50 protein-coding genes (1 of these 50 running past the window's edge) are annotated in these 56215 nt (G+C 73.3%); 30 read left to right on the forward strand and 20 right to left on the reverse strand.

The genetic code is table 11. From position 1 onward, the window contains the following. Nucleotides 1-126: 126 nt before the first annotated feature. From ACLQ22_RS14385 to polA, 8 genes are all read left to right on the forward strand, one after another. Nucleotides 127-1077 (forward strand): branched-chain amino acid ABC transporter permease, encoded by a 951-nt coding sequence (locus tag ACLQ22_RS14385; protein WP_425692685.1) that lies wholly within the window; start codon nt 127-129, stop codon nt 1075-1077. Then, nucleotides 1074-2183 carry a branched-chain amino acid ABC transporter permease gene (locus ACLQ22_RS14390; RefSeq protein ID WP_425692686.1) on the forward strand — a complete coding sequence of 370 codons (1110 nt, stop codon included), beginning with the start codon at nt 1074-1076 and terminating at the stop codon, nt 2181-2183. Before ACLQ22_RS14385 ends, ACLQ22_RS14390 begins: the two co-directional genes overlap by 4 nt. Then, entirely contained in the window at nt 2176-3021 is an 846-nt protein-coding gene (locus ACLQ22_RS14395) for an ABC transporter ATP-binding protein (RefSeq protein WP_132236445.1), read from the forward strand. Before ACLQ22_RS14390 ends, ACLQ22_RS14395 begins: the two co-directional genes overlap by 8 nt. Next, nucleotides 3011-3721 (forward strand): ABC transporter ATP-binding protein, encoded by a 711-nt coding sequence (locus tag ACLQ22_RS14400; protein ID WP_393002382.1) that lies wholly within the window; start codon nt 3011-3013, stop codon nt 3719-3721. The genes ACLQ22_RS14395 and ACLQ22_RS14400 overlap by 11 nt, the downstream gene beginning before the upstream one ends. Before the next feature lie 33 nt (nt 3722-3754). Then, nucleotides 3755-4666, forward strand: a complete 912-nt coding sequence (locus tag ACLQ22_RS14405; protein WP_425692687.1) for an ABC transporter substrate-binding protein — start codon at nt 3755-3757, stop codon at nt 4664-4666. A 2-nt stretch (nt 4667-4668) separates the two neighbouring features. Beyond that, nucleotides 4669-5649: an amino acid ABC transporter permease gene (locus tag ACLQ22_RS14410; RefSeq protein ID WP_425692688.1), complete on the forward strand. Its 981-nt coding sequence runs from the start codon at nt 4669-4671 to the stop codon at nt 5647-5649. Beyond that, a complete protein-coding gene (locus ACLQ22_RS14415; RefSeq protein ID WP_425692689.1) occupies nt 5646-6455 on the forward strand; it encodes an amino acid ABC transporter ATP-binding protein in 810 nt (269 codons plus the stop codon). The genes ACLQ22_RS14410 and ACLQ22_RS14415 overlap by 4 nt, the downstream gene beginning before the upstream one ends. Before the next feature lie 117 nt (nt 6456-6572). Next, complete coding sequence (gene polA / locus ACLQ22_RS14420; RefSeq protein ID WP_425692690.1) at nt 6573-9272, forward strand: DNA polymerase I; 2700 nt, start codon at nt 6573-6575, stop codon at nt 9270-9272. A gap of 117 nt (nt 9273-9389) precedes the next feature. Here the strand turns inward: polA and ACLQ22_RS14425 are convergent, their stop codons facing one another. From ACLQ22_RS14425 to ACLQ22_RS14450, 6 genes are all read right to left on the reverse strand, one after another. Then, nucleotides 9390-9755, reverse strand: a complete 366-nt coding sequence (locus tag ACLQ22_RS14425) for a MerR family transcriptional regulator (RefSeq protein ID WP_425692691.1) — start codon at nt 9753-9755, stop codon at nt 9390-9392. Between the two features lie 140 nt (nt 9756-9895). Beyond that, the gene (locus ACLQ22_RS14430) at nt 9896-10645 is read right to left on the reverse strand and encodes an SDR family NAD(P)-dependent oxidoreductase (protein WP_425692692.1); all 750 of its coding nucleotides are present in this window, start codon (nt 10643-10645) and stop codon (nt 9896-9898) included. A gap of 50 nt (nt 10646-10695) precedes the next feature. Continuing rightward, the gene (locus tag ACLQ22_RS14435; RefSeq protein ID WP_101411732.1) at nt 10696-11046 is read right to left on the reverse strand and encodes a DUF3140 domain-containing protein; all 351 of its coding nucleotides are present in this window, start codon (nt 11044-11046) and stop codon (nt 10696-10698) included. After that, a complete protein-coding gene (locus ACLQ22_RS14440; protein WP_425692693.1) occupies nt 11033-11254 on the reverse strand; it encodes a DUF2945 domain-containing protein in 222 nt (73 codons plus the stop codon). The genes ACLQ22_RS14435 and ACLQ22_RS14440 overlap by 14 nt, the downstream gene beginning before the upstream one ends. Before the next feature lie 47 nt (nt 11255-11301). Then, nucleotides 11302-11904 carry a Uma2 family endonuclease gene (locus ACLQ22_RS14445; RefSeq protein ID WP_425692694.1) on the reverse strand — a complete coding sequence of 201 codons (603 nt, stop codon included), beginning with the start codon at nt 11902-11904 and terminating at the stop codon, nt 11302-11304. Further along, nucleotides 11901-12764 carry a class I SAM-dependent methyltransferase gene (locus tag ACLQ22_RS14450; RefSeq protein ID WP_425692695.1) on the reverse strand — a complete coding sequence of 288 codons (864 nt, stop codon included), beginning with the start codon at nt 12762-12764 and terminating at the stop codon, nt 11901-11903. Before ACLQ22_RS14450 ends, ACLQ22_RS14445 begins: the two co-directional genes overlap by 4 nt. Nucleotides 12765-13060: 296 nt before the next feature. Between ACLQ22_RS14450 and rpsA the strand changes: the two genes are divergently transcribed. Next, nucleotides 13061-14656: a 30S ribosomal protein S1 gene (gene rpsA, locus ACLQ22_RS14455; protein ID WP_425692696.1), complete on the forward strand. Its 1596-nt coding sequence runs from the start codon at nt 13061-13063 to the stop codon at nt 14654-14656. 104 nt (nt 14657-14760) lie between these two features. On the opposite strand, the gene ACLQ22_RS14460 is transcribed toward rpsA, so the two are convergent. Both ACLQ22_RS14460 and ACLQ22_RS14465 read right to left on the reverse strand, forming a co-directional pair. Beyond that, the gene (locus tag ACLQ22_RS14460; RefSeq protein WP_425692697.1) at nt 14761-15390 is read right to left on the reverse strand and encodes a GyrI-like domain-containing protein; all 630 of its coding nucleotides are present in this window, start codon (nt 15388-15390) and stop codon (nt 14761-14763) included. After that, complete coding sequence (locus tag ACLQ22_RS14465; protein WP_425692698.1) at nt 15383-15907, reverse strand: PadR family transcriptional regulator; 525 nt, start codon at nt 15905-15907, stop codon at nt 15383-15385. Before ACLQ22_RS14465 ends, ACLQ22_RS14460 begins: the two co-directional genes overlap by 8 nt. Nucleotides 15908-16015: 108 nt before the next feature. On the opposite strand from ACLQ22_RS14465, the gene coaE reads away from it, so the two are divergent. Further along, nucleotides 16016-17197 (forward strand): dephospho-CoA kinase, encoded by a 1182-nt coding sequence (coaE, locus tag ACLQ22_RS14470; RefSeq protein ID WP_425692699.1) that lies wholly within the window; start codon nt 16016-16018, stop codon nt 17195-17197. 4 nt (nt 17198-17201) lie between these two features. On the opposite strand, the gene ACLQ22_RS14475 is transcribed toward coaE, so the two are convergent. Next, nucleotides 17202-18569 carry a hypothetical protein gene (locus tag ACLQ22_RS14475; RefSeq protein ID WP_425692700.1) on the reverse strand — a complete coding sequence of 456 codons (1368 nt, stop codon included), beginning with the start codon at nt 18567-18569 and terminating at the stop codon, nt 17202-17204. 389 nt (nt 18570-18958) lie between these two features. Here ACLQ22_RS14475 and uvrB point away from each other — a divergent pair, with 389 nt between their 5' ends. Then, nucleotides 18959-21067, forward strand: a complete 2109-nt coding sequence (gene uvrB, locus ACLQ22_RS14480) for an excinuclease ABC subunit UvrB (RefSeq protein WP_121400642.1) — start codon at nt 18959-18961, stop codon at nt 21065-21067. A gap of 127 nt (nt 21068-21194) precedes the next feature. Then, the gene (locus tag ACLQ22_RS14485) at nt 21195-22055 is read left to right on the forward strand and encodes a helix-turn-helix domain-containing protein (RefSeq protein ID WP_425692701.1); all 861 of its coding nucleotides are present in this window, start codon (nt 21195-21197) and stop codon (nt 22053-22055) included. Between the two features lie 141 nt (nt 22056-22196). Here ACLQ22_RS14485 and ACLQ22_RS14490 read toward each other — a convergent pair whose 3' ends face one another. After that, nucleotides 22197-22490, reverse strand: a complete 294-nt coding sequence (locus ACLQ22_RS14490; protein WP_425692702.1) for an antibiotic biosynthesis monooxygenase family protein — start codon at nt 22488-22490, stop codon at nt 22197-22199. Nucleotides 22491-22590: 100 nt separating this feature from the next. On the opposite strand from ACLQ22_RS14490, the gene pnuC reads away from it, so the two are divergent. The 3 genes from pnuC (at nt 22591) to ACLQ22_RS14505 (ending at nt 25746) form a co-directional block, all read left to right on the forward strand. Next, a complete protein-coding gene (gene pnuC, locus ACLQ22_RS14495) occupies nt 22591-23244 on the forward strand; it encodes a nicotinamide riboside transporter PnuC (protein WP_425692703.1) in 654 nt (217 codons plus the stop codon). Further along, complete coding sequence (locus ACLQ22_RS14500; RefSeq protein WP_425692704.1) at nt 23241-24410, forward strand: AAA family ATPase; 1170 nt, start codon at nt 23241-23243, stop codon at nt 24408-24410. Before pnuC ends, ACLQ22_RS14500 begins: the two co-directional genes overlap by 4 nt. Nucleotides 24411-24744: 334 nt before the next feature. Beyond that, complete coding sequence (locus ACLQ22_RS14505; protein ID WP_425692705.1) at nt 24745-25746, forward strand: TerC family protein; 1002 nt, start codon at nt 24745-24747, stop codon at nt 25744-25746. A gap of 65 nt (nt 25747-25811) precedes the next feature. Here ACLQ22_RS14505 and ACLQ22_RS14510 read toward each other — a convergent pair whose 3' ends face one another. Together ACLQ22_RS14510 and ACLQ22_RS14515 are read right to left on the reverse strand one after the other, a co-directional pair. Next, nucleotides 25812-26729 carry an NlpC/P60 family protein gene (locus ACLQ22_RS14510; RefSeq protein ID WP_425692706.1) on the reverse strand — a complete coding sequence of 306 codons (918 nt, stop codon included), beginning with the start codon at nt 26727-26729 and terminating at the stop codon, nt 25812-25814. 58 nt (nt 26730-26787) lie between these two features. Further along, nucleotides 26788-27885 (reverse strand): mandelate racemase/muconate lactonizing enzyme family protein, encoded by a 1098-nt coding sequence (locus ACLQ22_RS14515; protein WP_425692707.1) that lies wholly within the window; start codon nt 27883-27885, stop codon nt 26788-26790. Between the two features lie 125 nt (nt 27886-28010). On the opposite strand from ACLQ22_RS14515, the gene ACLQ22_RS14520 reads away from it, so the two are divergent. Further along, the gene (locus ACLQ22_RS14520; RefSeq protein ID WP_425692708.1) at nt 28011-28817 is read left to right on the forward strand and encodes a tyrosine-protein phosphatase; all 807 of its coding nucleotides are present in this window, start codon (nt 28011-28013) and stop codon (nt 28815-28817) included. A gap of 4 nt (nt 28818-28821) precedes the next feature. On the opposite strand, the gene ACLQ22_RS14525 is transcribed toward ACLQ22_RS14520, so the two are convergent. Then, complete coding sequence (locus ACLQ22_RS14525) at nt 28822-29685, reverse strand: serine hydrolase (protein ID WP_425692709.1); 864 nt, start codon at nt 29683-29685, stop codon at nt 28822-28824. Nucleotides 29686-29750: 65 nt separating this feature from the next. On the opposite strand from ACLQ22_RS14525, the gene ACLQ22_RS14530 reads away from it, so the two are divergent. Then, on the forward strand, nt 29751-30416 hold the full coding sequence (locus ACLQ22_RS14530; protein WP_425692710.1) for a class I SAM-dependent methyltransferase: 666 nt from the start codon (nt 29751-29753) through the stop codon (nt 30414-30416). 80 nt (nt 30417-30496) lie between these two features. Here ACLQ22_RS14530 and typA read toward each other — a convergent pair whose 3' ends face one another. Further along, nucleotides 30497-32365: a translational GTPase TypA gene (typA, locus tag ACLQ22_RS14535; RefSeq protein WP_425692711.1), complete on the reverse strand. Its 1869-nt coding sequence runs from the start codon at nt 32363-32365 to the stop codon at nt 30497-30499. A 135-nt stretch (nt 32366-32500) separates the two neighbouring features. On the opposite strand from typA, the gene ACLQ22_RS14540 reads away from it, so the two are divergent. Continuing rightward, a complete protein-coding gene (locus ACLQ22_RS14540; RefSeq protein ID WP_425692712.1) occupies nt 32501-33898 on the forward strand; it encodes a DedA family protein in 1398 nt (465 codons plus the stop codon). A gap of 123 nt (nt 33899-34021) precedes the next feature. On the opposite strand, the gene ACLQ22_RS14545 is transcribed toward ACLQ22_RS14540, so the two are convergent. Beyond that, the gene (locus ACLQ22_RS14545) at nt 34022-36157 is read right to left on the reverse strand and encodes an MMPL family transporter (protein WP_425692713.1); all 2136 of its coding nucleotides are present in this window, start codon (nt 36155-36157) and stop codon (nt 34022-34024) included. A 169-nt stretch (nt 36158-36326) separates the two neighbouring features. Between ACLQ22_RS14545 and ACLQ22_RS14550 the strand changes: the two genes are divergently transcribed. The 5 genes from ACLQ22_RS14550 (at nt 36327) to ACLQ22_RS14570 (ending at nt 41643) form a co-directional block, all read left to right on the forward strand. Then, nucleotides 36327-36842, forward strand: a complete 516-nt coding sequence (locus ACLQ22_RS14550; protein ID WP_425692714.1) for a MarR family winged helix-turn-helix transcriptional regulator — start codon at nt 36327-36329, stop codon at nt 36840-36842. 4 nt (nt 36843-36846) lie between these two features. After that, complete coding sequence (locus ACLQ22_RS14555) at nt 36847-38526, forward strand: CocE/NonD family hydrolase (protein ID WP_425692715.1); 1680 nt, start codon at nt 36847-36849, stop codon at nt 38524-38526. Between the two features lie 161 nt (nt 38527-38687). Then, the gene (locus ACLQ22_RS14560; RefSeq protein ID WP_425692716.1) at nt 38688-39596 is read left to right on the forward strand and encodes a hypothetical protein; all 909 of its coding nucleotides are present in this window, start codon (nt 38688-38690) and stop codon (nt 39594-39596) included. Nucleotides 39597-39673: 77 nt separating this feature from the next. After that, nucleotides 39674-40249, forward strand: coding sequence for an ArsR/SmtB family transcription factor (locus ACLQ22_RS14565; RefSeq protein ID WP_425692717.1), 576 nt, complete (start codon nt 39674-39676; stop codon nt 40247-40249). Continuing rightward, nucleotides 40246-41643, forward strand: a complete 1398-nt coding sequence (locus tag ACLQ22_RS14570) for an MFS transporter (RefSeq protein WP_425692718.1) — start codon at nt 40246-40248, stop codon at nt 41641-41643. Before ACLQ22_RS14565 ends, ACLQ22_RS14570 begins: the two co-directional genes overlap by 4 nt. 51 nt (nt 41644-41694) lie before the next feature. Here ACLQ22_RS14570 and ACLQ22_RS14575 read toward each other — a convergent pair whose 3' ends face one another. Further along, entirely contained in the window at nt 41695-41898 is a 204-nt protein-coding gene (locus ACLQ22_RS14575; protein WP_088961229.1) for a cold-shock protein, read from the reverse strand. A 165-nt stretch (nt 41899-42063) separates the two neighbouring features. Here ACLQ22_RS14575 and ACLQ22_RS14580 point away from each other — a divergent pair, with 165 nt between their 5' ends. Both ACLQ22_RS14580 and ACLQ22_RS14585 read left to right on the forward strand, forming a co-directional pair. Beyond that, nucleotides 42064-42747 (forward strand): class I SAM-dependent methyltransferase, encoded by a 684-nt coding sequence (locus ACLQ22_RS14580; protein WP_425692719.1) that lies wholly within the window; start codon nt 42064-42066, stop codon nt 42745-42747. A gap of 98 nt (nt 42748-42845) precedes the next feature. Beyond that, nucleotides 42846-43457, forward strand: coding sequence for a DedA family protein (locus ACLQ22_RS14585; protein ID WP_425692720.1), 612 nt, complete (start codon nt 42846-42848; stop codon nt 43455-43457). Between the two features lie 98 nt (nt 43458-43555). On the opposite strand, the gene ACLQ22_RS14590 is transcribed toward ACLQ22_RS14585, so the two are convergent. Both ACLQ22_RS14590 and ACLQ22_RS14595 read right to left on the reverse strand, forming a co-directional pair. Next, nucleotides 43556-44209 carry an MBL fold metallo-hydrolase gene (locus tag ACLQ22_RS14590; protein ID WP_425692721.1) on the reverse strand — a complete coding sequence of 218 codons (654 nt, stop codon included), beginning with the start codon at nt 44207-44209 and terminating at the stop codon, nt 43556-43558. An 8-nt stretch (nt 44210-44217) separates the two neighbouring features. Then, entirely contained in the window at nt 44218-44934 is a 717-nt protein-coding gene (locus tag ACLQ22_RS14595) for a maleylpyruvate isomerase family mycothiol-dependent enzyme (RefSeq protein WP_425692722.1), read from the reverse strand. Nucleotides 44935-45104: 170 nt separating this feature from the next. Here ACLQ22_RS14595 and rsgA point away from each other — a divergent pair, with 170 nt between their 5' ends. The 3 genes from rsgA to ACLQ22_RS14610 all read left to right on the forward strand — a co-directional run bounded on the left by rsgA (nt 45105) and on the right by ACLQ22_RS14610 (nt 50046). Further along, on the forward strand, nt 45105-46157 hold the full coding sequence (rsgA, locus tag ACLQ22_RS14600) for a ribosome small subunit-dependent GTPase A (protein WP_425692723.1): 1053 nt from the start codon (nt 45105-45107) through the stop codon (nt 46155-46157). Between the two features lie 293 nt (nt 46158-46450). Then, nucleotides 46451-49390, forward strand: coding sequence for an excinuclease ABC subunit UvrA (gene uvrA / locus ACLQ22_RS14605; RefSeq protein ID WP_425692724.1), 2940 nt, complete (start codon nt 46451-46453; stop codon nt 49388-49390). Between the two features lie 173 nt (nt 49391-49563). Continuing rightward, nucleotides 49564-50046, forward strand: a complete 483-nt coding sequence (locus ACLQ22_RS14610; protein WP_425692725.1) for a Rieske (2Fe-2S) protein — start codon at nt 49564-49566, stop codon at nt 50044-50046. A gap of 76 nt (nt 50047-50122) precedes the next feature. Here the strand turns inward: ACLQ22_RS14610 and ACLQ22_RS14615 are convergent, their stop codons facing one another. Continuing rightward, complete coding sequence (locus tag ACLQ22_RS14615; protein WP_425692726.1) at nt 50123-51400, reverse strand: MFS transporter; 1278 nt, start codon at nt 51398-51400, stop codon at nt 50123-50125. A gap of 205 nt (nt 51401-51605) precedes the next feature. Between ACLQ22_RS14615 and uvrC the strand changes: the two genes are divergently transcribed. Beyond that, complete coding sequence (gene uvrC / locus ACLQ22_RS14620; RefSeq protein ID WP_425692727.1) at nt 51606-53612, forward strand: excinuclease ABC subunit UvrC; 2007 nt, start codon at nt 51606-51608, stop codon at nt 53610-53612. 98 nt (nt 53613-53710) lie between these two features. On the opposite strand, the gene recQ is transcribed toward uvrC, so the two are convergent. Further along, a complete protein-coding gene (recQ, locus tag ACLQ22_RS14625; RefSeq protein WP_425692728.1) occupies nt 53711-55549 on the reverse strand; it encodes a DNA helicase RecQ in 1839 nt (612 codons plus the stop codon). A 243-nt stretch (nt 55550-55792) separates the two neighbouring features. Here recQ and rapZ point away from each other — a divergent pair, with 243 nt between their 5' ends. Further along, nucleotides 55793-56215, forward strand: the 5' end (the start) of a protein-coding gene (rapZ, locus tag ACLQ22_RS14630; protein WP_151453375.1) for an RNase adapter RapZ. 465 nt of this gene lie beyond the right edge of the window; 423 of the gene's 888 nt are visible here — the first part of the coding sequence; the start codon lies at nt 55793-55795; its stop codon lies off the right edge, out of view.

Here is a 56215-nt window from a genome sequence, read left to right on the forward strand (position 1 = left end):
GGCCCCCCGGGGGGGGGGGGGGGGGGGGGGCGGGGGGGGGGGGGGGGGGGGGGGGGGGGGGGGGCCCCCCCCCCCCCCCCCCCCCGCCCCACTTTTCTCTCCAGACCCTGATGGAGTGTCCCTTCATTGAACTTCGACGACCTGTTCTCCAACTTCGGGACATACACGACGACCGGCCTGACGCAGGGCGCGATCTACGCCCTGGTCGCGCTCGGCTACACGCTGGTCTACGGCGTGCTGAGGCTCATCAACTTCGCCCACTCCGAGGTCTTCATCGCCGGCGCGTTCGCCGCGATCTGGACCTGGAACGGCTTCGGGCTCGACCAGAACTCGCAGGTCAGCGGGATCGGCTCGATCCTGTTCTACCTGCTGGTGGCCATGATCGTCGCGGCGATCGCCTCCGCCGGCACGGCCACCGTGATCGAGCGGGTGGCGTACCGGCCGCTGCGTAAGCGCAACGCGCCACCGCTGGCCTTCCTGATCACCGCGATCGGCGCGTCCATCGCCATCTCCGAGGCGTTCGGCATCTGGACCCGCCGCCGCCCCGAGGGCGCCCCGATCCTGGTCAGCCAGGACCCGCTGTTCCACGTCTTCGGCGTGCCGATCGACGCGGTGCAGCTGCTCACCCTCGGCGCGGCGCTGGTGATGATGATCGCGCTGGACCTGTTCATCAACCGCAGCCGGGTCGGGCGCGGCATCCGGGCGGTCGCCCAGGACGCCAACACCGCCGCGCTGATGGGCGTGAACAAGGACCGGATCATCCTGATGGTCTTCATCGCCGGCGGCAGCATGGCCGGCGTCGCCGGTCTGCTCTACGACGTACGGATCCAGACCCTCACCTACAGCGTCGGCTTCCTGCTCGGCCTGAAGGCCTTCACCGCCGCGGTGCTCGGCGGCATCGGCAACCTGCGCGGGGCGCTGCTCGGCGGCCTCCTGCTGGGCGTGGTGGAGAACTACGCCTCCGGCCTGTTCGGCAGCGAGTGGAAGGACTTCGCCGCGTTCGCGCTGCTGGTGGTGCTGCTGATGTTCCGGCCGACCGGTCTGCTGGGTGAGTCGCTGGGGAGGGCACGGGCATGACGACCGTCTTGGAAAAGGTGCGCTCCGGCCGCGAGGCGGCCGGCGAACGGTGGCGCGGCGCGCCGCGCTGGGTGCGCTGGGCGCTGCTGGCCGCGGTGATCGTGTTCTTCTACGCGCTGCCGAACAAGGAGTTCTACCAGTACCTCGGGCCGATCCCGACCCCCGGTGCGAACTTCACCCAGGTGATGTTCACCGTCTCGATCTACGTGCTGCTGGCTGTCGGTCTGAACATCGTGGTCGGCTTCGCCGGCCTGCTCGACCTCGGCTACTTCGGCTTCTTCGCCGTCGGCGCGTACACCGTGGCGGTGCTGACCTCGCCGAGCAGCGACATCAAGACGCTGTGGCCGTGGCTGCTGGCGGTGCCGGTGGCGATCGCCCTGACGATGGTCTCCGGCGTGATGCTCGGTACGCCGACCCTGCGGCTGCGGGGCGACTACCTGGCCCTGGTGACGCTCGGCTTCGCCGAGATGATCCGGATCGGTGCGGTCAGCTCGGAGTTCCTGAAGGGCCAGCGGGGCTTCAACCAGATCCCGCACCCCCCGGGCCAGTACGCCGACGGCAAGCCGTTCTTCGGCGTGCTCGACGCCCGCCCGTACTACTGGCTGGTGCTCACGGTGATCATCCTGGTGGTGATCGGGGTGCGGAACCTGACCCACAGCCGGGTCGGGCGTGCCTGGATCTCCATCCGCGAGGACGAGGACGCCGCGCAGCTGATGGGCGTGCCCACGTTCAAGTTCAAGCTGTGGGCGTTCGCCGCGGGCGCCGCGATCGCCGGCCTGGCCGGCGCGCTCTTCGCGGGCAAGCAGAACTTCGTCAACTCGCAGAACTTCGAGCTGCTGAACTCGATCATCATCCTGGCCGCGGTCATCTTCGGCGGCTCGGGCAACATCGTCGGCGCGATCGTCGGCGGTGGTCTGGTGGCGTACATGATCGAGCGGTTCCGCGGCATCGAACTGTTCGGCATCGAGCTGTACGAGTACCGGTTCCTGTTCTTCGGCCTGGTGCTGGTGGTCATGATGATCTTCCGGCCGGAGGGTCTGATCCCCAACCGACGACGTGCGGCGGAGTTCAAGGATCGTCGCAAGGAGGTGACCGTCGGTGAGTGACACCGAGCAGACGCCGGTCGTTCCGGCGCAGGCCGGCGCGCCGGCCGTGGAGGCGGTGCCCACCCGGGAGCCGCTGCTGGAGGTCGACAAGGTCACGCTGCGCTTCGGCGGCGTGGTCGCCCTGAACGAGGTGGACTTCACCCTCTACAAGGGCGAGATCCTCGGTCTGATCGGCCCGAACGGCGCCGGCAAGACCACCTGCTTCAACGCCATGACCGGCATCTACCAGCCCACGGAGGGGCAGATCCGGTTCCGTGGCCAGAAGGTCAGCGGCAAGAAGCGGCACCAGATCACCAAGATGGGCATGGCGCGGACGTTCCAGAACATCCGCCTCTTCCCGGAGATGACGGCGCTGGAGAACGTCCTGGTCGGTGCCGACGCGCACAACAAGACCAGCGTCATCTCCGCGCTGTTCCGCCTGCCGCGGTACTGGAAGGAGGAGCGCGCGAGCCGGGAGAAGGCCGAGCGCCTGCTGGAGTTCGTCGGCATCCGCAAGCGGATGCACGAGTTCGCCCGCAACCTCTCCTACGGCGAGCAGCGGCGGCTGGAGATCGCCCGCGCGCTGGCCACCGACCCGGTGCTGCTCTGCCTGGACGAGCCGGCCGCCGGCTTCAACCCGGCGGAGAAGGAGGAACTGCTCCAGCTCATCCGGCAGATCCGGGACACCGGCGTGACCGTGCTGCTCATCGAGCACGACATGCGCCTGGTCATGGGGGTCACCGACCGGATCGTGGTGCTGGAGTTCGGAAAGAAGATCGCCGAGGGGCTGCCTGCCGAGGTGCGGGAGAACCCGAAGGTGATCGCGGCGTACCTGGGGGTGCCGGACGATGCTGCTTGAGATCGACGATGTGAGCCTGCTCTACGGGCGGATCCAGGCGCTGCACGGCATCAGCCTGACGGTGGACGAGGGCGAGATCGTCGCCCTGATCGGCGCCAACGGCGCCGGCAAGTCGACCACGATGCGGGCGATCTCCGGGATCCGGCCGGTCGCCAGCGGCAGCATCCGGTTCGACGGTGAGGACATCACCAAGCTCCGGGCGGACCTGCGGGTCCGGCGGGGGCTGTGCCAGGCCCCCGAGGGTCGCGGGATCTTCCCGGGCATGACGGTGCTGGAGAACCTGGACATGGGCGCGTACACCCGGCGCGACCGCGCCGGCATCGCCCAGGACCTCGACCGGGTGCTGGGGCTCTTCCCGCGCCTGGCCGAGCGGCGCAAGCAGCAGGGCGGCACCCTCTCCGGCGGCGAGCAGCAGATGCTGGCCGTCGGGCGGGCACTGATGAGCCGGCCGAAGCTGCTGCTGCTCGACGAGCCCTCCATGGGTCTGGCACCGATGCTGATCCAGCAGATCTTCGACATCATCGTCGAGATCAACCAGCAGGGCACCACCGTCCTGCTGGTCGAGCAGAACGCCCAGCAGGCGCTGGCCCGGGCCCACCGGGCGTACGTGCTGGAGACCGGCCGGATCGTCAAGAGCGGCACCGGCGCCGAGCTGCTGCACGACCCGGCGGTCAAAGAGGCCTACCTCGGCGTGGCCTGACCGGCCGTCACCCCTCATCGCAAGGAGTACCCCATGTTCCGCATCAGTGGTGGCCGCCGGGCCGCCCTCGGCGTCACCGGCGCCGCCCTGCTCGCCCTCTCGCTGGCCGGCTGCGGCGAGAAGGAGAGCACCGAGCAGCCCGGCGCCGGCCCCAGCGTCACCGCCGCCGCCGACTCGGCGCTGGCCGCGAAGGTGCCCGACGCCATCAAGGCCGACGGCGTGATCAAGGTCGGCACCGACTCGACGTACGCCCCGGCGGAGTTCCTCGACGCCGACGGCAAGACGGTCGTCGGCTTCGACATCGAGCTGTTCAACGCGGTCGCGCAGAAGCTCGGCCTCAAGGCCGAGTACGAGTCGGCGCCGTTCGACGCGATCCTGCCCGGCGTGGACTCGGGCAAGTACGAGGTCGGCGTCTCCTCGTTCACCATCAACGCCGAGCGGATGAAGACCGTCAACATGGTCAGCTACTTCTCCGCCGGCACCCAGTGGGCGACCAAGGCCGGCAACCCGGCCAAGGTCGACACCGAGAACGCCTGCGGCAAGAAGATCGCCGTGCAGGTCGGCACCGTGCAGCTCGACGACATCACCGCCCGGTCGAAGAAGTGCACCGACGCCGGCAAGCCGGCCATCACCATCGACCAGTACCAGGCGCAGAGCGACGCCACCGCCGCCGTGGTCAGCGGCAAGAACGACGCCATGCTGGCCGACTCCCCGGTCGGCGCGTACGCGGTGAAGCAGAGCAACGGCCAGCTGGAGCTGCTCGGCGACATCTACGAGTCCGCCCCGTACGGCTACGCGGTGAAGAAGGATCAGGCCGCGTTCGCCGAGGTGCTCAAGGAGGCCGTCACGGCGGTCATCGCCGACGGCACGTACCAGGGCGCGCTGAAGAAGTGGGGCGTCGAGGGCGGCGCCATCACGACCCCGGCGCTGAACCCGACCAGCTGACGATGTCTGTCGAGACTGACACACCCGAACGGGCACGGCCGGAACCCATCCGCGCCGTGCCCGTGCGGCATCCCGGGCGGTGGGTCGCCGTCGCCGTGATCGGGGTGCTGGTGGCCATGTTCGTGCACCTGCTGGTGACGAACAAGGCGTTCAACTGGTCGTTCATGGTCGACGAGATGTTCCGCCCGCCGATCGTCGAGGGGCTGCGCGGCACCCTCGCGCTGCTGGTGACCTCCATGCTGATCGGTGTCGGGCTGGGCGTCGTCATCGCCATCATGCGGCTGTCGGAGAACCCGATCCTGCGCGGCGTCGCCTTCGCGTACACCTGGTTCTTCCGGGCGGTGCCCCGGCTGGTGCTGGCGATCCTCTTCGGCAACCTGGGCATCCTCTGGGCGCGCGTCGAGTTCGGCTTGCCCTTCGACCGGCAGATCGGCGCCCTGTTCGGCGTCGACGACTTCGAGGCGCGGCTGTTCGGCTTCTCCGCCGTGGAGATCCTGACGGGCTTCGTCGCCGGCATGCTGGCGCTGGGCCTGTCCGAGGCCGCCTACATGGCGGAGATCGTCCGGGCCGGCATCCAGTCGGTCGACGAGGGGCAGACCGAGGCCGCGCAGGCGCTCGGCCTGCGCCGGGGGCAGATCCTGCGCCGGATCGTGCTGCCGCAGGCCATGCGGGTGATCGTCCCGCCGACCGGCAACGAGACCATCGCCATGCTCAAGGACACCTCGCTGGTGGCCTTCGTGCCGGTCTCCACCGAGCTGTTCTTCCAGCTCAGGGCCGTCGGCAGCCGGACCTTCCAGGTCTTCCCGATGTTGGTGGCGGCGACCATCTGGTATCTGCTGCTGACCAGCGTGCTGCTGGTCGGGCAGTACTACCTGGAGCGGCACTTCTCCAAGGGCGTCGGGCGCAGCGGGCGGGCGAAGACCAAGCTGCGGGGGCTCGCGGCGGAGAGCGGCGGCACGACCGGGAAGGCGGACGGCGCATGACCGAGCTGACGGTGCCGGCAGCGGCTGACGGGGCGGCGGTGGAGTCCGTGCCGATGGTCCGGGCCGAGCAGGTGCACAAGTCGTTCGGGGCGATCGAGGTGCTCAAGGGCATCGACCTGGAGGTCCGCAGCGGCGAGGTGTGCTGCCTGCTGGGCCCCTCCGGCTCCGGCAAGTCGACGTTCCTGCGCTGCATCAACCACCTGGAGAAGATCAACGCCGGTCGGATCTGGGTGGACGGCGACCTGATCGGCTACCGCGAGCGCGGCGGCAAGCTGCACGAGATGCGGGAAAAGGACGTCGCCGCGCAGCGCCGGGCGATCGGCATGGTGTTCCAGCGGTTCAACCTCTTCCCGCACATGACCGCCCTGGAGAACGTCGCCGAGGCGCCGGTGCTGCTGGGCCGCGAAAAGAAGGCCGCCGCCCGGGACCGGGCCGCCGCGCTGCTGGAGCGGGTGGGGCTGGGCGACAAGCTCGGCAACTACCCGGGCCAGCTCTCCGGCGGGCAGCAGCAGCGGGTCGCGATCGCCCGGGCGTTGGCGATGCAGCCGAAGCTGATGCTCTTCGACGAGCCCACCAGCGCGCTCGACCCGGAGCTGGTCGGCGAGGTGCTCGACGTGATGAAGGACCTGGCGCGCGAGGGCATGACGATGATCGTGGTCACCCACGAGATCGGCTTCGCCCGCGAGGTCGGCGACTCGCTGGTCTTCATGGACGGCGGCGTCGTGGTCGAGTCCGGCGTGCCCCGCGAGGTGATCGCGAACCCCCGGCACGACCGGACGAAGGCGTTCCTGGCCAAGGTGCTCTGAGCGGTACGCCGGCGCGGCCCACCCGGGCCGCGCCGGCGCCCGTGCCGGTGGCATCCGTCGCGGTCGCGCCCGTGCCGGTGTCCCGGAGTGTCGGAGCGGGCGGCTAGAGTCGCTGCCGTGACAGCTACGACGCCGCGCCTGCTTCTCGTCGACGGACATTCCATGGCATACCGGGCGTTCTTCGCCCTGCCGGTGGAGAACTTCTCCACCACGACGGGACAGCCGACCAACGCGGTCTACGGCTTCACGTCCATGCTGATCAACGTGCTGCGCGACGAGCAGCCGACGCACATCGTGGTCGCCTTCGACGTCTCCCGTCGCTCCTTCCGCACGGAGAAGTACGCGGAGTACAAGGCCGGCCGCAGCGAGACCCCGACCGACTTCAAGGGCCAGGTGAGCCTGGTCAAGGAGGTCCTCGCGGCGCTGCGCATCCCGGTGGTGGAGAAGGAGGGCTTCGAGGCCGACGACATCATCGCCACCCTCGCCTGCCAGGCCCGCGACCAGGGCATGTCGGTGCTGATCAGCAGCGGCGACCGCGACGCGTTCCAGCTCGTCGGCGACCAGATCACGGTGCTCTACCCGCGCAAGGGCGTCTCCGACCTGGCCCGGATGGACCCGGCGGCGATCGAGGCGAAGTACGGCGTCCCCCCGGAGCGCTACCGCGACCTGGCCGCCCTGGTGGGCGAGACCAGCGACAACCTGCCCGGCGTGCCCGGTGTCGGCCCGAAGACCGCCGCGAAGTGGATCACCACGTACGGCGGGGTTGACGGGGTCGTCGCGCGGGCCGACGAGATCAAGGGCAAGGCCGGCGACAGCCTGCGCGAGCGGCTCGCCGACGTGATCCGCAACTACGAGATCAACTGCCTCGTCTCCGACCTGGAACTGCCGCTGCGCCCCGAGGACGCGCGGTGGGAGGGGTGGGACCGCGAGGCCGTCCACCAGGTCTTCGACACCCTCGAGTTCCGCATCCTGCGCGACCGGCTCTACCAGTACCTGGAGGCGGTGGAGCCGGAGGCCGAGTCCGGGTTCGACCTGACCGGCGAGGTGCTCACCGAGCCCGGGGCGCTCGCCGGGTGGCTGGAGACGCACGCGCCGGCCGACACCCCGGTGGGCGTGGCGGCGAAGCTCGTCACGGGCCCCAACCGCCGGCACACCGCCTCGGTGACCGGGCTGGCGCTGGCCACCGCCGGCGGCGCGGCGGCCTGGTGCGATCCCGCCACCCTGGAGCCGACCGACGAGGCGGCCCTGGCGGCCTGGCTGGCCGACGCCGGGCGGCCCAAGGTGCTGCACGACAGCAAGCCGGCGGTGCTGGCGTTCGCCGCGCACGGCTGGAGCATGGAGGGCATCCTCCGCGACACCCAGATCGCCGCCTACCTGGCCCGCCCCGACCAGCGCTCCTACGACCTGACCGACCTGGCCCTGCGCTACCTGCACCGCGAGCTGCGGGTCGACGCCCCGGAGACCGGCCAGCTCACCCTGGAGGGGCTCGGCAACGACGGCGAGGCGGAGCAGAACCTGATGCTCCAGGCCCGCGCCACCCTCGACCTGGCCGACGCGATCGACGCCGAGCTGTCCCGCGACGGCGAGCAGTCGGCGCGGCTGATGGCCGGGGTGGAGCTGCCGCTGATGCGGGTGCTCGCCGGCATGGAGCGCACCGGCATCGCCGCCGACACGCACTACCTCTCCGAGCTGGAGGCACACTTCGCCGCCGAGGTGAAGGCCGCCGCCCAGGGGGCGTACGAGGCGGTGGGCCGGGAGTTCAACCTCGGCTCGCCGAAGCAGTTGCAGGAGATCCTCTTCGGCGAACTGGGCCTGCCCAAGACCAAGAAGATCAAGACCGGCTACACCACCGACGCCGACGCCCTCCAGTGGCTCCACGCGCAGAACCCCCACCCGGTGCTGGCCCACCTGCTGCGCCACCGGGACGTGGCGAAGCTCAAGACGACCGTCGACGGCCTGCTCAAGTCGGTCTCCGACGACGGCCGCATCCACACCACGTTCAACCAGACGGTGGCGGCCACGGGCCGGCTCTCCTCGACCGAGCCCAACCTGCAGAACATCCCGATCCGCACCGAGGAGGGCCGCCGCATCCGCCGCGCCTTCGTGGTGGGGGAGGGCTACGAGTGCCTGCTCACCGCCGACTACAGCCAGATCGAGATGCGGATCATGGCGCACCTGTCGTCGGACGAGGCGCTCATCGACGCGTTCAACTCCGGCGCCGACTTCCACGCCGCCACCGCCTCGTCGGTCTTCGGGGTGCCGGTCGACGAGGTCACCGCCGACCAGCGGCGCAAGATCAAGGCGATGAACTACGGCCTGGCGTACGGGCTGAGCGCGTTCGGCCTCTCCCAGCAGCTCGGGATCACCGCCGAGGAGGCGCGCGGGCTGATGGAGAACTACTTCGCCGGGTTCGGCGGGGTACGCGACTACCTCCAGGAGGTCGTCGCCCGCGCCCGCCACGACGGCTACACCTCGACCATCCTGGGCCGCCGCCGCTACCTGCCCGACCTGGTCAGCGACAACCGGCAGCGCCGGGAGATGGCCGAGCGGATGGCGCTCAACGCCCCCATCCAGGGCTCGGCGGCCGACATCATCAAGGTCGCCATGCTGCACGTCGACACGGCGCTGCGCGAGGCGGGCCTGCGCTCGCGGATGCTGCTCCAGGTGCACGACGAGCTGGTCTTCGAGGTCGCTGCGGGCGAACGGGAGACCCTGGAGGCGCTGGTGCGGCGGGAGATGGGCGCGGCGCACCCGCTGTCGGTGCCGCTGGAGGTCTCCGTCGGCGAGGGGCGCGACTGGAACAGCGCCGACCACTGACCGACACCGTCCCGCCGCGCGTCGGCGCCGGCCCTGCCCGGGAGGGCGGCAGGGCCCGCGTCGTCGAATTGAGCGGGTCGGCCGTGGTCGGGGCAGGACGGTGGTTCCGCGTCGTCGTCAGGCGTGCGGGACGGCCGTGCCCGCCGCGCGCAGGGCCGCCGCCAGCCGGTCGCGTACCGCCGTCTGCGCCGCGATGCGGGCGTTGAGTACCGCGAGCCGGTCCAGGGCGACGCGGACACCGGCGGGCGCGGGCGCGGCGGCGGCCACGTCCCCGTCCAGGCAGGGCAGGAACGTCCGCACGTCGTCCAGCGTCAGGCCGGCGGCCAGCAGGTGACGGATGTTGCGTACCCGGCCGACCGAGTGCTCGTCGTAGATCCGGTAGCCGTTGTGGGCCCGCCGGGAATCGAGCAGTCCGCGCCGCTCGTAGTGCCGCAGCGCGCGTGGGGTGGCGCCGGTGGCCTCCGCCAGCTCGCCGATCAGCATGGGTCCGCACCTCCGGGCACCGTTTCTACCAGGCCGCCAGGCGGCGCCGGCACTTCTACCAGGCCGCCAGGCGGCGCCGGCACTTCTACCAGGCCGGCAGGCGGCGCCGGCGCTTCTGCCGGGCGGGCCCGGTGGCGCCGTCACGCGATCACGGCGCCACCGTCCACCGGCAGCACGACGCCGGTGACGAATCCGGCCGCCGGGTCGGCGAGGCGCAGGATCGCCCAGGCCACCTCCTCGGGGCGCCCGATGCGTCCCAGCGGCGTCCGCTCCACCTGCCACCGGCGGACGTCGGCCTGCTGCTGCGGCGTCAGCCCCTGGTGTGCGCCGATCGGGGTGTCGACGGCGCCGGGCGCGACCGCCACCACCCTGATCCCGTGCGGCGCGAGCTCCACCGCCCAGCTGCGGGTCAGCGAGTCCAGGGCGGACTTTCCCGCCGCGTACAGCGAACTGCCCGGCCAGGCGCGTGAGCCGACCGACGTGGTGACGTTGACGATGACGCCTCGGCTGTCGGTCAGCGCCGGCACCGCCGCCCGGGCGAGCTGGATCGGCGCGACCAGGTTCGTCGCCAGGTGGCGCTCGACCGTGTCCGCGACGAGGGAACCGAGCGGACCGCCGCCGGCGACGCCCGCGTTGTTGACCAGGACGTCGAGGCGGCCGTGCCGCCCGGTGGCGGCGCCGACGATCAGCTCCGCGGCGCCGGGAGCGGTGACGTCGGCGACCAGCGGTTCGATGCCGGGATGCCCGGCGGCGGTCTCCGCCAGGGGCGCGGCCCGTCGTCCCACCGCGACGACGTGCGCCCCCTGCGCGCTGAACTGACGGGCGGTGGCCCGTCCGATTCCGGTACCCGCACCGGTGACGACGACGATCCTGCGCTGCGCTCGACTCATGGTGCGGATCCTCGGACCCTGCCACCAGTGGCAGGGTCAAGCGGGCGGGCTCAGCGCTTCAGGGGGTCGTGGCCCCAGTTCATCAGCGACCAGCGCCACTTCGTGTCGCGGACGTCGCCGGAGGGGCGCTGCGCCATGTGCCGGCGGACGTAGCCGACGACCTTGCGCATGTGCCGGTAGTCGCCCTCGGAGAGCTCGGCACGCTTGCGCCGCAGCAGGTTGATGATCTTCCGGCCGGACTCGTGCCCGACCGACTCGCCGCCGCCGGAGCGCCCACCCTTGTGCCAGCCGACCTGCTTCGACTCGTCGGTCTCCAGCCACTTCGACAGCTCGGCCGGCTTCATGTTCACCGCCTCGGTGAACTCCCGGTAGGTGTCGCGGCCCTCGTCACCCCTGCTCATGGCGCAGCGCCTCCGGTCGGTGTGCGACGTCCCGCCCCGAGTCGTTGTTGCGGATCCGGTACTGCGGGTCGTCCGGGGACGCGTTGACGGCGTGCCCGCGTACGTGCGTCCGTTCGGTGATCTTCTCCTTGACCACGCCGTACGCCCGGCCGCTGTGGCTGGCCCAGGAGACGTGGTCGCCTCTGCGGAACTCGCTCTGCTCGGCCATGCCGCGCGGGTACCCGGCGTCGACGGGCCGAAACGACGACCCGTGGGCTACGGCGTGATGTCGGCGATCGGCAGCTTGATCTCGAACGGTTCGACCAGCTCGATCAGCTCCGCGCTGTCGGCGATCAGTTCGTACTGTCGCTCACCGCCCGGCCCGAGCCGATCGCCCCGCCGGTAGGCGTAGAGGTGGATGGGGTCCTGTTCGATCCGCCAGTAGAAGGGGATGCCCGCGGCGGCGTACTCGCCGGGCTTGGCGAACCGGTCGGTGCGGCGGGTGCCGGGCGACACCACCTCGACCGCGAGGATGACGTCGTCCGGCATGAGCAGCGACCGGTCGGCGGTCACCTCCGCCCGGCACAGCAGCACGTCCGGCTGCCGGCTGGTGTTCGCATTGAGGGCCACGCCGACGGCCTGTGTGGCACGCAGGTGTGCGGGGCAGTGGGTTCGCAGCCACAGCCAGAGCAGGCTGGAAATGTCCTGATGGCCCAGGGTGGGGGAGGGTGTCACCTGGATGACTCCGTCGACGAGTTCGACGCGGGGGGCGTCGTCCGGCAGGTTGAGCAGGTCCTCCAGCGTGTAGTCGGCACGCTGCTGCCGGATCGGGTCCGGACACCATGGGCCAGGTGGTGTCGCGATCGGCTCGGCGCTCACCGGCTCAGCGTAAACCCGCGGCCCGCCTCGGACGTCGCACTGACTGTCCGGCCCGCGTGGGCGGGTTTCTCGGCGACGAAGATGGCGGTACCGGGGAACAGCCGGCCGCGCAGTGGGCTCCACTGCCCCCAGATCCCCTCGTGCCCCTCGGGCCACTCCGGCTCCACGAGGTCGAGCAGGCGGAACCCGGCGCCCACGAGTTCGCGGATCCGGTCGCCGAGCGTGCGGTGCTGCTCGACGTAGGTGGCGTCGCCGGCCTCGTCCTGCTCCACGTAGGGGGAGCGGTCGAAGTACGAGTGCACGGCGGTCAGCCCGCCCTCGCCGGGATCGTCGAGGAAGATCCACCGCATCGGGTGGGTCACCGAGAACACCCACCGGCCGCCGGGACGCAGCACCCGGAACACCTCGCGCATGACCGCCGCCGAGTCGGCCACGAACGGGACCGCCCCGAACGCCGTGCACGCCGTGTCGAACGCGGCGTCGGCGAAGGGCAGCGCCAGCGCGTCGGCCTGCACCAGCGGCACGCGTACGCCGGTGCGCCCGGCCGCCAGCGCGGCGTGCCGCAGCATGCCGGCGGACAGGTCCAGGGCGACCGGCCGGGCGCCCCGGGTGGCGAGCCACCGCGCGGCGGCGGCGGCCCCGCAGCCGAGTTCCAGCACCCGCCGTCCGGCGAGGTCGCCCAGCAGCCGCACGTCGGCCTCCCGGACGCCCTCAGGGCACCAGACGAAGTCCAGGTCGCCGAGGAAGCGGCCGTGCTCGGCCTGGTAGTCGTCGGCGTCGGCGTCCCACCAGCGGCGGTTCGCCCGGCGGGCCTCGGCGTTGCCGACCCGGCGCCGGGTCACCCGGCTGTCGTCATCCACGCGCTCACGCTAGCCCCGGCGGCCCTGCGGACCGGGCGACCCCCGCAGTGCGTGGCGCGGCGCCCGGCGCTACCGTTCACCCTGATGCTCCTGTGACGGACGCGACACCTGCGACGCCTTCCTGCCGATATCTCCGCTTTCGCAGCTGACGACGCGGCGAGAGGACGGGAGGCCTTGCACGCTGTGGTAATGCAGCGGGTAGGCTAGACGATGCGCTCGCGGATCGTGTGCCTCGGCAGGGAGCAGGTGCGCGGTCTCCGGGACCACTGGCGGAGCCACATCCATGATCTCACGCGATGATCTCTCGGTGTGCCCGGCGACGGATCCGCTGGCGCGAACAGGTCACCGCGACACACCAGCCTGCTGTGACACACCATCCGACCGGAGCAACCGCCCACATGACGAGCAGCATCGAGGCCCCCTCGAGCGCCACCCGGGTCACCCACGACGATCTCGGTTCCGAGGAGGCTTTCCTCGCCGCGATCGACGAGACCATCAAGTACTTCAACGACGGCGACATTGTCGAAGGCACCGTCGTCAAGGTCGATCGGGACGAGGTCCTGCTCGACATCGGCTACAAGACCGAGGGTGTCATCCCCTCTCGGGAGTTGTCGATCAAGCACGACGTGGACCCGGCCGAGGTCGTTTCGGTTGGTGACCACATCGAGGCCCTGGTCCTCCAGAAGGAGGACAAGGAGGGTCGTCTGATCCTCTCGAAGAAGCGGGCGCAGTACGAGCGGGCCTGGGGCACCATCGAGAAGATCAAGGACGAGGACGGTGTCGTCCGCGGTTCGGTCATCGAGGTGGTCAAGGGCGGCCTCATCCTCGACATCGGGCTGCGGGGCTTCCTGCCCGCCTCCCTGGTCGAGATGCGTCGGGTGCGCGACCTGCAGCCGTACGTCGGGCGCGAGCTCGAAGCCAAGATCATCGAGCTGGACAAGAACCGCAACAACGTGGTCCTGTCCCGCCGGGCCTGGCTGGAGCAGACGCAGTCCGAGGTGCGCACGGAGTTCCTCAACAAGCTCCAGAAGGGCCAGGTCCGCAAGGGCGTCGTGTCCTCGATCGTCAACTTCGGCGCGTTCGTCGACCTGGGCGGCGTGGACGGCCTCGTGCACGTCTCCGAGCTGTCCTGGAAGCACATCGACCACCCGTCCGAGGTCGTCGAGGTGGGCCAGGAGGTCGAGGTCGAGGTCCTGGACGTCGACCTGGACCGCGAGCGTGTCTCGCTGTCGCTGAAGGCGACGCAGGAGGACCCGTGGCGTCAGTTCGCCCGCACCCACGCGATCCAGCAGATCGTGCCGGGTAAGGTCACCAAGCTGGTGCCGTTCGGCGCCTTCGTCCGGGTGGACGACGGCATCGAGGGCCTGGTCCACATCTCCGAGCTGGCCGAGCGCCACGTGGAGATCCCGGAGCAGGTCGTCCAGGTCGGCTCCGAGGTCATGGTCAAGGTCATCGACATCGACCTGGAGCGCCGCCGGATCTCGCTGTCGCTCAAGCAGGCCAACGAGGGCTTCGTCGAGGGCGAGGAGCACTTCGACCCGACCCTCTACGGCATGGCCGCGACCTACGACGCCGAGGGCAACTACATCTACCCGGAGGGCTTCGACCCGGAGACGGGCGAGTGGCTCGAGGGGTACGACAAGCAGCGCGAGACCTGGGAGAACCAGTACGCCGAGGCGCGTCAGCGTTGGGAGGCCCACACCAAGCAGGTGCAGACCTCCCGGGCCGCCGACGCCGAGGCCGCTGCCAACCCGGCTCCGGCCGTCACCGGTGGTGGCACCACCACCTCGACCAGCGCGGCCCCGAGCCGCCAGGCCGAGGAGCCGGCCGGCACCCTGGCCACCGACGAGGCGCTCGCCGCTCTGCGGGAGAAGCTCGCCGGCGGCAAGTGACCCGCTGAACGACGACGGGCCCCGTCCCCGCGATCGCGAGATCGCCGGGGGCGGGGCTCCCGTCTTTCCGCACCGGCCCGCCACCGCCGGTGTCGTCGTCCCGCCTACGCACCCGACGCGGCGGCGACCGGTTGCCTCAGGATGGTGCGTTGCCTCTCGGGTGCGACCCTGCGGAAGTCGCTGAGGTAGATCTCGTGGTGTCTGCCCACCATCCGCAGCCCGTTGCCCGGGACGAACTCACCGTGCAGTCGCGCCAGCACCTCGGCCTCGTCGTCGAAGGAACCGACGTGCAGCGTCTGCACGCACCGCCCCTCGGACAGGGCCCCCAGGCGGATGTCGTCGAGGCGCGCCGGGCGGTTCCCGGCCCTGGCCTGCTCCACGGCGGCGCTGAACATGCCCTGGTCGATCCAGTCCGGCACCATGATCATGAGAGTCCAGTCCCACCGTGCCTTGTCGCGTCGCGCGGTGAAGGAGTCCATGTCCTCGGCCCACCACAGGCCCTCCAGGGGCGGGACGACGTAGTCCCGGCCGAGGTCCCGCCTGCTGGCGAACTTGAGCTTGTAGGCCACCGGGTAGAGGGCTTCGATGGCGCCGGTGAACGCCGGTGAGGCGTTCGGGTCGCCGTGACCGTCGACCATGAGGTACCGCGTGTCGGGCACGTCCAGGATCCGGAACCGGCCGCGTCCGGCCTGATAGGCGTCGAGGGTCTTCTTGAAGTCGGTCTTGTCAGTCATCAGGCACCTGGGCCCGGGTGGCGAGCCACTGCCTTTCTGCCTCCAGGAGGCTCAGTGAGTACGAGAAGACCTCCCGCGCCGGATGCGGGAGGGGGGCCTGCGACTGCTGCGCCATCCGGACCGACTCGATGCGGGCCTCGACCCGCGCCAGCCGGGTGCGCAGCGCCTGCGCGTACTGCCGGTCGGGGAGCAGGGGCAGGTTGGCGATGCCGACGAGAAGCGGGTGCCGGACCGGCTGCGGTTCCTCGATGAGGGCCAGCGCGGTGCGCGCCGCGGCCGCCCGGCCCTCGGCGGTGGCGTGGAACACACGGCGGGACTTCGGGGCGGCGGGAGCCTCGGGAACGTGGACCAGGCCGCGCTTCTCCAGCCTGGTGAGCAGGTAGTAGATCGAGGAGAACCCGATGTCGGACCACTGCCGGATGCCGCGTCGCGCGATCACCTGCTCCAGGTCGTAGCCGTGCCGGGGTCGTTCGATGATCAGGCCCAGCACGGTCAGCTCGGCGGTGGTCAGCTCCACGGCCTTATCCTAGTACTGGAATATGGCCGTGGAACGTCCCCCAGGGAACCCCGGTCCGGGGGTGCCCCCGGTGCCGGCCGCGCGGTGGTGATCCGGTTGACTGGTGCCGTGCTGAGGGTGGGACTGACCGGGGGAATCGGGTCCGGCAAGAGCGCCGTGGCGAGGCGACTGGCCGAGTGCGGCGCGGTGGTGATCGACTCCGACCGGATCGCCCGGGAGGTGGTCGCGCCGGGCACGGAAGGGCTGGCCGAGATCGTCGCGGCCTTCTCCGAGCGGGTCCTCGACGCCGACGGCGCACTCGACCGGGCGGCGCTGGGCGCGCTGGTGTTCGCCGACGAGACGGCGCGCCGCCGGCTGGAGGCGATCACCCATCCCCGCGTACGGGCCCGCTCCGCCGAGCTGGCCGCCGCGGCGGCACCCGACGCGATCGTGGTCAACGACGTGCCGCTGCTGGTGGAGGTGGGGCTCGCGCCCACGTACCACCTGGTGGTCGTGGTGCAGACGGAGGTGGCCACCCGGTTGGCGCGGCTGGCCCGCGACCGGGGGATGGACCGGGCGGAGGCCGAGCGGCGGATCGCCGCGCAGGCCGACGACGCCCGACGCCGGGCCGCGGCGGACGTGCTGCTGACCAACGACGGCAGCCTCGACGACCTGCACGCGGCCGTCGACGCGCTGTGGGGCGAGCGGCTGCGGCCCTACGAGGCGAACCTGCGCGAGCGGCGGCCGGCCCGGTCGGACCCCGTCGCCCTGGCGGAGGCCGACCCGACCTGGCCGCAGCAGTACGCGCGGCTGGCCGCCCGGATCCGGCACGCGGTCGCCCCCGCCGACCTGCGCGTCGACCACATCGGCTCGACCGCGGTCCCGGGGCTCGCCGCCAAGGACGTGATCGACATCCAGCTCACCGTCCCGACCCTCGCCGACGCGGACGGGCCGCTGGCCGAACGGCTCGCGGCGGCCGGCTTCCCGCGCCTGCCCGGCGAGTGGTGGGACAACCCCCGCCCGCCCGGCAGCGGCCGGTGGGAGAAGCGGCTGCACGGCAGCGCCGACCCGGGCCGCCCCGTGCACCTGCACGTCCGCCCCGTCGACTCGCCCGGCTGGCGCTACGCGCTGCTGATGCGCGACCACCTGCGTGCCGACCCGGACCAGCGGGCGGCCTACCTGGTGCTGAAGCGGGAGCTGGCGGCCTCCGCCCCGGACAGCGCCACCTGGACCACCGCGAAGGACCCGTGGTTCGACGAGGAGCACCTGCGCGCCGAGCAGTGGGCGGCGCAGACCGGCTGGCGTCCCTGACCGGTCAGCGCCCCCCGGCCGGGGGCCGGGGCGGCGCGACGAGCCGGGGCACCGTGGTGGGCGTCAGGTCGAGCTGGGCCCAGGCGCCGGCGCGGGTGCGCAGCTCCAGGCGGCGCAGCGCGCCGGACCGGTCGATCCAGTAGCGCAGCAACCCCCGGGACGTGCGCAGCTCGACCACGTCGACGCTCTTGCCGGCGACGCTGTCGCCGCGTACCCGCAGGGCGGCGCCCCGCCCGCCGGACGATCCGGCGGCCCGCAGCGCCGCGTCGAGCAGCAGGCCCAGGTCGCCCGCGCGCCGCGGGTCGGCGCGCCAGCCCCGGGCGGGCGGCGGCAGCGGAGGCCGCCCGGGCGACTCCACGGTGCCCGGGACCGTCGCGGCCGGCACCTCCGCCCGGCGCACGCCGGTGCCGTCGAGGCGCAGCAGCGTCCGGCGCCGCGGCACGCCGAGGTCGGCGACGGCGACGTACGCGGCCCGCCCGCTCCAGCTCACCCAGCCGGATCCGCGCAGGTTCGTGGCGGCGGCGACCGGCGCGGTCAGGGTCACGGCGGCACCGCCGCGGGCGCGCAGCCGGGCGGGCAACCGGTCCAGCCGGCCCCGCTCGGCGCTGGTCAGGGCGCGGGGCTGCCCGGGGCGACCGCCGAGGGCGTCGACCGGCCGCAGCGTGGGCCGGTCGCTCCGGTTCAGCTGCACGGTCACCGGTCCGACGCCGGCCAGCCCAATCTCCAGCCGGTGCAGCCGCGCGTCGTGGTCGAGCCAGTAGCGGGGGAGCCCGCCCGGCGCGGGGGTCGAGGCGCCGGGACCGGGCGGCGGTGCCTGGAGGATGTCGACCGGTGCCGCCCCGACCGTGGCCCCACCGACCCGGCGCGCGGCGTCGGCCGGCGGCTCCGGGCGGTCCGAGGCGAGGCGGAAGAGCAGGTCGAGCACGGCGGCCAGCCCCTGCCCGGCGGGCGGGTCGTGCAGCCGCCAGCGGTCCGTCGGCGGCACCAGCGGGGGCGGCGCGGGGGTCGGCACCGCTGTCGGGTCGGGGCGCAGCAGGACCACCGTCGGGGTGGCCTGGAGCAGCCCGCGCTCGGCGCCCGCGCCGGGCCCGCCGACGTCGAGGTAGACCAGCGACCGGGACCAGTCGGCCCAGCCGACCAGTTCGGTACGCGCCGCGCCGGCACCCGCCGTCACGCGTACCCCGGCCCGCAGGTCCCGGTAGTTGGTGACCCGCATCGCGGCCAGTCGCTCGCGCTCGTCGCCCGTCAGCGCCCTCGGCTGCTCCGGCCGCTCGGGCGCCCAGCTCGCCAGCACCACGACCAGCGCGGCGGCCGAGAGCACGGCCACGGCCGCGAGCACCAGCAGGACGGTGCGCCGACGGCCGGTCGCCACCCGTGGGATGCCCCCGGTGTGCGCGTCATCGCATGCCGGGGGGCCCTGCGGCGGGCGCGGCGGGCCGGAACGGGCGGCGGAGGTCTCCACGGGAGGTTGAACGGGATTCACCCCCGTGGGGTGACGAGCAGGGGCGCTCGCGGCGGCCGGTCAGCGCCTCACGCGCGACCACGTCGGGTGCGCACGCCGGGAGTGCCGGGTGCTGCGACCCCTGTGCCGGGGGCGGGCCGGCCGTGACGGCCTGGCCACCTGCCCGGGCGGCCGCCGCGAGCGGCCTACACGGAGAGCGTAGTCCGGTGAGATGCGCCACACAATGCGAATATCGAAGCCGATCACGGACCGGGCGTAGTCGCGCCGCGGTGTCGGACCCCCGGCGTACCGTTGGGGTCATGGCGCTCGACATTCCCCGGCTCGACGGCCGTTTCCAGGTCATCAGCGAGTTCCAGCCGGCCGGCGACCAGCCGGCGGCGATCGACGAGCTGGAGCGTCGGGTCCGGCGCGGCGACCGCAACACCGTGCTGCTCGGCGCGACCGGCACCGGCAAGAGCGCCACCACCGCGTGGCTGATCGAGCGGGTGCAACGGCCGACGCTGGTGCTGGCGCCCAACAAGACGCTCTGCGCGCAGCTGGCCAAGGAGTTCAGCGAGCTGCTGCCGCACAACGCGGTCGAATACTTCGTCTCCTACTACGACTACTACCAGCCCGAGGCCTACATCCCGCAGACCGACACCTACATCGAGAAGGACTCCTCGATCAACGAGGAGGTCGAGCGGCTGCGGCACTCGGCGACCATGTCGCTGCTCACCCGCCGCGACGTGATCGTGGTGGCCACCGTCTCGGCGATCTACGGCCTGGGCACCCCGGAGGAATACCTCGACCGCGCGGTGCGGGTCGCGGTCGGGCAGGAGCTCGACCGTGACCAGCTGCTGCGCCGGCTGGTCGACATCCAGTACTCGCGCAACGACATGGCCTTCAACCGGGGCACCTTCCGGGTCCGCGGCGACACGCTGGAGATCATCCCGGCCTACGAGGAGCTGGCCGTCCGGATCGAGCTCTTCGGCGACGAGGTGGAGAAGCTCTACTACCTCAACCCCCTCACCGGCGACGTGGTCAAGGAGGTCGACGGGCTGGTCATCTTCCCGGCCACCCACTACGCGGCCGGGCCGGAGCGGATGGAGCGGGCGATCCGCGACATCGAGGCCGAGCTGGCCGAGCGGCTGGCCGAGCTGGAGCGGCAGGGCAAGCTGCTGGAGGCGCAGCGGCTGCGGATGCGCACCACCTACGACATCGAGATGATGCGCCAGGTCGGGTTCTGCTCCGGCATCGAGAACTACTCGATGCACATGGACGGCCGGCTGCCGGGCAGTCCGCCGCACTGCCTGCTCGACTACTTCCCCGACGACTTCCTCACGGTCGTCGACGAGTCGCACGTGACCATCCCGCAGATCGGCGGGATGTACGAGGGCGACGCGTCCCGCAAGCGGATGCTGATCGACCACGGCTTCCGGCTGCCCAGCGCCGCCGACAACCGGCCGCTGCGCTTCGACGAGTTCCTGGAGCGGGTGGGCCAGATGGTCTTCCTCTCCGCGACGCCCGGCCCGTGGGAGCTGGAGCAGGCCCAGGGCGAGTTCGTCGAGCAGGTGATCCGGCCCACCGGTCTGATCGACCCGGAGGTCGTCGTCAAGCCCACCAAGGGCCAGATCGACGACCTCATGCACGAGATCAAGCTGCGCACCGAGCGCGACGAGCGGGTGCTGGTCACCACGCTGACCAAGAAGATGGCCGAGGACCTGTCGGACTACCTCCTGGAGAACGGCATCCGGGTGCGCTACCTGCACTCCGAGGTCGACACGCTGCGCCGCGTGGAGCTGCTGCGGGAGTTGCGCAAGGGCGACTACGACGTGCTGGTCGGCATCAACCTGCTCCGGGAGGGTCTCGACCTGCCCGAGGTGTCGCTGGTCGCCATCCTCGACGCCGACAAGGAGGGCTTCCTGCGCAGCGGCCGGTCGTTGATCCAGACCATCGGCCGGGCGGCGCGGAACGTCTCCGGTCAGGTGCACATGTACGCCGACAAGATCACTCCGTCGATGGCGGAGGCGATCGGGGAGACCAACCGGCGGCGGGACAAGCAGATCGCGCACAACGAGGCGCACGGCATCAGTCCCGAGCCGCTGCGCAAGAAGATCCACGACATCCTCGACGACATCTACCGCGAGGCGGAGGACACCGAGAACAGCCGCGTCGGCGGGGCCGTACGGCAGCTCTCCCGGGGCAAGGCACCGGTCAAGGAGACCCGCAGCCGCAGCCGGACCGGCGGCGCCGGGCCCGCGCGGGAGGGGATGGCCCGGGCCGAGCTGGCCCAGCTCATCCAGGAGCTCAACGACCAGATGCTGGCCGCGGCGCGGGAGCTCCAGTTCGAGCTGGCGGCCCGGATCCGCGACGAGGTCGCCGACCTCAAGAAGGAGCTACGGGGCATGGACGCGGCCGGCGTGAAGTGAGCGGCCCGGTCCCGCCCCCCACCTGGGCGGCGGTGGCTGGCGACCGGGCGGCTGATTGCGGTACGCGAGCAACCTATTGCGCTCAGTGATCGTCCTGCCCTACTCTCCCTCGGTGGGGAGGCTGGGGATGCCGTTGCCAACGAGTCCGGTCATTCGTCGCGCCCGGCTGGGCGCCGAGCTGCGTCAGCTGCGACGACGGGAGGCGCTGACCCTGGAGCAGGTCTGTGACCGGCTGGGTTGGGCCTCCACCTCGAAGCTGTCCCGCATCGAGCTGGGGCAGAGCCGGCCGGACCTGGCCGACGTGCTCGACCTGCTCGACGTCTACGAGGTGCCGCCGCCGCAGCGCGACGCGCTCATCGTCATCGCCCGCGACGCCGCCACCAGCCGGGGCTGGTGGAAGGCGCTGGGGGAGATGGGCGAGCGGCAGCGCACCTACGCCGAGTTGGAGGCCGGGGCGGCGAGCATCGTGGACTGGCAGCCCGCCGTCGTGCCGGGGCTGCTCCAGACTCCGGCGTACGCCCGGCTGCGGATCGCCGCCGGCCGGCTGCTCGACCCGGCCCTCGACGTGGAGGCCGACGTGCGCGCCCGGGGGCTGCGGCACGAGGTGCTGCGGCGGACGGATCCGCCCCGTTACACGGCGCTGCTCGCCGAGGCGGTCTGCGAGGCCGGCGACACCCCGCCGCAGGTGTGGCGGGAGCAGCTGCGTCACCTGGTCGAGCTGGCGGCCCTGCCGCACGTGACGATCCGGCTGCTGCCGCGGGGCGTCGCCGCGCGGGGCGGGGCGCAGCCGCTCACGCCGTACTCCTGCTACTCGTTCCCCGACCCGGCCGACCCGCGCACGGTGATGCTGGAGGCGCTCACCACCGACGTGCGGCTGGTGACGCTCGCCGACGTCGACCGCTACGAGCAGCTCACGGGCTGGCTGCTGGACGCGGCCCTCGGCCCGGAGGAGACGGTCGTGACGCTGAGCCGGCTCGCCGCCGGCTGAGCCCGGCTCACCCGTGGCGGCGGAGGCCGCCCGGCGGTCGGGCACCCGGCGCCGCGCGGCAACCGGGCCCGGCGCCCCCGAGCCCGTCGGGACCGGCGGCCGTCGCGTGCACGGCGCACCCTAGGGCAGGGGTACGACAGCTCAGGCCGGCACGTCCACGAAGTGCTCGACCAGCGGCGGGTTGGCGAAGTGCGGGCCGATCAGCGCCCGCCACTGCGCGAAGCGCTCGGTGGCGCGGAAGTTGTCGTTGTGGGCCTCGACCGAGTCCCACTCGACCAGCAGCACGAACCGGCTCGGGGACTCGACGCCCCGGGTCATCCGCACGGACCGGCAGCCGGGCGTGCCGGCGAGCACCGGATGCCCCTTGGCGTACGCGGCGGCGAACTCGTTCTCGTGTCCCGGCAGTACGTCGATGAGCGCGACCTCAAGCACCATGCCCGGAAGCCTTTCACGCCGCCGTGCGGGCCGGACGCCGCGGGGGCCTGTTCCCGCAGGCCGGGCGGATCTAGGGTGGGCGCGCGGAAAGGGGAGGCGAATGATCGACTGGCTGACCGGCACGGCGTTCACCGTGGCGGGCACCGGCACCACCTGGGCGGAGCTGCTGGGCTTCGCCACCGGGGTGCTCAATGTCTGGCTGGTGGCCCGGCAGCGGATCGCCAACTGGCCGGTCGGCATCGCCAACGTGCTGCTGCTGATGCTGCTGTTCTGGACGGCCGGCCTCTACGCCGACGCCGGCCTCCAGGTCGTCTACGTCGGCCTGGGCCTGTACGGCTGGTGGGCGTGGCTGTACGGCGGCGAGCGGCGCACCCGGCTCACGGTCGGCCGGACGGGTGGCCGGGAGTGGTGGGCGCTGGCGGCGGCGGGCGTGGTGCTGACCGGCGGGCTCTGGGCGCTGCTGGACCGGGCCACCGACTCCACCGTGCCGCTGCCGGACGCGCTGACCACCGCGCTGTCGCTGCTGGCGACGTACGGGCAGACCCGCAAGCGGGTGGAGAGCTGGTGGCTGTGGATCGCCGCCGACCTGATCTACATCCCGCTGTACACCTACAAGGGCCTGTACCTCACCGCGGCCCTCTACGTGATCTTCCTCGGGCTCTGCGTGCTCGGGCTGCGCGAGTGGCGGGCGGACCTGCGGCGCGGCGCCGCCCCGACCCCGGTGCCCCCGGGCCCGGCGCCGGCGGCGGCGTGACCGGGGCGGGCCCCGCCGACGGCGTGACCGGGGCGACGGGCGTCGGCGGCGTGACCGGGGAGGCGGGCCTCGGCGGTGGGCCGGCCGCGCCGGAGTTCCGGCACGCGATGGTGGTGGGCAAGTTCTATCCACCGCACGCGGGCCACCACGCGCTGATCGAGGCCGCCGCCGCCCGCTGCGCGGCCGTCACCGTGGTGGTGGCGCCGTCCCGCCGGGAGTCGATTCCGCTCGCGCTGCGGCTCGACTGGCTGCGCGAGGCGCACGCGGCCACCCCGTGGGTCCGCTTCGTCGGCCGCTACGACGACCACCCGGTGGACTACGCCGACCCGGCGGTCTGGGACCTGCACTGCGCGGTCTTCCGGGAGGCGCTGGGCGGGGCGCCAGTGGACGCCGTCTTCTCCTCCGAGGCGTACGGCGAGGAGTTGGCCCGGCGGTTCGACGCGGTGTCGGTCTGCGTGGACCCGGGGCGGCGCGGCGTGCCCGTGTCGGGGACGGCGGTGCGCGCGGACCCGGCGGGCCACTGGGACCGGCTCAGCGCGCCGGTGCGGGCGTGGTTCGTCCGGCGGGTGGTGGTCCTCGGCGCGGAGTCGACCGGCACCACCACGATGGCCGCCGCCCTCGCCGCGCACTACGGCACCCGCTGGGTCCCGGAGTACGGCCGGGAGCTGACCGCGCGGAAGCTGGCCCGGCTGCGCGGGCGGGATCCGGCGGCCACGGTCTTCGACGTGGTCTGGGACCGCGACGACTTCGCCGAGGTGGTCCGGGAGCAGCAGGCGGCGGAGGACGCCACGGCGAGGTCGTGCGGCCCGCTGCTGTTCTGCGACACGGACGCGCGGGCCACCGCCGTCTGGGAGGAGCGGTACCTGGGGTCGACGTCGGCGCGGGTGCGCGCGGCGGCCCGGCGGCCCGCGCTGTACCTGCTGACCGACCACGTCGGGGTGCCCTTCGACGACGACGGGCTGCGCGACGGCGAGCACCTGCGGGCGTGGATGACGGGGCGGTTCCGGGCGGAACTGGCCGGCTGCGGGGTGCCGGTGGTCGAGCTGACCGGCCCGCACCGGCGGCGACTGGCTGTCGCGGTGGCCGCCTGCGACGCCCTGCTCGCGGCGGGTTGGCCGCTGGCGGACCCGATGGTCGCCGCCGACCAGGAGCACCTAGCCTCCTAGGATGCCCTACGGGCGGTGTGGCCGATCTCGATGTGACCCGCCCACCAGCATCGATGCCCCGGGGTGGGAAAGGACACTCACGACCCGGGATGCGGCCACTGGCGGCGGTGGGCAAGAATGACGGGCGAGGAGGGGAGTATTCCCCCGCGACGGAGTCGTCAGCACGGTCGAGCGCCGATCCTGGATGCGCGACCCGGCCCGTCGGTCGCCGCCCCCTCGGGGACGGCGACGGAAGAGACCTCCGTCAGTCACCAGAGTCAGCGTCGCCGGCACACCGCGTCCACCGAGGGCGTACGGTGTGCCCGTCGTTGCGTGTCTGCCGGAGGAATGAACCTTGGACGTGTCCGGACTGGTCTGGGCGGGGACGCTCGTCGCCCTGACCGGGATCCTGCTCGTGGATCTGCTGATCGTCGGTCGACGGCCGCACGAGCCCAGCGTGCGTGAGTCGAGCCTCTGGGTGGGCTTCTACGTCGCCCTGGCCCTGCTCTTCGGCGGTGGCGTCTGGCTGGCCTCCGGGGCCAGCGCGGCCGGGCAGTTCTACACCGGCTGGCTGACGGAGTACAGCCTCTCGGTCGACAACCTGTTCGTCTTCGTGATCATCATGGCCCGCTTCGGGGTGCCCCGGCAGTACCAGCAGAAGGTGCTGCTCATCGGCATCGTGCTGGCGCTGGTCATGCGGGGCGGGTTCATCGCGGCCGGCGCCGCGTTGATCTCGCAGTTCTCCTGGGTGTTCTACATCTTCGGCGCGTTCCTGATCTACACCGCGATCAACCTCGCCCGGCAGGGCGAGCCCGACGAGGACGAGTTCTCCGAGAACCTGCTGATCCGGTGGAGCCGTAAGGCGCTGCCGATCTCCCGGGACTACGACGGCGCCAAGCTGACCACCCACACGGTGAAGGGCAAGCGGATCTTCACCCCGATGCTGATCGTCATGATCGCCATCGGCACCACCGACCTGATCTTCGCGCTCGACTCGATTCCGGCGATCTTCGGCATCACCCAGGAGCCGTACCTGGTCTTCACCGCCAACGTCTTCGCGCTGATGGGCCTGCGGCAGCTCTACTTCCTGCTCGGTGGCCTGCTCAACCGCCTGATCTACCTCAGCTACGGCCTGGCCGTGGTGCTCGGCTTCATCGGCGTCAAGCTGGTGCTGGAGGCCCTCGCGGACAACAGGCTGCCGTTCATCAACGGCGGCGAGCACGTCTCCTGGGCCCCGCACATCCCGATCTGGCTGTCACTGACGATCATCCTCGGCACCCTCGCGGTGGCCACCGTGGCCAGCCTGGTCAAGTCCTCCCGCGACCGGCGGCGGGTGCTGACCGACGCCCGCCACTGAGGCGTACGCGACGCGACGAGAGGGGCGCTCCGGGTCGGGAGCGCCCCTCTCGTGCCGTACGCGGGTCAGACGCGGTGCACGCCGACCAGGGTGGCGGTGCGCTCGTCGGGCAGCCGCTCCTCCAGCACCCGACGCCGCAGGTAGCAGGCGTGCAGCATCCGCCGGTCGTCGCCGGGGCGCGGGTCGGCGGTGACGATCCCGATGTGGTGGATCCGGCGTCCGGGCCGGGCGAAGAAGTAGAGGTCGCCGGGGCGTTCCGCGCCCAGCGGCACCGGCGTGGTCACCGTCGCCTGGTCGCTGGCGTCGCGCGGCAGCAGCACGCCGAGCCGCCGCCAGGCCAGGTGGACCAGGCCGGAGCAGTCGATGCCGTGCGCCGACACCCCGCCCCAGATGTAGACGACGTCGACCAGGCGCTGCGCGACGGCCAGCACCTCGTCGGCCGACGGGGGAGTCGTGGGCATCGGCACCGCGTCGGCGCCGGGCAGCCAGAGCGGCGCGGAGTGGGCCGGCGCGTGCACCGGTTGCCAGCCGTCGACCGCCGGCCCGGCCGGGATCAGCCGGGTGCCCAGGATCACCCCGGGAAGCACCTCGGCGCCGCCCGGCGCGTCGCGCAGCGCGGTGACGGTGGCGTCGACCACGAGCGGGTCGGCGTCGGCGGTGCCGGCGACCGGGGCGAGCTGCTCGGTGGGCAGCCAGCCGGGATAGCCGCGCGGGTGCAGCCGGGGAGCCGGCTGCTCGACCGCCACCACGTGGGCCCAGCCGTCCGGGCGCAGTTCGGTGACCAGCACCCGCTCGCCCAGCAGCAGCTGGCTCAGCACACAGTCGCCGACCTGCTGGTCGGTGTCCATGCCGGAGATCCAGGCGGCGATGTCGGTACGCGCGGCCAGGGCGGGGCCGTCGACGGGGCGTACCGCCTCGGGGCAGCTCCAGAGGGTCGCGACCGCGACCCGGACCACGGCCTCCCGGCCCGGTTGCAGCTCCACGTCCACCCCCAGCTCGCGCCGATCGTTCCCGCGACCATATGAAAGTTTTCGACGGGCATCAACAAGTAGTCTGCATCTTTGCTTCAGTCACGGAGCTGATGCCGAGCCCCGGCGCGTCCGGCAGCACGACGGTCGCGCCGTCGTACCGCAGGCCGCCGCGCACCGGCGACCAGGCCAGCCACCAGGCGGCGTCCAGGTCGGCCACGGCGGTGGTGCCGTAGGCGCCGACCAGGCTCGCGGCCGCGCCGATGCCCACCTGGCTCTCCATCATCGATCCGACGACGGTGCCGAGGCCGTGCGCGGCGGCGAGGTCGAGCAGCGTCCGGGCCGGATGCAGGCCGCCGCACTTGGCGAGCTTGACGTTGACCATGTCGGCGGCCCGGCGGCGGATCACCTCGACCAGGTCGCGGACGCCGAAGACCGACTCGTCGGCGAGGATCGGCACGTCCACCCGGTCGCTGACCCAGGCCAGCCCGTCCAGGTCCCAGCGGGCGACCGGCTGCTCGACCAGTTCCACGTCGAGCCCGGCGTCCTCGACGCCACGGATCACCCGGACCGCCTCGCGCGGGGTCCAGCCCTGGTTGGCGTCCAGCCGGATGCGGACCCCGTCGCCGACGGCGGAACGCACCGCGCGGACCCGCTCCAGGTCGCCGGCGGCGTCGGTGCCCACCTTCAGCTTGAGCACGCCGAAGCCCTCCGCCCGCCGCTGCCGGGCCGCCGCCGCCAGGTCCACCGCGTCGCCCGCGGCGAGCGTGACGTCCGTGGGCACCCGCAGGGCGGTGCCCCCGAGCAGCCGCACCAGCGGTACGCCGAGCCGCCGCGCGGCCAGGTCGTGCAGCGCGACGTCGACGGCCGCCTTGGCCGCCTCGTTGCCGACGACCGCCCCTTGCACCTCGGTGCAGCGGGCCACCAGGTCGTCGGCGTCGCGGCCGGTGAGCGCCGGGCCGAGCAGCTCGCGGACGCACGCCTCGGAACCGGCGACCGACGCCCCGGTCACCTGCCACACCTGCGGTGCCTCGCCGAAGCCGGACCGGCCATCGGCATCGACCACCTCCACCACCAGGGTCTCCACAGTGGTGGTGCGGCGCAGCGCGGTGACGAACGGCGTGTGCAGGGGGGCGGAGAGCCGGTGGGTGCGTACCGCGGCGATCGTCATGTGCGGCACCCTATACGGGCACGGGCAGGCGAAGGGGAGGCCGGCATGAGCGGACGAAGTGAGCGAGTCACCGGGCGTGGGGCGGTGCTGCCGCAGGGCGGCACGGAGCGCAGCGGAGCGCCGGCATGAGCGGGCGAAGCGAGCAGGGCTGGGAACTGGTGGGCGCGCCGAACGCGCGGGACCTCGGCGGCCTCGTCGGCGTCGACGGCCGGAGGGTGCGTCCCGGGGTGCTGATCCGCACCCCGGCGCTGGGTCGGCTGACCGACGAGGACCTGCCGGTGCTGGCCAAGCTGGGCCCGGCCTGCGTGGTCGACCTGCGGGACCACTCGGAGACGGCGGTCGCCCCGCCGGACCGGCTCACCGGGGAGCCGCGGGTGGTGCACCTGCCGGTGCACGACGCCGAGCACCCCGTCTTCACGTACGTCTCGGCGGTGCTGCTCGGGCACGACCTGGGCGCGTACGAGGCCCTGGCGGAGCAGGGCACCCCGGCGGCGATGGCGGCCATCTACCGCTGGTTCGTCAGCGGCGAGTCGGCGCGGGCGAACTTCGGCGCGGCGGTGCGGCTGGCGGCCCGGGCGGAGAACCTGCCGCTGGTCTACCACTGCTCGGCGGGGAAGGACCGCACGGGCTGGTTGACGGTGTTGCTGCTCAGCGCCCTCGGCGTGGACGAGGCGGCGATCCGGGCGGACTACCTGGCGAACAACCGGCTGACCGAGAGCCTGCGGGAGGTCCTGCTGGAGGCGATGCGCCGGCGGATGCCGGGGCTGGACGTCGAGGCGGTGCGCCCGGTGCTGGAGGTGCGCGAGGAGTACCTGGACGCCGCGTACGCGGAGGTGCGTCGGGTGCACGGGTCGTTCGGGGCGTACCTGCGCGACGGGCTCGGGGTGACCGACGACGTGCTGGCGGCGCTGCGGGGGCAGCTGCTGGAGTGAGGCGTCAGGGGCGCAGGTCGCGGCGGGCGTCCCAGGCGGCGGCGGACACCCGCGCGATCAGCCGGCAGGCGTCGTCGTCCTCCTCGCCGCCGGGGCCGCCGTCGGCGAGGTCGGTGGTGGTGCACACGACGACGGCGTACGGCGGCGCGTCGTCGGGGAAGACCACCCCGGCGCCGTGGCGCACGCCGCGCACCCAGCCGTTCTTGTGCGCGATCCGGGTGCCCTCGGGCAGCCCGGCGGCGAGGTCCTCGCGGTGTTCCTGGGCGAACAGCACGTCGAGCATGGCGGCGCAGCCGGCCGGCGAGGCCAGCGGGCCCGGGGTGCCCGCGCCGGCGCCCAGCGCGCCGAGCAACGCGGCCAGGTCGGCGGCGGTGACGAGGTTGGTGACGCCCGCCTCGCGGGCCGCGAAGTCCTCGATGCCCCGGCCGGTGACGCTGTACCGGGCCCCGGCGAGGTCCCACACCCGTGCCACCGCCGGCAGTCCGACGTGGCCGATGACCAGGTTGGTGGCGAGGTTGCTGGAGCGGACGATCATCCGGTGGGCGAGCCAGCGCAGCGGCGCGCCGCCGCCGAGCCGCTCCCAGACGGCCTCGTCGTTGTCGTAGTGCCGCGCGCAGGAGAACCGGGGCGCGCCGGGCAGCGCGGAGTCGAACTCGTTGCGCACCGGCACCGGCGCGTCCAGGTCGAGGGTGCCGGCCTCGGCGGCGCGGTGCAGCGCGACGAGCACCGCCGCCTTCATGGTGCTGGCCGCGTAGTGGGTCGCGTCGGCGTGCCGGGTCCAGGTGGGGGCGGCGCCGACCCGCCCCACGTACGCCGACACGGTGCCGGGCACCCCGTCCAGATGGGCGTCGAGCTCGTCCCAGGTCATGCGGCTGACCGTAACGGATCGCCGACGGGGCGGCGGGCCGGGGCGATCGCTCGTACCGTGCGGGGATGACGGTTGCCGCCTACGACGCGCACGCCGACTGGTACGAGGCGTTCGCCACCGACACGTCCAGCGACTACATGACCCGGGTCCGCGCCCGGCTCGGCGACCTGCTCGGGCCCGGCCCCGGCCGCTGCCTCGACCTGTGCTGCGGCACCGGGCTCCAGGCGGCGGAGCTGCGCCGGCTGGGCTGGGACCCGGTGGGGGTCGACCTGTCCGCCGGGCAGTTGCGGCACGCCCGGCCGCGCCTGCCGGTGGCCCGCGCCGACGCGGCGGCGCTGCCGGTGGCCGACGCCTCGGTGCCGGCGGTGGCGTGCGTGCTGGCCCACACCGACGTGCCCGACTACGCGGCGGTGATCGCCGAGGCCGCGCGGGTGCTCGCGCCGGGCGGGCGGTTCGTCCACGTCGGAGTGCACCCGTGCTTCACCGGGGCGTTCGCCGACCGCTCCGACCCGCAGCGGATCGTGATCGACGGCGGCTACGCCGAGCGGGAGCGCAGCTTCCGGGCGTGGACGCCGCACGGGGTGCGGGTGCGCGTCGGCGCGTGGCACGTGCCGCTGGCCGACCTGCTTAACGCGGTCACCGACGCCGGTCTGACCCTGGTCCGCACGGCCGAGGCCGGCTCCGGTCCGGTGCCCGACCTGTTCGCCTTCCTCGCCACCCGCCCCGCCTGACCGCTGCCGTGGGGCCGGGAACGGGCGGAGCCCGGACCACGTGGGGCGGTCCGGGCTCCGGGATCGGCTGCGGTCGTACGTCAGCCGGCGTGCTTGCGGCGGGCGGCGGCCCGGCCACGGGTGGTCTGGTCGAGCACCACCTTGCGGATCCGGATCGCGGCCGGGGTGACCTCGACGCACTCGTCCTCGCGGCAGAACTCGAGGGCCTGCTCCAGCGACAGCTTGCGCGGCGGGATCAGCTTCTCGGTCTCGTCGGAGGTCGACGCGCGCATGTTGGTGAGCTTCTTCTCCTTGGTGATGTTGACGTCCATGTCGTCGGAGCGGGAGTTCTCCCCGACGATCATGCCCTCGTACACCTCGGTGGTCGGCTCGACGAAGAGCTGGCCGCGCTCCTGAAGGTTGATCATCGCGAACGACGTCACGGCGCCGGCCCGGTCGGCGACCAGGGAGCCGTTGTTGCGGGTGCGCAGCTCGCCGAACCATGGCTCGTACGACTCGAAGACGTGGTGCAGGATGCCGGTGCCCCGGGTGTCGGTGAGGAACTCGGTGCGGAAGCCGATCAGGCCCCGGGCCGGAACCAGCCACTCCATCCGGATCCAGCCGGTGCCGTGGTTGACCAGCTGCTCCATCCGGCCCTTGCGGGTCGCCAGCAGCTGGGTGATCGCGCCCAGGTACTCCTCGGGGGCGTCGATGGTGAGCCGCTCGACCGGCTCGCAGGTCTTGCCGTCGATCTCCTTGGTGACGACCTGCGGCTTGCCGACGGTCAGCTCGAAGGACTCGCGGCGCATCTGCTCGACCAGGATGGCCAGCGCCAGCTCGCCGCGGCCCTGCACCTCCCACGCGTCGGGGCGCTCGGTGGGCAGCACCCGCAGCGACACGTTGCCGACCAGCTCCTTGTCGAGCCGGTCCTTGACCATCCGGGCGGTGACCTTGGCGCCCTTGACCCGGCCGACCAGCGGCGAGGTGTTGGTGCCGATGGTCATCGAGATGGCCGGCTCGTCGACGGTGATCAGCGGCAGCGGGCGCGGGTCCTCCGCGTCGGCGAGGGTCTCACCGATCATGATCTCGGGGATGCCGGCGACGGCGATGATGTCGCCCGGGCCCGCCGAGTCGGCCGGCTTGCGCTCCAGGCCCTCGGTCATCAGCAGCTCGGAGATGCGGACCCGCTGGGTGCTGCCGTCGGTGCGGCACCAGGCCACCGTCTGACCCTTGCTGATGGTGCCCTGCCGCACCCGGCACAGCGCCAGCCGGCCGAGGAACGGGGAGGCGTCGAGGTTGGTGACGTGCGCCTGCAGCGGCGCCTCCTCCTCGTACGCGGGCGGCGGGATGGTGTCCAGCAGGGTGCGGAACAACGGCTCCAGGCTGGTGCTGTCGTCGGGGACCGCGCCGTCGGCGGGCTGGGTCAGCGAGGCGATGCCGTCGCGGGCGCAGGCGTAGACGATCGGGAAGTCGATCTGCTCCTCGTCGGCGTCCAGGTCGAGGAAGAGCTCGTAGGTGTCGTCCACGACCTCCTTGATCCGGGCGTCGGGGCGGTCGACCTTGTTGATCACCAGGATGATCGGCATACGCGCCTTGAGCGCCTTGCGGAGCACGAACCGGGTCTGCGGCAGGGGGCCCTCGCTGGCGTCCACCAGCAGCACCACCCCGTCGACCATGGTCAGGCCGCGCTCGACCTCGCCGCCGAAGTCGGCGTGGCCGGGGGTGTCGATGATGTTGATGGTCACCGGGTCGGAGCCGTCGGCCGGCAGGTACCGCACGCCGGTGTTCTTGGCCAGGATGGTGATGCCCTTTTCCCGTTCGAGGTCCATCGAGTCCATGACCCGTTCGGTTACCTCGCCGCGGGCGCCGTAGGCGCCGGCCTGCCGCAACATGGCGTCGACCAGGGTCGTCTTACCGTGGTCGACGTGGGCGATGATGGCGACGTTGCGGAGGTCGGTGCGAAGCTGCATACCCTCCATACTCCTGTCTGCGGTTGCCGGGGCACGCGTCGGGGTCTACCCGCGAATGACCCGGATCTCTGCCGAAACTGATGTTCCGACCGTTTCAGCGCCTGGCATGCTGACCCCCGTGGGAATGGGGGCCCGATGCACGACCTGCTGACCCTGCTGCAGGGCCTGCCGCCCCTGCTGATCTATGTGATCGCCGCGATTGTCGTCGCGGGGGAGACCGCCGTGATCTTCGGTCTGCTGGTGCCGGGCGAGGCGACCCTGTTGCTGGTCGGCTTCCTAGCGTACGCGGGGACGCTGCGGCTCGTACCGGCGCTGCTGGTGATGATCCTTGCAGCAGTGATCGGCGACACACTGGCGTACCGGGCGGGCCGGCGGCACGGGCCCCGGCTGCGCGCCGGCCGGCTGGGCGCGCGGGTGGGCCACGAGCGGTGGAGCCGGGCGGACGCGATGCTCGGCCGGCTGGGCGGGCGCGGGGTGCTCACCGCCCGCTGGGTGGCCTTCGCCCGCACCCTGGTGCCCCGGCTGGCCGGGGCGGCCGGGATGCCGTACCGGCGGTTCGCGCCGTGGAACCTGGCCGGGGTGGTGACCTGGGTGGGCGGCTCGGTGCTCGTCGGCAACCTGGCCGGCGAGTCGTACGAGACGGTCTCCCGGCTGCTCGGGCGCGCCACCGGCGCGGTGCTGGTGCTGGTGGCCGCGCTGGTGGCGGTGGTGCTGGCGGGGCGGTGGCTGGGCCGCAACCCGGATCCGGCGCGGGCGCTGGCGTCGCGGGCGGCGGGGCTGCGGCCGGTGCGCTGGCTCCGCGGTCGGTACGGGGTGCTGTTCTTCCTGCTCGCCATGCACGTCGGGCCGGCCTGGACGCTGCTGATCAACCTGGTCGCGGGCCTGCTGCTGCTCTTCCTGGCCGGGCTCGCCATCGCCTGGGTGCTCGGGGCGGTGGTCCGGCACAGCGGCCTGTCGGTGCTCGACGGCGCGATCGCCGACTGGTTCGCCGACCGGCGTACGCCCGGGGCGGTCGACGTCACGCTCGCGGTGGTCTCGGCGCTGCGCGGCTCGTACCTGATCGTGCTGGTGGCCGTCGTCGCGGCGGTGCTGGCCTGGCGGCACCGGCCCTGGCGGGCGGACCTGCTCAGCGTGGTCGGCACGGTCGGGGCGTTCGTGCCGCTGGTGGTGCTGGCCGTGGTGGTCGACCTGGCCGGGCCGACGGCGGGCGGGCCGGACGGCCGGGACGCCGCCCTGTTCCCGACGCAGAACGCCGTGGTGGCGGCCAGCCTCTGCACCCTGGCCTGGCTGCTGTCCCGGCGGGCGCGCTGGCCGGTGGCGGTGGCCGCCTGGACGGCCGCGGCGGCCGGGGTGGTCGGCATCGTCGGCGCCCGCCTCTACCTGGGGCTGAGCGCCGCCAGCGGCAGCGCCACGGCGGTGCTGCTCGGGGTGGCCTGGACGGCGTTGTTCGTGGTCGCCTGGGCCACCCGCGACAGGGCGGTGGGCGACGACGCGGCGGAGCCCGAACAGGTGGCGGCCCGCGCCGACGCGTGAGTCGCCGTCGCCGCGCCGTGCACGCGGTCCGCCCCACCAGCGCCCACGACGCGGCGGCCGGCGTGTCCGGGACGCGCGACGGGGCCGTGGCGGTGACGCCACGGCCCCGTTCCGGCGGACCAGTCAGTCCCGGGTGGTCGCCACCTCACGTCCCGCCGACGCGTCGTCCCCGCCGTCGGCGGGCTCGCGCGTGATGCGTCCCGGCCACCAGAAGCGGTCGCCCAGCGTGAACGCCAGCGCCGGCACCAGGACCGTCCGCACGAGCAGGGTGTCCAGCAGGACGCCGATGCAGACGATGATCCCGATCTGGGTCAGCAGGATCAGCGGCAGGACGCCGAGGACCGCGAAGACCGCGGCGAGCAGGATGCCGGCGCTGGTGATGACGCCGCCGGTGACCCGCAGGGCCGAGAGCATGCCGGCGCGGGTGCCGCTGCGCCGGGCGTCCTCGCGGGCCCGGGTGACAAGGAAGATGTTGTAGTCCACGCCGAGCGCCACCAGGAACACGAAGGCCAGCAGCAGGACGCCGCTGTCCAGCGCCGGCATGTCCAGCACGTGGTCGAAGAGCAGCCACGACGCGCCGATGCTGGCGAAGAACGACGCGATCACGGTGAGCACCAGCAGCAGCGGGGCGACCAGGCCGCGCAGGAGCAGCACCAGCACCGCGCCGACGAGCAGCAGGATGATCGGCAGGATCAGCCGCAGGTCCCTGCCGTTGGCCTCGTTCTCGTCGTAGGTGGCGGCGACGGCGCCGCCGACCACCGCGCCGTCGAACGCGGGTGCGCCCTCGACGGCGGGCGGGGCGGAGCCGGGGACCGCCGCGACCGCGTCCCGCAGCGCCTCGACGGCCCGGTTCGCGGCCTCGGTGCCGGGCTCGGCCTCCAGTACGACGTCGACCTGGGCGACCTGGGCGCCCGCCTCGCCGGGCCGCGCGGAGGCGACGCCGGGGATCCCGGCGGCGGTGTCCGTGACGGCCCGCACCGCCGAGGGGGTAGTGAGCACGGCGACCGGCTGGGTCGTGCCGGCGGGGAAGGACCGCGCGAGGGTCTCCGCGCCGGCGACCGCCTCCGGCTTGACCCGGAACTGCTCGGTCTCCGACAGGCCGGTGCGGATCCCGAGCCCGCCGAGGGCGAGCCCGGCCAGCAGCAGCGTCGCGAGCAGCGCGACCGGCGTGGGACGGCGCTCGACGGCGGCGCCGAGCCGGCCCCACAGCCGGCCCTCGCGGATCTCTCCGCCGACCCGGGGCACGAACGGCCAGAACAGGCCGCGCCCGAAGATCACCAGGACCGCCGGGAGGACGAACAGCGCCGAGAGCATGGCGAGGACGACGCCCGTGGCGCAGGCCACGGCGAGGGCGCGGTTGAGCTCCTGCTCCGACAGCAGCAGGGTGAGCACGCCGAGGACGACGGTGGAGCCGCTGGCGAGGATGGGCTCGGCGACCCGACGCTGCGCGGCGCGCATCGCCACGAAGCGGTCCTCCTCGCGGCGCAGCTCCTCGCGGTAGCGGGCGATGAGCAGCAGCGCGTAGTTGGTGGCGGCGCCGAAGACGAGGACGCTGGCGATGCCGGTGACGGCGCCGCCGGGCAGGTTGATGCCGAAGGCCGGGACGACCGTGTCGAGGGCGCGCAGCGTGAGCTGTTCCGTCGCCGCGACGACGACGAGCGGCACGATCCACAGGAACGGGCTGCGGTAGGTGACGAGCAGCAGCAGCGCCACGACGCCGGCGGTGACGGCGAGCAGCGTGGTGTCGGCGCCGTCGAAGACCTTCGTCAGGTCGGTGGCGAACGCGGGCCCGCCGGTGACCTCCACGTTCAGGCCGGCCGGCACGTCGTCCAGGGAGGCGCGGAGCTCGTCGATCCGGCCCGCGGTCTCCTCCTGCCCGCCAGCGGTGGACAGCGGCACGGCGACGAGCGCGACGGTGCCGTCGGGGGAGACCTGCGGCGGGCTGACGCGACCGCCGACGGCGAACCGGCCGAGGTCACCGGACTGGCCGGTCAGGGCCGCGCGGTCGGCCTCGGTGAGGGCCGCCCGGTCGGCGCGGCTGACGACGACGATCGCCGGCTGGACGTCGCGGGAGGGCAGCTGGTCCTGGAGGCGCTCCACCTGGGTCGACTGCCACTGCACCGACAGGCCGGTGGCGGAGACGGGCGCGGGGTTGTCGGGCTTGGGCAGCGCGAAGACGGCCGCCCCGAAGACGATCGCGGCGACCACGGTGAGCCACGCGGCGAGCCGTCCGCGCGCCACGCGGGTGAACACTGACATCGGATGCCCTTCACGGTCTCTCGGCGGATTTCCTTCGACGGGTCAGACCTCGCGAACGACGCAAAGGGCCGGCCGTCGAGTATCTTGATAAACGAGATTATCGACTGCTGAGTTATGCTGCAACCGGAACGCAAGGGCGGGAGGCGGCGACGACGTGGCAGGTCACGGCATGTACCGGCGGCGCGACACGCGCCGCGAGCGGCTGGTCGCCGAGATCGGGACCGAGCTGCGGCGCTACTCGGTCGACGCGCAGCACATCGGGCACGCCTTCGCCGGCCTGCACGGGCTCAACGCCACCGACCTGCAGGCGCTGATCGCGGTGATGGACGCCGAGCTGGTCGGCCGGCCGATCACCCCCGGCCGCCTCGGCGAGCAGCTCAACCTGTCGTCCGGCTCGGTCACCGCCCTGATCGACCGGCTCGAGCGCGCCGGGCACATCCGCCGCGACCGCGACACCGCCGACCGGCGCAAGGTCTTCCTGCACTACGCCGAGCGGGGCGCCGCGCTGGCCATGGAGTTCTTCCGGCCCCTGGGCCGGCGCACCGACGACGTGGTGGCCGGCTTCAGCGACGACGAGCTGGAGGTGGTGCACCGGTTCATGACCGCGATGACCGCCTCGATGGGGGAGCACCGCGACGCGGTGCGCGCCGCCCGCGACGAGCCGGCCCGGCGCGCGAGCGGCTGACGTCGTGCTGGACCGGCTGGCAGCCCGCCTCGCCACCGCCGCGCTGCGGTTGCCGCCCGCGCGCATCCGCCGGGTCACCCTCACCCGGGGCATCCGGGTGCGGGCCCGCGACGGCGTGTCACTGCGCACCGACCACTACGCCCCGGCCCTGCCCGGCGCGCCGACGGTGCTGATCCGCACCCCGTACGGGCGGGGCGGACCCGTGCGGCTGCTCGGCCGGCTCGTGGCCGAACGCGGCTTCCACGTGGTGATCCAGTCCTGCCGCGGCACGTTCGGCTCCGGTGGCACCTTCGCCCCGCTGGTGCACGAGCGCGAGGACGGCCTCGACACCCTCGACTGGCTGCGCCGCCAGCCCTGGTGGTCCGGCGCGTTCGGCATGTTCGGCGCCAGCTACCAGGGCTTCGTGCAGTGGGCCCTGGCCGCCGATGCCGGGGAGGAACTGCGGGCGATGGTCGCGGTGGTGACCGCCTCGGGCACCCGCGACTCGACGTACGCCGGGGAGTCCTTCGCCCTGGACGCCGTGCTCACCTGGGCCGAGCTGCTCCAGGCGCAGACCGTGCCGTGGCTGGCCCGGCAGTGGGAACTCAAGCGCGGCCAGCCCCGGCTGGTCGCGGCGCTGGCCCACCTGCCGCTGGCCGAGGCGGACCGGGTGGCCACCGGCGTGACCGTGCCGTTCTTCCAGGAGTGGCTGCGCCACCACACCCCGGACGCCGACTACTGGCGTACGCGCGTCTTCGGCGACCGGATCGCCGAGGTCCACGCGCCGGTGGTGATGGTGAGCGGCTGGCACGACATCTTCCTGCCGGCCCAACTGCGCGACTTCGCGGCGCTGCGCGCGGCCGGCGCCCGTCCCCGGCTGACCGTCGGGCCGTGGACCCACGGCAGCCCCGGGCTCCTCCTCGCCGCGCTGCGCGAAGGGCTGGACCACCTCGACGTCCACCTCGCCGGGCGGCCTCCGCGGGCGCGGGCCGGTGCCGGTGCGGCGGCCCCCGTGCGGGTGCACGTCGGCGGTGCCGGTGGCGGCTGGCGGGACCTGCCCGACTGGCCGCCCCCGGCGGTGCCGACCCCGTGGCACCTGCACCCGGCGGGCGGGCTGAGCACCGCCGCGCCGGTCCCGTCGGCGCCGGACGGCTTCCACTACGACCCGGCCGACCCGACGCCCTCGCTCGGCGGGCCGCTGCTGGTCGCCCAGCGGGCCGGGCCGGTGGACAACCGCCCGGTCGAGGCCCGGCCCGACGTGCTCACCTTCACCAGCGCCCCGCTCGACGCGCCTGTCGAGGTGACCGGTCCGGTACGCGCCGAGATCCACCTGCGCAGCGAGCTGTCCCACCTGGACGTCTTCGTGCGGCTGTGCGACGTGGACCGGCGCGGCCGGTCCTGGAACGTCTGCGACGGCCTGGTCCGGGTCACGCCCGACCGGTTCCCCGCCGACGCGGCCGGCGTGGTGCGCGTGCCGGTGGAGCTTTGGCCCACGGCGCACCGGTTCGCGCCGGGGCACCGGCTGCGGGTGCAGGTCTCCGGCGGCGCCCACCCCCGCTACGCGCGCAACCCCGGCACCGGTGAACCCCTCGGCACGGCAGTCACCCTGCGTGCCGGATGGCGCGAGATCCTGCACGATCCACAGTGTCCGTCCGGTGTGGTCCTACCGATCATGCCGCCAGCGTCACAGGTTTCTCCCAGCTGAAAAAACTGCTCTGAGCTGGGCATATATCAATCGATGGGGCTATGGTTGGGCCACTGCCCGACGCTGTGCACCACTCGGTCGGGCCCGCGCGTGAGGCCCCGCACCGCCTACGCGGTGTCACTGTCGTGCCCGGCCCCCGAACCATCCGCAAGGGGGAACCCATGACGCGGGCACCGCAAAACCTGTTGGCCGTCCGCCGCCTGCTGCTCGACCACCTCAACGTCGACCCCGACACCGTCCGCGGTCAGGACCTCGAACCCGCCGAGGTCGGCATCGTCGGCGACCCCGCCCACCGGGGCGGCTACCACTGCGGCTCGGACCGGGTGGTGACCGGGGACTACTCCGTCGTGGAGTCGCCCCGGGACTCCGCCGGCCTGACCCTCGACGCGGCGGCGCTCGACGTCGGCCTCTTCGAGGTCCGTGCCGGCGGCCGTACGCACGACCTGCGCGGTTTCTCCACCTGGTGCGTGGCGCAGTGCGCCGACGACACCCCGGACAGCCGGGACATCCGCGAGATCATCTACTCCCCGGACGGCAAGGTCGTCCGACGGTGGGACCGCCTGCGCAAACGAACGAGCGGGGACAACTCCCACCTGTGGCACACCCACTTCAGCTTCTTCCGCGACTCGATCAAGGCGAACCGGGACCAGACCCCGCTGTTCCGCCGCTACCTGACGACCATCGGATTGATCGCACCGCCAGCAGAGGAGTCCGACATGGAACAGACCGACAAGCTCGCCTACAACACCGGGGTGCCCACCCGTACGGTCGGCCAGGTCTTCGCCGACCTGGAGAACCTGCGCAACTGGCTGATCTCGCCCGTCGGGACGGCCGGTCTGCTGACCCCGCCGCTGGCGGAGTCGCCGTTGATGCTCATGCTCGCGATGGCGCGGGCCTACCCGGCGCTGGTCGCCCAGGTCAAAGCCCTCTCCGAGAGTGACTTCAGCGACGAGCAGGCGATCGTCGCCGGTGTGCTCGCCGGTCTCTCGCCGGAACAGATCGCGGAGGCGATCCCGCCCACCATCGCCCAGCAGGTCACCGACGAGTTGGCCCGCCGCCTGGCGGCCTGATCCCGCCGCGAAGATCGACAACGGCAGTTGCGCAATAGGTGTTGCGCAACTGCTGTTGCCGATGTCAGGCTGGCGGAATGACGAAACCCGACGTACGCCACGTGACCGACTCGCGGGTGCTCGCCGCGCTGTCCCATCCGCTGCGCCGCCGGTTGATGGACGTGCTCAAGGTGCACGGCCCGTCCACCGTCGGCCTGCTCGCCGAGCGGACCGGTCAGGCGCCGGCGAACGTCAGCCACCACCTCAAGGTGCTGGCCGGCGCCGAGCTGGTGGAGGAGGCGCCCGAGCTGGCCCGCGACCGGCGGGAACGCTGGTGGCGCCTGGTCACCCGGGGCGTCCGCTGGTCCCAGTCGGACTTCGACGCCGACCCCGCCGCCCGGGCCGTCGCCGATGCCGCCACCTCGCTCAACCTGGACCGGCACGTCGCCCTCGCCCGCGCGTGGCACGCCACCGACGAGGCCAGCCAGGCCGCCTGGCCGGAGGGGCCGTTCTCCACGGACCGCTGGCTGCACCTGACCGACGCCGAACTCGCCCAACTGGCCGGCGAGCTGAACGAGGTGCTCACCCGGTGGGGCGAGCGGGACGTGCCCGACGACAGGCAGAAACGCGAGCCGGTCTTCCTGTTCGCCTACGGCATCCCGGCCACGCCGTGACGCCGCCCGCCGACGCCATGCCGCCGGGCCGTACCGCCGGCGCCACGGCCGCCCCGCCGACGCGTACCGCCGGCACCACGGCCGTCCCGCCGGCGGGTGTGCGCCGTTCGGGCGCCGACCCTGCGGTACGGCCCGCCGGCCAGCCGGTGGCGCCCCGGGACGGGCTGCTGCGGCACCGGGACTTCCGGCTGCTCTGGGCCGGGCAGACCGCCAGCGCCGTCGGCAGCAACGTCACCGCCGTGGCGCTGCCCCTGGTCGCCGTGACCGTGCTCGACGCCAGCACGTTCGGCGTCGCGGTGCTCACCGCCGCCGCCTGGCTGCCGTGGCTGCTCGTCGGCCTGCCGGCCGGCGCCTGGGTGGACCGGTTGCCCCGCCGGCCGGTGATGATCGCCTGTGACCTGGTCTCGGCGCTGCTGTTCCTCAGCGTCCCCGTCGCCGCCGTGCTCGGCGTGCTGACCCTGACGCAGTTGCTGGTGGTGGCGTTGGGCGCCGGCCTGGCCCGGGTCTTCTTCGAGACGGCCGACCAGGTCTACCTGCCCGTGCTGCTGCGCCCCGAGCAGGTGCCGGAGGGCAACGCCAAGCTCCAGGCCACCCAGACCGCGAGCTACGTGCTCGGCCCCGGTCTCGCCGGCGTGGTCGCACAGGCCGCCGGCGCCGTCACCGCGCTGCTGCTCGACGCGCTGAGCTTCCTCTTCTCCGCCGCCTGCCTGCTGCGCATCCGCACCGTCGAGCGGCGTCCCGAGCGCGTCGGGCCCTCGCGGTCGCTGCGGCGGGAGATCGGCGAGGGTATCCGGTTCGTCGCCCGGGACCCGTACCTGCGGGTGCTCACCGCCTTCGGGGCGGCCAGCAACGTCGGCCTGGTCGGCTACCAGGCGGTCCTGGTGGTCTTCCTGGTCAGGGAGGCGCGACTCGCACCGGCCCCGGTGGGCCTGCTGGTCGCGGCGATGAGTCTCGGCGGCATCGTCGGCGCGTTGTCGGCGACCCTGCTCGGCCGTCGGCTCGGCACCGCCCGGGCCATGCTCCTGGCGGCGGCGTTCACCGGGCCACCGGCGTTGCTGATCCCGCTCGCCGGGCCCGGCGGCCGACTGGCCCTGCCGGCGATCGGCGGGATGCTGGTCAGCCTCGGGGTGGCGGTGGGCAACGTGCTCAAGGGCAGCTTCCGGCAGACCTACACGCCGCACCACCTGCTGGGCCGCGTCACGGTGAGCATGCACATGCTCAACTACGGCACGATCCCGCTGGCTGCGGTGCTGGCCGGGGCGGTCGGCGCGGCCCACGGGGCCGGCACCGCGATCGCGGTGATGACGGGCTGGCTCGCGCTCACCCCGGCGATTCTGCTGATCGGGCCGCTACGGCGGCGACGGGACCTGCCCGCCGCGCCGAAGCGGCCCTGAAAACGCCCTGCGGCGGCGGCCGTCAGTTGGCCGCCGCCACCGGCACGGGATCTACAGCGGACGGACGTTGTCCGCCTGCGGACCCTTCTGACCCTGGGTCACCTCGAACTCGACCTTCTGGCCCTCGTTCAGCTCCCGGTAACCGCTCGACGCGATGGCCGAGTAGTGGACGAACACGTCCGGCCCTCCGCCATCCTGCTCGATGAAGCCGAAGCCCTTTTCCGAGTTGAACCACTTAACCGTGCCGGTTGCCATGCATCTCTCCCTGTTCCAAAGCGGGTGAACCTTCGGTCGTCGACCGAATGATCGCCCGGTGCTACCCCGAGAGTAACCGGCCGAACCCCGATCCGCTGGCCGAACTCTCGGCGCGGCGACGCGAAAGCCGGGCGGTGCGAGGTCGGCTGAGGCATGCTTGCCCCGATGAGGGGTGCCACAGCCGACGCGCTGACCGAGATCGAGCGGGAGATCGACGCTCCCGGCGGCGGGCTGGACCGGCTCCGGCTGGTGCGGATCCCGTTCGTCCCCGAGGTGCGGCTGCACCTGGCCGAGGACGCCATCGTGTGGTGGGCCCGGATGGAGGCGCAGGCCGGGCACGCCCTGCCCGCGCCGTACTGGGCCTCGGTCTGGGCCGGTGGACAGGCCCTCGCGCGCCACCTGCTCGACCACCCCGACCTCGCGGCCGGCCGCCGGGTGCTCGACCTCGCCGCCGGGTCCGGCCTGGTGGCGATCGCCGCCGCGCTCGCCGGCGCCGAGCGAGTGGTCGCCAACGACATCGACCCGTACGCGGTCGCGGCGGTCACCGTCAACGCCCGGGCCAACGATGTGACGGTCGCGGCCACCGGCGGCGATCTGCTCGACTCCGACCTCGACGGGGTGGACCTGCTGGTGGCCGGGGACGTGCTCTACGACGCGACGATGGCGGCGCGGGTGCTGCCCTTCCTGCGACGGGCCGCCGCCGCGGGCACCGACGTGCTGGTGGGCGATCCCGGCCGGGGCCACCTGCCGCCGGGCGTGCTGGCGACGGTGGCGAGCTACCCCGTGCCGACCACCGAGCCCTCCGTCGACTCGACGGTGCGCCGGGTGCAGGTGCTGCGCCCCCGGTGACCCACGGGCTCTCAGGGTCGACCCCGAGCCCGATACCAGGGGGCGGTGGGGGATCGGACCCGATGTCCCGGGTGGCCGGGCGGCCATAGCGTACGGGCATGGCGGATTGGCTGACCCAGCTCGGAGAGCTCCCCACCACCCTGCTCATGGGGGTGCTCGGGGTGGTGATGCTCTTCGACGCCGTACCGCTGCTCGGGGTGCTGGTCCCCGGCGACGTGGCGATCCTGGCCGCGACGGGGGTCGGCGGCCCGACCACCGGGGCCGCCACCTTCGCCGTCGTGGTGGCCGGCTGCCTCGCCGGCTGGTCGCTGAGCTTCCTCGCCGGCCGCCGGTACGGCGAACGCCTGCGGCGCAGCCGCCTCGGCGACTGGATCGGCGAGGCGCGCTGGGCGGCGGCGGAGGGGATCCTCCAGCGCGGCGGCGGCCGGATGGTGCTGGTCGCGCCCTTCCTGCCGGTGTTCAACGCGCTGCTGCCGCTGGCGGGGGGCGGGCTGCGGATGTCGTACCCGCGCTTCCTCAGCTGCGCGACGCTCGGCGCGGCGGCCTGGGCCGGTCTCTACCTGGCGCTGGGCACCGCGTCACGGTCGCTCGCCGGGCTGCTGCCGGGGGAGTCCAGCCCGATGCTGGTCACCATGACGGTCGGCCTGGTGCTGGCGGGCGCGGTGGCGATGGGCACGCGACGCCGGCTGCGCGCGGTCACCGGGGCCTGACCCCGCGCCCGACGGGGGAGCGGGGGACCGACGGGGGGAGTGGGGGACCAACGGGGGGAGTGGGGCCGGGCGCGGATCGCGCCCGGCCCCGCTGAGGTTCACCAGCCGCGGGCGCGCCATTGGGGCAGCGCGGGACGTTCCGCGCCGAGCGTGCTGTCCTTGCCGTGACCCGGGTAGAACCAGGTCTCGTCGGGCAGCCGGTCGAAGAGCTTGTGCTCGACGTCGTCGATGAGCGCGGAGAACCGCTCCGGATCCTTGTCGGTGTTGCCGACCCCGCCCGGGAAGAGGCTGTCGCCGGTGAACAGGTGCGGCGACCCCGCCGGGTCGCGGTAGAGCAGCGCGATCGAGCCGGGGGTGTGGCCCTTGACGTGGATCACCTCCAGCGCGCACTCGCCCACCGGCACGCTGTCGCCGTCGGCGAGCGTCTCGGCCTCGATCGGCAGCCCGGCAGCGTCGTCGGCGTGCACCAGCGGGTGGGCGCCGGTCTTGGCGACCACCTCCTCCAGCGCCACCCAGTGGTCCATGTGCTGGTGGGTGGTGACCACCGTCGCCAGCCCCGCGTCGCCCACCAGCTCGAGTAGCCGGGGCGCCTCGTTGGCGGCGTCGATCAGCACCTGCTCGCCGGTGGCCCGGCAGCGCAGCAGGTAGGCGTTGTTGTCCATCGGGCCCACGGACACCTTCGTGATGGTGAGCCCGTCGAGCTCGCGTACGGCCGGCGCGCCGCCGGGCGTGACGTCTCCGCTGTAGGTCATGAGGTCGTCTATATCCATTCCGGTGGTTGCGGCAGGGGGCCGTCGGGGGTGACGGTCAGCACGGTGCCCGGGCTGCGGCCGATCAGCCAGGCGGCGAGTTCGGGGGCGGCGCCGGCGACCGTGGGCGCGGCACTCCGGTCGCCGACGACCAGTTCGTGCCGGCTGCCGTCGAAGCGCAGCACCATCGGCGGCACGTCGGCGCGGTCGGCGAGGTCGCCGACCACCTCGTGCAGCAGCCGGTGGCCGAACGCCTCGGGCCAGTCGGTCGGCCGGTAGTCGGCGTCGAGGTCCACGTGGTGCACCTCGATCTCGCGCAGCCGGCCCCAGACCAGCATGGCCGCCGGCCAGGGGCCGCGCCGCGTCTGGACGGTGGCCGCCCACGCCTCGACCGGCATCGCGGCGACCGCCTCGGCGAACCGGTCGGCCGAGCGGCGCAGGTCGTCCAGGTGGGCGGCAGGCGGGCGGGCGGCACCGGCGTCGATGTCGGCGTCCCGGGCCGCCGCGGAGGCGTACATCGGGATCGGCTCGCCGGTGCGGGCCGCGGTGAGCAGGTTGACGAAGCCGTCGGCGTTGCGGGCCAGATGAGCCAGGACGTGCCCCCGGCTCCAGGCGGGCAGCAGCGAGGCGGCGGCGAGGCCCGTGTCGTCGAGGGTGGCCGCGGTCCGCAGCAGACGGTCCGTGGCCGCGTCCACCTCGCCTGTCAGCAGAAGCGGATCCATGGTCACCCACCGACCCTATCCGCCGGGGGACCCCGCGTCGCCGGGGAAATCGCTTTCGGCGCGCCGCGGCGCGTCCTACCGTCGGCGTGGAACGCGGCACCGGACGGCGGGGGAGGTGGTGACCATGCCGGTAGCAGCACGCGTGCGTCAACCACTGCGACACCGATGAGGATGCCATGACCATCGATCTGACCGCCCTCGGCTGGGATGCCGAGCGGGCGGCACACGTACCGCGACGCGGCGGGCACCGACCGGGCCGGGTGGCCCGGGTGGACCGCGGCGTCTGCACCGTGCTCTGCGCGGACGGCCCGGTCCGCGCCACCCTGGGCGGGGCGGTCCTGGCCGCCGCCGCCCGCGACCTGACCCGCCTACCCTGCGCGGGGGACTGGGTGCTGCTGGGCACCTGGCCCGACCGCAACGTCACCGTGGAGGCGGTGCTGCCGAGGAGCACCGCCCTCGTCCGGCGGACCGCCGGCAAGGACGCCAGCGGCCAGGTGCTGGCCGCCAACCTCGACGCTGCCGCCGTGGTGGAGCCGGTGCACCCCGAACCGGACGTCGGCCGCATCGAACGGCTGCTCTCCCTGGCGCACGAGTCCGGCGCCCGGCCGCTGGTCGTGCTCACCAAGGCCGACCTGGCGGCCGACCCGCAGGCCGTCGCGCGCCAGCTCGCCGGGATCGCCCCGGGGGTGCCGGTGCTGGCCGTCAGCGCCGAGCACGGCACCGGGCTCGACCCGCTGCGCGCCGAGGTGGTGCCCGGCCGCACGCTCGGCCTGCTCGGCCCGTCCGGCGCGGGCAAGTCGAGCCTGGTCAACGCGCTGGCCGGGGCGGCGCTGATGCCGACGCAGGCGATCCGGCGCGTCGACGGCAAGGGCCGGCACACCACCACCTGGCGGGCGCTGCTCCCGGTGCCCGGCGGCGGCGCCGTGCTGGACACCCCGGGGGTACGGGCGGTCGGCCTGCTCGACGGCTCGGCGGGGCTGGACCGGGCGTTCGCGGACATCGCCGAGCTGGCCACCGGCTGCCGGTACGCCGACTGCGGGCACGACGGGGAGCCCGCCTGCGCGGTGCGCGAGGCGCTGGAGACCGGCGAGCTGCCGGCGCGGCGCTGGGAGAGCTGGCGGCGGTTGCAGCGGGAGGTGGCGTACGAGAGCCGGCGGCGGGAGACGCGGCTGGCCGCGGAGCGGCGCGGCGGCTGGCGCTCCGGGCGGCGGCGGGCCGCCCGCCCCTGACGGGTGTACGCGCGGGCGGGGCCGGTCGACGACCGGCCCCGCCCGTCTCCTCGGGCGCGGCGGACCGGTTCCTCGCTTACGGCGGACCGTTCCCTCGGCGCGGCGGGCCGGTTCCTCGTCACGGCGGACCGGGCTGAGCTGGGGGAATGTGCCGGCGAGGGAAGTTGTCGTACCTCGGGGCTAGAGTTGCCGAGGCGCCTTTCTGCGCGCCCACAACCACTCAGACAACCGCTCAAACCAGCCTTGGAGCGGACAATTCCTCCTCATCTTCTTCACCCGGGAGTACACGGACAGTGGCCGACCGACTGATCATCCGTGGCGCGCGCGAGCACAACCTGCGTGACGTCAGTCTCGACCTGCCCCGGGACGCCCTGATCGTGTTCACGGGGCTCTCCGGGTCGGGCAAGTCGAGCCTGGCCTTCGACACGATCTTCGCCGAGGGGCAGCGCCGCTACGTGGAGTCGCTGTCGTCGTACGCGCGGCAGTTCCTCGGCCAGATGGACAAGCCGGACGTCGACTTCATCGAGGGCCTGAGCCCGGCGGTCTCCATCGACCAGAAGTCCACCTCGCGCAACCCGCGCTCGACGGTGGGCACCATCACCGAGGTCTACGACTACCTCCGGCTGCTCTTCGCCCGCATCGGCCAGCCGCACTGCCCGGTCTGCGGCGAGCGGATCTCCCGGCAGACCCCGCAGCAGATCGTCGACCGGGTCCTCGCGATGGCCGAGGGGACCAAGTTCATGGTGCTCTCGCCCGTGGTGCGCGGCCGCAAGGGCGAGTACGTGGACCTCTTCGCCGAACTCCAGGCCAAGGGCTACGCCCGGGCCCGGGTCGACGGCGTGGTGCACCCGCTGACTGAGCCGCCGAAGCTGAAGAAGCAGGAGAAGCACACCATCGAGGTGGTGATCGACCGCCTCACGGTCAAGCCGAGCGCCAAGCAGCGGCTGACCGACTCGGTCGAGGCCGCCCTGGGCCTGTCCAACGGCCTGGTCCTGCTCGACTTCGTCGACCTGCCCGAGGACGATCCGGAACGCGAGCGGCGCTACTCCGAGCACCTGGCCTGCCCCAACGACCACCCGCTCGCGATCGAGGACCTGGAGCCCCGGGTCTTCTCCTTCAACGCGCCCTACGGCGCGTGCCCCGAGTGCACCGGCCTCGGCACCAAGAAGGAGGTCGACCCGGAGCTGGTCGTCCCCGACCCGGAGCGCACCCTGCGCGAGGGCGCGGTCCAGCCCTGGTCGACCGGGCACAACCTGGAATACTTCCTGCGCCTGCTGGAGGCCCTCGGCGCGGCCGAGCACTTCGACGTCGACACGCCGTGGCGGGCCCTGCCGTCGCGGGCGCAGAAGACGATCCTGCACGGCTCCGACGACCAGGTGCACGTGCGCTACCGCAACAAGTTCGGCCGCGAGCGCTCCTACTACACCGGCTTCGAGGGCGTGGTGCAGTGGATCGAGCGCCGGCACACCGACACCGAGTCGGAGTGGTCGCGGGAGAAGTACGAGGGCTACATGCGCGACGTGCCCTGCGCGGCCTGCGGGGGCGCCCGGCTCAAGCCCGAGGTGCTCGCGGTCACCCTGGCCGGCAAGAGCATCGCCGAGGTCTGCAACCTCTCCGTCGGCGAGGCCGCCGACCTGCTCGCCGGCATCGAGCTGACCGACCGGCAGAAGATGATCGCCGAGCGGGTGCTCAAGGAGATCAACGCCCGGCTGAAGTTCCTGCTCGACGTCGGTCTCGACTACCTGTCCCTGGACCGCCCGGCCGGCACCCTCTCCGGTGGCGAGGCGCAGCGCATCCGGCTGGCCACCCAGATCGGCTCCGGCCTGGTCGGCGTGCTCTACGTCCTCGACGAGCCGTCGATCGGGCTGCACCAGCGCGACAACCACCGGCTGATCGAGACCCTGGTCCGGCTGCGCGGCCTGGGCAACACGCTGATCGTCGTCGAGCACGACGAGGACACGATCCGCACCGCCGACTGGATCGTCGACATCGGCCCGGGCGCGGGCGAGCACGGCGGCAAGATCGTGCACAGCGGCTCCGTGCCGGCGCTGCTGGAGAACCCGGAGTCGGTGACCGGGGCCTACCTGTCGGGCCGCCGGTCGATCCCGACGCCGCAGGGGCGCCGTCCGCAGACCCCTGAGCGGGAGCTGGTGGTGCACGGCGCGCGCGAGCACAACCTGCGCAACCTGACCGTCTCGTTCCCGCTCGGCCAGCTCATCGCCGTCACCGGGGTCAGCGGCTCCGGCAAGTCGACGCTGGTCAACGACATCCTCTACGCGGTGCTGGCCAACCAGATCAACGGGGCCCGGCTGGTCCCCGGCCGGCACACCCGGGTCTCCGGGCTGGAGCACGTCGACAAGGTGGTCGGCGTCGACCAGTCGCCGATCGGCCGCACGCCGCGGTCCAACCCGGCCACCTACACCGGGGTCTGGGACCACGTCCGCAAGCTCTTCGCCGAGACCACCGAGGCCAAGGTCCGGGGGTACGGCCCCGGCCGGTTCTCGTTCAACGTCAAGGGCGGCCGCTGCGAGGCGTGCTCCGGCGACGGCACCATCAAGATCGAGATGAACTTCCTGCCCGACGTGTACGTCCCGTGCGAGGTCTGCAAGGGCGCCCGCTACAACCGGGAGACCCTGGAGGTGCACTACAAGGGCAAGACCGTCTCCGACGTGCTGGAGATGCCGATCGAGGAGGCGGCCGAGTTCTTCTCCGCCATCCCGGCCATCCACCGGCACCTCAAGACGCTGGTCGACGTCGGCCTCGGCTACGTCCGGCTCGGCCAGCCCGCGCCGACGCTCTCCGGCGGCGAGGCGCAGCGGGTCAAGCTCGCCTCCGAGTTGCAGAAGCGCTCGACCGGGCGGACGGTCTACGTCCTCGACGAGCCGACCACCGGCCTGCACTTCGAGGACATCCGCAAGCTGCTGATGGTGCTCGAGGGGCTGGTCGACAAGGGCAACACGGTGATCACCATCGAGCACAACCTCGACGTGATCAAGACGGCCGACTGGCTGATCGACATGGGCCCCGAGGGCGGCCACCGGGGCGGCACGGTGCTCGCCACCGGCACCCCCGAGGAGGTCGCCGAGGTGCCCGGCAGTCACACCGGTCACTTCCTGCGGCAGGCGCTCAGGCTCGACGGCGACGCGAAGGGCGCGGCGGCGGCCACCTCCCGGGCGGCCAAGGCCAACGGCACCAAGCCCCGCGCCCGCAAGGTGCCGGCCGGGGCGCGCTGACGGCGCGCCTGCCGACCACCGGTGCGGACCGTGTGGCCGTCCGGGCGGGCCCCACGCCCGCCGGGACGGCCCCACGGTCGCCGATCGGGTGAACCGTCGGGCAGAGTGATCCGTGTACCCGAGTGTGGCCGCGGATCATGACCAGGCGGCGGCAGCCGAGAGAAGGGCGAGGCATGAGTGACGATCAGGGGCTGACCGGGCCGGCGGCGCGGACGCGGCGCGCCCTCCTCACTGGCGCGGGCGCGGTCGGCGCGGCGGTGGTCCTGGCCGCCTGCGGCAGCGACGACTCCGGCGACGGGGCGGCCCCGACCAGCGGCGGCCCGCCGGTGCCCAGCACCGGTGACGCCGGCGGCGGCGACCGCGAGGGCGCGCAGTCGCTGGCCCGTACGGCCGACATCCCGGTCGGCGGCGGCACCGTCTATCCCGCCCAGGGCGTGGTGATCACCCAGCCGCGCGAGGGCGAGTTCAAGGGGTTCGACTCGATCTGCACCCACCAGGGCTGTCCGGTGACGAACGTCGACGGCGGCACCATCAACTGCACCTGCCACTTCAGCAAGTTCTCGATCGAGGACGGCTCGGTGAAGGGCGGCCCGGCCACCAAGCCGCTCCCGCCGAAGAACGTCAAGGTCACCGGCGACCAGATCTCGCTGGCCTGACCGGCCCGGCGCGGCCGGCGGCCCGTCCGGGCCGCCGGCCCCGCTCAGTCCGCGGCGGCGCCCCCACGTCGACCGCTCAGTCCGCGGCGGCGCCCACGTCGACCGCCGGCCGCTCGCCCGTCGGCGGCGGCTCCCGCAGGGCGGCCGGCGGCAGGCTCCGCTCCAACAGCAGGATGCCGGCGACGCCGACGGCGTTGAGCAGCGCCAGCGCCAGCCAGGGCGCGGCGGTGTCGACCTCGTACAGGGTGCCGAAGAAGGCCGGCGCGACCATCGAGGCGATGGCGAAGGAGTACTGGAAGGCCGCCAGGTAGCGGCCCCGGGCGGCGACCGGGGCGGCGGCCGCGGCCAGCGCGGCGGAGGCCGGCGCGTGCACCAGTTCCGCGACGGTGAACAGCAGCGTCGCCGCGACCAGCAGCGCGGCCACTACGCCGAGGCGCCCCGGGCCGAGGGTCGCCATGGCGAGGCCCCAGACCGTCCACAGGGCGGCGGCCAGCGCGACCGCACGGGTGCGGCGGTGGTGCGGCAGGCGGGCGCCGACGGGCGCGGACAGCAGGGCGACGAGGAACGCGTTGCCGGCCAGGACGGCGGAGGTCAGCCACGCGGGGCCCCGCAGGTCCGTGAGCATCATCGTGGGCAGGGCCAGGCCGAGCATCATGCTGCTCAGCGCGAAGACCGTGTTCAGGCCGATGAGGGCGAGGAACGGGCGGTCCCGGACCAGCGCGGCGTACCCGCCCCGTCCGGATCCCGCCGGGCGGTCGGTGGCCGGCGGGATCCGCACGCAGGCGGCGATGAGCACCGCGGCGAGGGCGAAGCAGGCCGCCGCCGCGTAGGCCACCGCGCGGTAGGTGGCGGCCCGCCCGTCGGCCACCACCACGCCCGTGGTCAGGCCCCCGACCGCCAGCCCGGCGGTACGGGCGCCGTTGCTGATCGCGTACCAGGTGTCCCGGGCCCAGCCGCCCGGGCTGCCGTCGGCGTAGTCGGCGACCGCCGTGAAGACGGCGGACCAGAAGAACCGCACGCCGACGGCGACCAGCGCCGCCGCCACGAAGACGCCGACGGGCCCTCCCACCCAGGCGTACGCCAGATAGCCGGCGGCCTGGAGCAGTTGGGAGGCGACGACCACCGGCAGCGCCCCGAACCGGTCCGCCAGCGATCCCGCCCACAGCGGTACCGGCAGGGTGAGCACGGTCGCCGCGCTGAGCAGCACCCCGAGCAGCGCCAGCGGCACGTCGGTGAGCCGCAGGAAGTACACCAGCGACAGGGGCAGGAACAGCCCGTTGCCGACCGAGTCGACGGTGAGCGCCGCCACGAGGACGGCACCCCCTCGGCTGCGTCCCGCGGGGTTCGCGCCCATGTCCCCGTACCCCCCTCGCGTCGCCTCCGCCAGGGGCGGATGTTAGCTGGGAGCGTTTCCGGCGGCACCGCAATTTCGGGCCGGCGGGGGTTCGCCCCCGGCCTGGGACGGCCGGCATGACCGGGGCGTGGCACGGCTGGCGGGCGGGCGGGGCGGGGACGCGCCGTCCCGGGAGCTGTCGGGGGCGCGGACTACGCTTGCTGCCGTGGCTGACCCCTCGACCTACCGCCCCGCGCCCGGCACCATCCCGGAGTCACCGGGGGTCTACCGGTTCCGCGACGGCACCGGCCGGGTGATCTACGTCGGCAAGGCGAAGAACCTGCGCAGCCGGCTCAACTCCTACTTCGCCGACCTGTGGGGCCTGCACCAGCGCACCCAGCAGATGGTCACCACCGCCGAGTCGGTGGACTGGGTCACCGTCGGCACCGAGGTCGAGGCGCTCCAGCTCGAATACACCTGGATCAAGCAGTACGACCCGCGGTTCAACGTCCGCTACCGCGACGACAAGTCCTACCCCTACCTCGCCGTCACCCTCGACGAGGAGTTTCCCCGGTTGCAGGTGATGCGGGGCGCCAAGCGCAAGGGGGTGCGCTACTTCGGGCCCTACTCGCACGCCTGGGCGATCCGCGAGACGCTCGACCTGCTGCTGCGGGTCTTCCCGGCGCGCACCTGCTCGGCCGGGGTGTTCAAGCGCGCCGGCCAGGTGGGCCGCCCCTGCCTGCTGGGCTACATCGGCAAGTGCTCGGCCCCCTGCGTCGGCAGCGTCACCCCCGAGCGGCACCGGGAGATCGTCGACGGTTTCTGCGACTTCATGGGCGGCCGCACCGACACGATGGTGCGCCGGCTCGAACGGGAGATGACCGAGGCCAGCGAGCAGTTGGAGTTCGAGCGGGCGGCCCGGTTGCGCGACGACGTGGCCGCGCTGCGCCGGGCGATGGAGAAGCAGACCGTCGTGCTCGGTGACGGCACCGACGCCGACGTGGTCGCGTTCGCCGACGACCCCCTCGAAGCGGCCGTCCAGGTCTTCCACGTGCGCGACGGCCGGGTCCGTGGTCAGCGCGGCTGGGTGGTGGAGAAGACCGAGGAGCTGAGCACGGGCGATCTGGTGCACCACTTCTGCACCCAGGTCTACGGCGGCGAGCAGGGCGAGGCCGACGTGCCCCGCGAGCTGCTCGTGCCGGCGCTGCCCGCCGACGCCGACGCGCTGGCCGACTGGCTCTCCGGTCACCGGGGCAGCCGGGTGAGTCTGCGGGTGCCGCAGCGCGGCGACAAGCGGTCGCTGCTGGAGACCGTCGAGCGCAACGCCAAGGACGCCCTCGCCCGGCACAAGCTGCGCCGGGCCGGCGACCTGACCACCCGCAGCAAGGCGCTCGACGAGATCACCGAGGCGCTCGACATGCGCACCTCGCCGTTGCGCATCGAGTGTTTCGACATCTCCCAGATGCAGGGCACCGACGTGGTGGCGAGCATGGTCGTCTTCGAGGACGGGCTGCCCCGCAAGAGCGAATACCGGCGCTTCATCATCCGGGGCGCCACCGACGACCTCTCCGCCATGTCCGAGGTGCTGCGTCGCCGCTTCGCCCGCTACCTCGACGCCCGCGCCGAGACCGGCGAGGCGGGCGTCGAGCCGGCCGACGACCCCGTCGCCCCGGCCGGGCAGGGCGAGCCCGACGAGCCCCACCAGCCCGGCGGGTCCGACGAGCGCACCGTCGGCACCCTGATCGACCCGACCACCGGGCGCCCGCGCAGGTTCGCGTACCCGCCGCAGCTGGTGGTGGTCGACGGCGGTGCGCCGCAGGTCGCGGCGGCAGCCCAGGCCCTGGCGGAGCTGGGCGTCGACGACGTGGCGCTGTGCGGCCTGGCCAAGCGGCTGGAGGAGGTCTGGCTGCCCGACGACGAGTTCCCGGTCATCCTGCCGCGGACTTCGGAGGGGCTCTACCTGCTGCAACGGGTGCGCGACGAGGCGCACCGCTTCGCCATCACCTTCCACCGGCAGCGGCGCTCCAAGCGGATGACCGAGTCGGCGCTGGACAGGGTGCCCGGCCTGGGGGAGGTGCGGCGCAAGGCGCTGCTGCGGCACTTCGGCTCGCTCAAGCGGCTCTCCGCGGCCACCGTGGAGGAGATCACCGAGGTGCCCGGCGTGGGCCGGCGCACCGCCGAGGCGATCCTCGCCGCGCTGGGCGGCGAGGCGAAGACCCCGGCGGCGGACTGACCGCGCCGCCGTCGGCGGCACGTCGGCCCGCGCGCCGACGCCTGGCCGCGCCGACACCGGGTGGCGACGCCTGACCGGGTGGCGCGGCCGGCCGGCCGTCACTCGGCCAGGACGGCCAGGATCTGCTCGCCGTACTTCGCGAGCTTGTTCTCGCCGACGCCGTTGACCGCGGACAGCTCGGCCAGCGACGTGGGCGCGTCGGTGGCGATCTGCCGCAGCGTGGCGTCGTGGAAGATCACGTACGCCGGGACGCCCTGCTCCTTGGCGGTGGCCCCCCGCCAGGCGCGCAGCCGCTCGAAGACCCCGGCGGCGGTCGGGGACAACTCGGCGACGACGGTGGCCGCCCCGCGTGGCTTGGCCGACCGGGACGAGGCGACCTTCTCCGGCTCGCGGCGCATCATCACCGTGCGGCGGCGGCCCAGCACCTCCGCGCTGGCCTCGGTGAGGGCCAGCGTGCCGTAGTCGCCCTCGACGGCCAGCAGCCCCTCGGCCAGCAGTTGCCGCACCACGCCGCGCCACTCGGCCTCGCGCAGCTCGCCGCCGATGCCGAAGACGGTCAGCGAGTCGTGGCCGTACTGGGTGACCTTGTCGGTCGTGCGGCCGAGCAGGATGTCGACGCAGTGCCCCGCGCCGAAGCGCTGGTTGCGCTCCCGGTCGAGCCGGAAGACCGTGGAGAGCAGCTTCTGCGCCGCGACGGTGCCGTCCCAGGACTCCGGCGGGCTGAGGCAGGTGTCGCAGTTGCCGCAGGCGGCGGCCGCCTTCTCGCCGAAGTAGTCGAGCAGCTGGCCGCGCCGGCAGCGGACCGTCTCGCAGAGGGCGAGCATCGCGTCGAGGTGGGCGGCGAGGTTGCGCCGGTGGGCGAGGTCCCCGTCGGAGGTCTCGATCATCTTGCGCTGCTGCACCACGTCCTGGAGCCCGTACGCCAGCCAGGCGGTCGACGGCAGCCCGTCGCGCCCGGCGCGACCGGTCTCCTGGTAGTAGCCCTCGACCGACTTCGGCAGGTCGAGGTGGGCGACGAAGCGGACGTCGGGCTTGTCGATGCCCATGCCGAACGCGATGGTCGCCACCATCACCAGGCCGTCCTCGCGCAGGAAGCGCTGCTGGTTGCGCGCGCGGGTCGCCGCGTCCAGGCCGGCATGGTAGGGCAGCGCGGCGACGCCGTTGGCGGTGAGGAACTCCGCCGTCTTGTCCACCGAGGCGCGCGACAGGCAGTAGACGATGCCCGCGTCGCCGGGGTGCTCGTCGCGCAGCAGGCTCAGCAGCTGCTTGCGCGGCTCGCGCTTGGGCACGATCCGGTACTGGATGTTGGGCCGGTCGAAGCTGGCCACGAAGTGCCGGGCGTCGGTGAGCTTGAGCCGGGTCGCGATCTCGTCGCGGGTCGCGCTGGTCGCGGTGGCGGTGAGCGCGATGCGGGGCACGTCGGGCCAGCGTTCGTGCAGCATCGACAGGGCGAGGTAGTCGGGGCGGAAGTCGTGCCCCCACTGCGACACGCAGTGCGCCTCGTCGATGGCGAACAGGGCGATCCTGCCCCGGTCGAGCAGCTGCTGCGCCCCTCGGGTGCCCAACGCCTCCGGGGCGAGGTAGAGCAGGTCCAGCTCGCCGCCGACGAAGGCCCGTTCCACCACCCGGCGGGCGTCGAGATCCTGGGTCGAGTTGAGGAAGCCGGCCCGGACGCCGACCGCCGTCAGCGCGTCGACCTGGTCCTGCATGAGCGCGATCAGCGGGGAGACCACCACCGCCACGCCGTCGCGGACCAGCGCGGGGATCTGGTAGCACAGCGACTTGCCGCCGCCGGTGGGCATCAGCACCAGCGCGTCGCCGCCGGCCACCACGTGGTCGATCACCTCCTGCTGGAAGCCGCGGAAGGCGTCGTAGCCGAAGACCCGGCGCAGCACCTCCAGGGCGTCGGCGGAGCGCAGGTCGGTGGGGGAAGCCATCCGGGGATTCTACGAACCTCCCCCGACAGCCGGCGGACCCGAGCGGGCGGGTCGCGACCGGGTCCGGCCGTCCGCCGGGGTGGGCGCCGCCACGGCGGCGGCCCGGGACGTGCCGGCAACGTGCGGGGGGTGCGGGATAGAGTCGCTGATTGACCACGCGCGGCCGGGGGTGCCGGCCGCGGCGCCACGGCTTGGGGGTAGTGGGTGAGCGAGGCGCGTACGGCCGAGGAACGGGGCGCGACGGTGACGGGGCAGCAGACACCGGCGGAGTCGGACACCACCCTGGTGGTGGTCACCGGGCTCTCCGGCGGCGGCCGCAGCACGGTGGCGAGGGCGCTGGAGAACGTCGGGTTCTACGTGGTGGACAACCTGCCGCAGGCGCTGATGCTCGACATGGCCGAGCTGGCGTTCAAGGCGGGCGGGGCGGCCCGGCGTACGGCGATGGTGCTGGACGTGCGCTCGCGCGCCTTCTCCACCGACCTGGCGGGGGCGATCCGGGAGCTGAAGGAGCGCGGCTTCTCGCCCCGGGTGGTCTTCGTCGACGCCGACGACGAGGTGCTGATCCGGCGGTTCGAGAGCGTCCGGCGCTCGCACCCGTTGCAGGGCGACGGGCGGCTCGCCGACGGCATCGCGGTCGAGCGCGGCCTGCTGGAGGAGGCCCGCGAC

It is taken from the genome of Micromonospora sp. DT178, from assembly GCF_049841695.1.
GTDB lineage: Bacteria > Actinomycetota > Actinomycetes > Mycobacteriales > Micromonosporaceae > Micromonospora.

Bases quoted from the DNA above. Each gene is read 5' to 3' on its own strand.
- ACLQ22_RS14390 (WP_425692686.1), top strand. From the start codon at position 1,074: ATGACGACCGTCTTGGAAAAGGTGCGCTCCGGCCGCGAGGCGGCCGGC.
- ACLQ22_RS14400 (WP_393002382.1), top strand. From the start codon at position 3,011: ATGCTGCTTGAGATCGACGATGTGAGCCTGCTCTACGGGCGGATCCAG.
- ACLQ22_RS14405 (WP_425692687.1), top strand. From the start codon at position 3,755: ATGTTCCGCATCAGTGGTGGCCGCCGGGCCGCCCTCGGCGTCACCGGC.
- ACLQ22_RS14410 (WP_425692688.1), top strand. From the start codon at position 4,669: ATGTCTGTCGAGACTGACACACCCGAACGGGCACGGCCGGAACCCATC.
- ACLQ22_RS14415 (WP_425692689.1), top strand. From the start codon at position 5,646: ATGACCGAGCTGACGGTGCCGGCAGCGGCTGACGGGGCGGCGGTGGAG.
- ACLQ22_RS14425 (WP_425692691.1), bottom strand. From the start codon at position 9,755: ATGCTGATCGGCGAGCTGGCGGAGGCCACCGGCGCCACCCCACGCGCG.
- ACLQ22_RS14430 (WP_425692692.1), bottom strand. From the start codon at position 10,645: ATGAGTCGAGCGCAGCGCAGGATCGTCGTCGTCACCGGTGCGGGTACC.
- ACLQ22_RS14435 (WP_101411732.1), bottom strand. From the start codon at position 11,046: ATGAGCAGGGGTGACGAGGGCCGCGACACCTACCGGGAGTTCACCGAG.
- ACLQ22_RS14440 (WP_425692693.1), bottom strand. From the start codon at position 11,254: ATGGCCGAGCAGAGCGAGTTCCGCAGAGGCGACCACGTCTCCTGGGCC.
- rpsA (WP_425692696.1), top strand. From the start codon at position 13,061: ATGATCTCTCGGTGTGCCCGGCGACGGATCCGCTGGCGCGAACAGGTC.
- ACLQ22_RS14460 (WP_425692697.1), bottom strand. From the start codon at position 15,390: ATGACTGACAAGACCGACTTCAAGAAGACCCTCGACGCCTATCAGGCC.
- uvrB (WP_121400642.1), top strand. From the start codon at position 18,959: ATGGCGCTCGACATTCCCCGGCTCGACGGCCGTTTCCAGGTCATCAGC.
- ACLQ22_RS14485 (WP_425692701.1), top strand. From the start codon at position 21,195: ATGCCGTTGCCAACGAGTCCGGTCATTCGTCGCGCCCGGCTGGGCGCC.
- ACLQ22_RS14490 (WP_425692702.1), bottom strand. From the start codon at position 22,490: ATGGTGCTTGAGGTCGCGCTCATCGACGTACTGCCGGGACACGAGAAC.
- pnuC (WP_425692703.1), top strand. From the start codon at position 22,591: ATGATCGACTGGCTGACCGGCACGGCGTTCACCGTGGCGGGCACCGGC.
- ACLQ22_RS14515 (WP_425692707.1), bottom strand. From the start codon at position 27,885: ATGACGATCGCCGCGGTACGCACCCACCGGCTCTCCGCCCCCCTGCAC.
- ACLQ22_RS14520 (WP_425692708.1), top strand. From the start codon at position 28,011: ATGAGCGGGCGAAGCGAGCAGGGCTGGGAACTGGTGGGCGCGCCGAAC.
- ACLQ22_RS14525 (WP_425692709.1), bottom strand. From the start codon at position 29,685: ATGACCTGGGACGAGCTCGACGCCCATCTGGACGGGGTGCCCGGCACC.
- ACLQ22_RS14530 (WP_425692710.1), top strand. From the start codon at position 29,751: ATGACGGTTGCCGCCTACGACGCGCACGCCGACTGGTACGAGGCGTTC.
- typA (WP_425692711.1), bottom strand. From the start codon at position 32,365: ATGCAGCTTCGCACCGACCTCCGCAACGTCGCCATCATCGCCCACGTC.
- ACLQ22_RS14540 (WP_425692712.1), top strand. From the start codon at position 32,501: ATGCACGACCTGCTGACCCTGCTGCAGGGCCTGCCGCCCCTGCTGATC.
- ACLQ22_RS14545 (WP_425692713.1), bottom strand. From the start codon at position 36,157: ATGTCAGTGTTCACCCGCGTGGCGCGCGGACGGCTCGCCGCGTGGCTC.
- ACLQ22_RS14550 (WP_425692714.1), top strand. From the start codon at position 36,327: ATGTACCGGCGGCGCGACACGCGCCGCGAGCGGCTGGTCGCCGAGATC.
- ACLQ22_RS14560 (WP_425692716.1), top strand. From the start codon at position 38,688: ATGACGCGGGCACCGCAAAACCTGTTGGCCGTCCGCCGCCTGCTGCTC.
- ACLQ22_RS14565 (WP_425692717.1), top strand. From the start codon at position 39,674: ATGACGAAACCCGACGTACGCCACGTGACCGACTCGCGGGTGCTCGCC.
- ACLQ22_RS14575 (WP_088961229.1), bottom strand. From the start codon at position 41,898: ATGGCAACCGGCACGGTTAAGTGGTTCAACTCGGAAAAGGGCTTCGGC.
- ACLQ22_RS14580 (WP_425692719.1), top strand. From the start codon at position 42,064: ATGAGGGGTGCCACAGCCGACGCGCTGACCGAGATCGAGCGGGAGATC.
- ACLQ22_RS14585 (WP_425692720.1), top strand. From the start codon at position 42,846: ATGGCGGATTGGCTGACCCAGCTCGGAGAGCTCCCCACCACCCTGCTC.
- ACLQ22_RS14590 (WP_425692721.1), bottom strand. From the start codon at position 44,209: ATGACCTACAGCGGAGACGTCACGCCCGGCGGCGCGCCGGCCGTACGC.
- rsgA (WP_425692723.1), top strand. From the start codon at position 45,105: ATGACCATCGATCTGACCGCCCTCGGCTGGGATGCCGAGCGGGCGGCA.
- ACLQ22_RS14610 (WP_425692725.1), top strand. From the start codon at position 49,564: ATGAGTGACGATCAGGGGCTGACCGGGCCGGCGGCGCGGACGCGGCGC.
- ACLQ22_RS14615 (WP_425692726.1), bottom strand. From the start codon at position 51,400: ATGGGCGCGAACCCCGCGGGACGCAGCCGAGGGGGTGCCGTCCTCGTG.
- recQ (WP_425692728.1), bottom strand. From the start codon at position 55,549: ATGGCTTCCCCCACCGACCTGCGCTCCGCCGACGCCCTGGAGGTGCTG.